General features: G+C 52.1%; 38 protein-coding genes and 2 pseudogenes (2 of these 40 cut by a window edge). 25 read left to right on the top strand and 15 right to left on the bottom strand.

What is annotated here, in order from left to right:
* The 9 genes from C2M29_RS05090 to C2M29_RS05050 all read left to right on the top strand — a co-directional run.
* Positions 1-180: the end of an ABC transporter permease gene (locus tag C2M29_RS05090; RefSeq protein WP_105188722.1), read on the top strand. The gene continues 2,217 nt to the left of window position 1, outside the view; the window shows 180 of its 2,397 coding nt (coding positions 2,218-2,397); its start codon lies off the left edge, out of view; the stop codon is at positions 178-180.
* A gap of 93 nt (positions 181-273) precedes the next feature.
* Positions 274-576 carry a DUF6482 family protein gene (locus C2M29_RS05085; protein WP_105188721.1) on the top strand — a complete coding sequence of 101 codons (303 nt, stop codon included), beginning with the start codon at positions 274-276 and terminating at the stop codon, positions 574-576.
* A 174-nt stretch (positions 577-750) separates the two neighbouring features.
* Positions 751-1,521, top strand: a complete 771-nt coding sequence (locus C2M29_RS05080; protein ID WP_105188720.1) for a DeoR/GlpR family DNA-binding transcription regulator — start codon at positions 751-753, stop codon at positions 1,519-1,521.
* A gap of 55 nt (positions 1,522-1,576) precedes the next feature.
* The gene (gene glmS / locus C2M29_RS05075; protein ID WP_105188719.1) at positions 1,577-3,397 is read left to right on the top strand and encodes a glutamine--fructose-6-phosphate transaminase (isomerizing); all 1,821 of its coding nucleotides are present in this window, start codon (positions 1,577-1,579) and stop codon (positions 3,395-3,397) included.
* Positions 3,398-3,540: 143 nt separating this feature from the next.
* Positions 3,541-4,371 carry a TnsA endonuclease C-terminal domain-containing protein gene (locus C2M29_RS05070; protein WP_105188718.1) on the top strand — a complete coding sequence of 277 codons (831 nt, stop codon included), beginning with the start codon at positions 3,541-3,543 and terminating at the stop codon, positions 4,369-4,371.
* Entirely contained in the window at positions 4,355-6,433 is a 2,079-nt protein-coding gene (locus C2M29_RS05065; protein WP_105188717.1) for a DDE-type integrase/transposase/recombinase, read from the top strand. The genes C2M29_RS05070 and C2M29_RS05065 overlap by 17 nt, the downstream gene beginning before the upstream one ends.
* Complete coding sequence (locus C2M29_RS05060) at positions 6,433-8,088, top strand: AAA family ATPase (protein WP_105188716.1); 1,656 nt, start codon at positions 6,433-6,435, stop codon at positions 8,086-8,088. The genes C2M29_RS05065 and C2M29_RS05060 overlap by 1 nt, the downstream gene beginning before the upstream one ends.
* Position 8,089: 1 nt before the next feature.
* Positions 8,090-9,598: a TnsD family Tn7-like transposition protein gene (locus C2M29_RS05055; RefSeq protein ID WP_105188715.1), complete on the top strand. Its 1,509-nt coding sequence runs from the start codon at positions 8,090-8,092 to the stop codon at positions 9,596-9,598.
* Positions 9,595-11,208: a Tn7-like element transposition protein TnsE gene (locus tag C2M29_RS05050; RefSeq protein ID WP_105188714.1), complete on the top strand. Its 1,614-nt coding sequence runs from the start codon at positions 9,595-9,597 to the stop codon at positions 11,206-11,208. Before C2M29_RS05055 ends, C2M29_RS05050 begins: the two co-directional genes overlap by 4 nt.
* A gap of 280 nt (positions 11,209-11,488) precedes the next feature.
* Here C2M29_RS05050 and C2M29_RS05045 read toward each other — a convergent pair whose 3' ends face one another.
* On the bottom strand, positions 11,489-12,145 hold the full coding sequence (locus C2M29_RS05045) for a TetR/AcrR family transcriptional regulator (RefSeq protein ID WP_105188713.1): 657 nt from the start codon (positions 12,143-12,145) through the stop codon (positions 11,489-11,491).
* 181 nt (positions 12,146-12,326) lie between these two features.
* Between C2M29_RS05045 and C2M29_RS05040 the strand changes: the two genes are divergently transcribed.
* From C2M29_RS05040 to C2M29_RS05030, 3 genes are read left to right on the top strand one after another with little or no spacing between them, the layout of a single operon-like run.
* Positions 12,327-13,811, top strand: coding sequence for an efflux transporter outer membrane subunit (locus C2M29_RS05040; RefSeq protein WP_105188712.1), 1,485 nt, complete (start codon positions 12,327-12,329; stop codon positions 13,809-13,811).
* The gene (locus C2M29_RS05035) at positions 13,808-15,364 is read left to right on the top strand and encodes an MFS transporter (protein WP_105188711.1); all 1,557 of its coding nucleotides are present in this window, start codon (positions 13,808-13,810) and stop codon (positions 15,362-15,364) included. Before C2M29_RS05040 ends, C2M29_RS05035 begins: the two co-directional genes overlap by 4 nt.
* A gap of 13 nt (positions 15,365-15,377) precedes the next feature.
* Positions 15,378-16,229, top strand: coding sequence for an HlyD family secretion protein (locus tag C2M29_RS05030; RefSeq protein ID WP_233998358.1), 852 nt, complete (start codon positions 15,378-15,380; stop codon positions 16,227-16,229).
* Positions 16,230-16,466: 237 nt separating this feature from the next.
* Here C2M29_RS05030 and C2M29_RS05025 read toward each other — a convergent pair.
* A protein-coding gene (locus C2M29_RS05025) for an IS3 family transposase (protein WP_105188710.1) occupies positions 16,467-17,629 on the bottom strand; the annotation gives its coding sequence in 2 pieces (ribosomal slippage) (positions 16,467-17,374 and positions 17,374-17,629; 1,164 coding nt in all).
* A gap of 319 nt (positions 17,630-17,948) precedes the next feature.
* Positions 17,949-19,391: a serine hydrolase domain-containing protein gene (locus tag C2M29_RS05020; protein WP_105188709.1), complete on the bottom strand. Its 1,443-nt coding sequence runs from the start codon at positions 19,389-19,391 to the stop codon at positions 17,949-17,951.
* 413 nt (positions 19,392-19,804) lie between these two features.
* Between C2M29_RS05020 and C2M29_RS05015 the strand changes: the two genes are divergently transcribed.
* Positions 19,805-22,273: a cation-translocating P-type ATPase gene (locus tag C2M29_RS05015; RefSeq protein WP_105188708.1), complete on the top strand. Its 2,469-nt coding sequence runs from the start codon at positions 19,805-19,807 to the stop codon at positions 22,271-22,273.
* Positions 22,274-22,390: 117 nt separating this feature from the next.
* On the opposite strand, the gene C2M29_RS05010 is transcribed toward C2M29_RS05015, so the two are convergent.
* Positions 22,391-22,891 carry a hypothetical protein gene (locus C2M29_RS05010; RefSeq protein ID WP_105188707.1) on the bottom strand — a complete coding sequence of 167 codons (501 nt, stop codon included), beginning with the start codon at positions 22,889-22,891 and terminating at the stop codon, positions 22,391-22,393.
* Positions 22,892-23,652: 761 nt separating this feature from the next.
* Here C2M29_RS05010 and C2M29_RS05005 point away from each other — a divergent pair.
* Complete coding sequence (locus tag C2M29_RS05005) at positions 23,653-24,477, top strand: hypothetical protein (RefSeq protein ID WP_105188706.1); 825 nt, start codon at positions 23,653-23,655, stop codon at positions 24,475-24,477.
* Positions 24,478-24,618: 141 nt separating this feature from the next.
* Here C2M29_RS05005 and C2M29_RS05000 read toward each other — a convergent pair whose 3' ends face one another.
* Positions 24,619-26,061, bottom strand: a complete 1,443-nt coding sequence (locus C2M29_RS05000) for an amidohydrolase family protein (protein ID WP_105188705.1) — start codon at positions 26,059-26,061, stop codon at positions 24,619-24,621.
* Between the two features lie 223 nt (positions 26,062-26,284).
* Here C2M29_RS05000 and C2M29_RS04995 point away from each other — a divergent pair, with 223 nt between their 5' ends.
* Positions 26,285-26,518: a TIGR02647 family protein gene (locus tag C2M29_RS04995; RefSeq protein WP_105188704.1), complete on the top strand. Its 234-nt coding sequence runs from the start codon at positions 26,285-26,287 to the stop codon at positions 26,516-26,518.
* Positions 26,519-26,652: 134 nt separating this feature from the next.
* Complete coding sequence (locus C2M29_RS04990) at positions 26,653-27,051, top strand: DUF3703 domain-containing protein (RefSeq protein ID WP_325050580.1); 399 nt, start codon at positions 26,653-26,655, stop codon at positions 27,049-27,051.
* A gap of 78 nt (positions 27,052-27,129) precedes the next feature.
* On the opposite strand, the gene C2M29_RS04985 is transcribed toward C2M29_RS04990, so the two are convergent.
* From C2M29_RS04985 to C2M29_RS04955, 7 genes and pseudogenes are all read right to left on the bottom strand, one after another.
* Positions 27,130-27,762 (bottom strand): response regulator transcription factor, encoded by a 633-nt coding sequence (locus tag C2M29_RS04985; protein WP_158677979.1) that lies wholly within the window; start codon positions 27,760-27,762, stop codon positions 27,130-27,132.
* Positions 27,755-31,240 carry a hybrid sensor histidine kinase/response regulator gene (locus tag C2M29_RS04980; RefSeq protein WP_105188702.1) on the bottom strand — a complete coding sequence of 1,162 codons (3,486 nt, stop codon included), beginning with the start codon at positions 31,238-31,240 and terminating at the stop codon, positions 27,755-27,757. Before C2M29_RS04980 ends, C2M29_RS04985 begins: the two co-directional genes overlap by 8 nt.
* 38 nt (positions 31,241-31,278) lie before the next feature.
* On the bottom strand, positions 31,279-35,013 hold the full coding sequence (locus tag C2M29_RS16820) for a S8 family peptidase (RefSeq protein ID WP_105188701.1): 3,735 nt from the start codon (positions 35,011-35,013) through the stop codon (positions 31,279-31,281).
* Positions 35,014-35,031: 18 nt separating this feature from the next.
* Complete coding sequence (locus tag C2M29_RS04970) at positions 35,032-37,281, bottom strand: hypothetical protein (RefSeq protein WP_105188700.1); 2,250 nt, start codon at positions 37,279-37,281, stop codon at positions 35,032-35,034.
* 369 nt (positions 37,282-37,650) lie between these two features.
* Positions 37,651-38,031, bottom strand: a pseudogene (locus tag C2M29_RS04965) (YbaN family protein); the annotation flags it as partial.
* Between the two features lie 143 nt (positions 38,032-38,174).
* Complete coding sequence (locus C2M29_RS04960; RefSeq protein WP_105188699.1) at positions 38,175-39,494, bottom strand: porin; 1,320 nt, start codon at positions 39,492-39,494, stop codon at positions 38,175-38,177.
* Positions 39,495-39,709: 215 nt separating this feature from the next.
* Positions 39,710-40,204 carry a MarR family winged helix-turn-helix transcriptional regulator gene (locus C2M29_RS04955; protein ID WP_105188698.1) on the bottom strand — a complete coding sequence of 165 codons (495 nt, stop codon included), beginning with the start codon at positions 40,202-40,204 and terminating at the stop codon, positions 39,710-39,712.
* A gap of 207 nt (positions 40,205-40,411) precedes the next feature.
* Between C2M29_RS04955 and C2M29_RS04950 the strand changes: the two genes are divergently transcribed.
* Complete coding sequence (locus tag C2M29_RS04950) at positions 40,412-41,266, top strand: D-hexose-6-phosphate mutarotase (RefSeq protein WP_105188697.1); 855 nt, start codon at positions 40,412-40,414, stop codon at positions 41,264-41,266.
* Positions 41,267-41,523: 257 nt separating this feature from the next.
* Entirely contained in the window at positions 41,524-42,138 is a 615-nt protein-coding gene (locus C2M29_RS04945; protein WP_105188696.1) for a PQ-loop domain-containing transporter, read from the top strand.
* Between the two features lie 62 nt (positions 42,139-42,200).
* Here C2M29_RS04945 and C2M29_RS04940 read toward each other — a convergent pair whose 3' ends face one another.
* Entirely contained in the window at positions 42,201-44,729 is a 2,529-nt protein-coding gene (locus tag C2M29_RS04940) for a zinc-dependent metalloprotease (protein WP_105188695.1), read from the bottom strand.
* Positions 44,730-45,123: 394 nt separating this feature from the next.
* Here C2M29_RS04940 and C2M29_RS04935 point away from each other — a divergent pair, with 394 nt between their 5' ends.
* From C2M29_RS04935 to C2M29_RS04915, 5 genes and pseudogenes are all read left to right on the top strand, one after another.
* The gene (locus tag C2M29_RS04935; protein ID WP_105188694.1) at positions 45,124-46,281 is read left to right on the top strand and encodes an efflux RND transporter periplasmic adaptor subunit; all 1,158 of its coding nucleotides are present in this window, start codon (positions 45,124-45,126) and stop codon (positions 46,279-46,281) included.
* A gap of 9 nt (positions 46,282-46,290) precedes the next feature.
* A pseudogene (locus C2M29_RS04930) lies at positions 46,291-49,421 on the top strand (efflux RND transporter permease subunit).
* Positions 49,422-49,734: 313 nt separating this feature from the next.
* Positions 49,735-50,340 carry a chitin-binding protein gene (locus C2M29_RS04925; protein ID WP_233998357.1) on the top strand — a complete coding sequence of 202 codons (606 nt, stop codon included), beginning with the start codon at positions 49,735-49,737 and terminating at the stop codon, positions 50,338-50,340.
* Between the two features lie 58 nt (positions 50,341-50,398).
* Complete coding sequence (locus C2M29_RS04920; protein WP_233998356.1) at positions 50,399-52,465, top strand: S9 family peptidase; 2,067 nt, start codon at positions 50,399-50,401, stop codon at positions 52,463-52,465.
* Positions 52,455-53,048, top strand: a complete 594-nt coding sequence (locus C2M29_RS04915; protein ID WP_105188691.1) for a DUF938 domain-containing protein — start codon at positions 52,455-52,457, stop codon at positions 53,046-53,048. Before C2M29_RS04920 ends, C2M29_RS04915 begins: the two co-directional genes overlap by 11 nt.
* On the opposite strand, the gene C2M29_RS04910 is transcribed toward C2M29_RS04915, so the two are convergent.
* Positions 53,025-54,173 carry a GNAT family N-acetyltransferase gene (locus C2M29_RS04910; RefSeq protein ID WP_105188690.1) on the bottom strand — a complete coding sequence of 383 codons (1,149 nt, stop codon included), beginning with the start codon at positions 54,171-54,173 and terminating at the stop codon, positions 53,025-53,027. The genes C2M29_RS04915 and C2M29_RS04910 overlap by 24 nt on opposite strands.
* Positions 54,166-55,506, bottom strand: a complete 1,341-nt coding sequence (locus C2M29_RS04905; RefSeq protein WP_105188783.1) for an alpha/beta hydrolase — start codon at positions 55,504-55,506, stop codon at positions 54,166-54,168. The genes C2M29_RS04910 and C2M29_RS04905 overlap by 8 nt, the downstream gene beginning before the upstream one ends.
* Before the next feature lie 329 nt (positions 55,507-55,835).
* On the opposite strand from C2M29_RS04905, the gene C2M29_RS04900 reads away from it, so the two are divergent.
* Positions 55,836-57,008, top strand: a complete 1,173-nt coding sequence (locus tag C2M29_RS04900; protein WP_105188689.1) for a PrnB family protein — start codon at positions 55,836-55,838, stop codon at positions 57,006-57,008.
* A 3-nt stretch (positions 57,009-57,011) separates the two neighbouring features.
* Positions 57,012-57,671, top strand: the 5' portion of a protein-coding gene (locus tag C2M29_RS04895) for an aminotransferase class V-fold PLP-dependent enzyme (protein ID WP_105188688.1). Its footprint extends 450 nt past the window's final position; only the first 660 of its 1,110 coding nucleotides appear in the window; its start codon is at positions 57,012-57,014; its stop codon lies off the right edge, out of view.

The raw sequence follows: 57,671 nt of genomic DNA, 5'->3' as shown, positions 1-57,671 counted from the left end.
CCAGTGACTTACTTGCTAGTAGGTGATTGGCTAGCAAACTTTAATGACCGCATTGAACAAGCTGTGTGGGTGTATTTAGTAGCTGCCGCCGCTGTGGCAGCGATTACCTGGGTTACCGTTGCAAGTTTAGCCTTTAAAACGGCGAGCACGCGGCCATCACTTACCCTGAGGTATGAATAACAAATAATAAGGCGCACATTGGTTGCGCCTTTTTTAATCTTTTTATTCCTCTGCTACGTTTAAAGTAGGTGAGCACATATTAGGAGCAACACCATGCAAGCCAATCAACTGAAAGCGGCTCTCGCAGACAGCCACTATCGCGCCATTATTCTCAGTTATGCCGACGCCAATCATTATTTAGCCGGGGTGATAGATACTCTGGGTAATTACCATATGTTGGGCGACCGACATGACGTCACTAAACCCTTTAACTCTCTGCGTGAAGCCGAAAGAGCCCTGGCGGATCTAGGTGCCACCCAGGCGCTGTTAAAGATGCACTCGGCCTATGAAGAGCTTGGGCCAAATGACGGCTTGGAAGAGCATATTGCCGATCTGGAGCTGCGCAACCTCAGTTAGCAGTGGTGTGGTGCTAGTCGCTTACACCCTTGCACCCACCTGTCGTGGTTGCTAATCGCGGACGCCACCTTGTGGCGTCAATGTTTTCGCTTTGGTAACAATTTAGCAATTGAGCTTTGCTTAAAGTTTCGACTATAATGCGCATCTTTCGAATCGAAACTTATTTATTGCTTAATGACAAAACGTAACACTCAACAGCGCCGCCACACCATACTTAACCAGGTTAATGAACAGGGTGAAGTATCGGTTGAAGCCTTGGCGGAGCAGTTACACACCTCAGAAGTTACGATTCGAAAGGACTTGGCCTCATTAGAGCAAAGCGGCCTGTTATTACGCCGTTATGGCGGTGCCATTGCCCTACCTAAAGAAATTGTCGCTGGCAGCGAGTCACAAGACTCGGCCCGTAAGCGTGCCATCGCTAAGGCGGCGGCGCAGCTGATTAAAGATCACCACCGCATTATTATCGATAGCGGTCGCACCACGGCGGCGATGATCCCCGAGCTGGCGACCAAGCGTGGTTTAGTGGTGATGACCAACGCCATTAATGTGGCAAACCGGCTACTGGCGTTGGAAAACGAGCCAACCCTGCTGATGACGGGTGGCACCTGGGACCCGCATTCCGAGTCCTTTCAGGGCCAGGTCGCCGAGCAAGTACTGCGCTCTTACGATTTCGACACCCTGTTTATTGGCGCCGATGGTATCGATGTTTCCCGTGGAACCACCACCTTTAACGAGCTGATCGGCTTAAGCCAGGTGATGGCTGAAGCCGCACGCGACGTGGTGGTGCTGGTGGAGTCGGAAAAAATCGGTCGCCGTATCCCGAATTTAGAACTGCCTTGGCAACAGGTCAGCACGCTTATCACCGACAGCAACCTGGCGCCCGAGTTGCGCCGGGAAATAAGCGCCCATGGCGTGCAGGTGATCTGTGCCGAGGTAAACGAATAAGCCCGACCGACAACATCGGGCAAAAAGACAACACATACGTGCAAATGGAGAATTTATGTGTGGAATAGTTGGTGCCGTTGCAGAGCGCCCAGTAAACAAGATTTTAGTTGAAGGCCTAAAGCGCCTTGAATACCGTGGCTATGACTCGGCCGGAGTGGCCTTATTGCAGGGTAATACCCTAAACAGCGTTAAAGCCGTGGGCAAGGTTGCCATGCTTGAGAGCGCCTTAAACGATGCCGGTGTATCCGGCACTACCGGTATCGCTCATACCCGTTGGGCCACACACGGCGGTGTAACTGAAGCCAATGCGCACCCGCATTTATCCAACAATGAACTGGCCCTGGTACACAACGGCATCATTGAAAACCATAGCAGTCTGCGCGAAGCGTTGAAGGGCGATGGCTACACCTTCCTATCGGAAACCGATACCGAGGTGATGGTGCACCTGATCCACCAGCTACGTCAGCAACACGATACCCTGTTGAGCGCGGTGCAGGCGGCGGTTAAGCAGCTTGAAGGCGCCTACGGTACCGTGGTATTCGACAAGGCCAACGACAATGAAATCATCGTTGCCCGCTCAGGTAGCCCGCTGGTAATAGGTCTGGGTCTGGGCGAGAACTTTATCGCCTCCGATCAGCTGGCACTGTTGCCTGTAACTCGTAGCTTTATCTTCCTGGAAGAAGGTGATGTGGCACGTATTACCCGTGACAGCGTCGAGATTTTCGACCTGAACGGCGAGCCGGTGGAGCGTGAGGTGGTGGAATCAAACATCACTCAGGACGCCTCGGGCAAGGGCGAATATCGTCACTATATGCTCAAAGAAATTTACGAGCAGCCGATGGCGGTGCGCAACACCCTGGAAGGCCGTTTACAAGATGACCGCGTAGCCCTTGATGCCTTTGGCGACAGCGCCACACAGATCTTTAAAGACGTGCAGCACGTGCAGATCATTGCCTGTGGTACCTCTTACCACTCGGGCATGGTGGCCCGTTATTGGCTTGAGCAGTTTGCCGGCGTCAGCTGTAATGTCGAGATTGCTTCCGAGTTCCGTTATCGTGAGTCGTTTGTGCACCCGAACAGCCTGCTGGTAACCATTTCCCAATCCGGTGAAACCGCCGATACCCTGGCAGCCTTGCGCCTAGCCAAAGAGCAGGGCTACATGGGCTCTATGACTATCTGTAACGTACCTGGCTCGTCATTGGTGCGTGAATCTGACTTGGCCTTTATGACCAAAGCCGGCGCCGAGATCGGCGTGGCGTCAACCAAGGCCTTCACCACACAACTTGTTGGCTTATTGATGCTAACCGCGTCGATTGCTCAGGAAAAAGGCCTAAACCAGGCGGAAATTGTTAACGCCATTAAGACTCTGCCAAACAAGTTGGAAGAAGCACTCTTGCTTGCCGACGACATCGAAGCCCTGGCGGAAGAATTCGCCGACAAGCATCACTCGCTGTTCCTTGGTCGTGGCTCTCAGTACCCCATCGCCATGGAAGGGGCGCTGAAACTCAAAGAGATCTCTTACATTCACGCCGAAGCCTATGCGGCGGGTGAGTTGAAGCACGGTCCACTGGCGTTAATCGATGCGGATATGCCGATCATCGTTGTGGCGCCAAACAACGAGTTGTTGGAGAAGCTGAAATCGAACGTGGAAGAAGTGCGCGCTCGTGGCGGCATCATCTATGTGTTCGCGGATAAGGACTCACACTTTGAGTCGGACGACACCATGCGCGTGATCAACGTCAATCATGTTGAAAACGTGATTGCCCCTGTGGTCTACACCATCCCATTACAGCTACTGTCTTACTACGTAGCCGTCATTAAGGGCACGGACGTCGACCAGCCTCGTAACCTAGCCAAGTCGGTTACCGTGGAGTAATCACAGGTTGAGAGGAAATAAAAATGTGGGATAGTAATAAAGTATCATACTAAGTATTAAAGTATCATACTGAGAAATAAAGTTGCATACTGAAACCGCCGATTCTATGCTCGATTAATGAGCAAAGTCCGGCGGTTTTTTTCATGGCGTCACACAATAAGAGATCTACTGAAGCCTTGTTTGCAAGGTGGATAAAAGAAGGTCGAGGCAGCGGCCAGCATGCTGACTACAAACCCTGGCTGACGGTTAGGGATCTGCCTTCCCTGGGGCGGGTCCATCGCGTCTTCGGCCACAAATCCAGGCGTACTCACCACCTGTTATCCGATCTCGAACTTTCCGTCTTTCTGCTTCTGGAATGGCACAGCGAAATTACCCAGGTCCGCGAGCAGTTTCCCCTTGAAAGAGATGTTACCCGTCAGCTGGCCATTGAGGCCGGAATAAAGCACCCGTGTATAGCGGGAGTCGATCAGTATATGTCGTCGGACTTTCTGGTGGACTCGGCCGACGAAAAAGAGTCCAGGTTTGTGCTGCAGGCGAAATACCGAGAGGCGCTTAACGATGTTCGAACGGTGGAAAAGCTGGAACTGGAGCGCCGATATTGGAAGGGGAAGGCCTTGCCCTGGTATCTGGTCACGGAAGCAGATGTGCCAGCCGTGGTGACTCAAACCATCAAGTGGCTCTATCAGGCACAGCGGGAGGAAGAAGAGGATGAAGAGCTGACGTTGCAGCAGATCGAGTTCTACGCCCATCACTTCGAAAGGAACCCGAACAAGACAGTACTCGCTATCTGTAAGGAACTGGATGCAGCCTACAGCTTGCCACTTGGCGAATCGCTTTACGAGGTGAGGCGGTTGTTGGCCAAGCGCTATTTCACCTTCGATATCTTTATTCCTACCACCAAGCTTAAAGCGAAGGACTTGAAAGCCGGAGATCTGGGATTTATCCGGGAGGTGTATCTTGTTTCGAATCAATGAGGTGCTACAGATCGGTGAACGCCGTTACCGTGTGCTTCAACTGCTCGGCGAGCATCTGGTCTGGATTGACATAGACGATGATTCGGCCTTTCCCGAGATCACGTCGGTCGGTGAGCTGGTAGAAGCCATAGAGCTGGAGAATCTGCAGCGTACGGAAGACCCTTACAAGGAGCTTGCCTTTGAATCCCCGCAGGAGGGCAGTATTGCCAGAACCAAACGGGATAGTAACTATGCTCTGATCAAGCCTTTGCTTGAGCTGCCCGATTTTTTTGAGCCGAAAAGCCGGGGCAAAGTGATCAACAGCATTCTTGCCGAAAAAGGCTCTACCAAGCAAACGCTGTACCGGCTAGCCCGGCGATACTGGCAGCGGGGACAGATGCCGAATGCTCTGTTGCCTGACTACAAGCACTCGGGGGGCAAGGGTAAGCGACGGATTGCCAAAGACAAGAAACTGGGGCGTCCTCGCAGAGACATGCCGGGGGTCGGAGCCAAAGTTGATGAGTTTACTGAACGCTTGTTCCGTATGGCCATAGACAGATACCTGCTGAAGGATAAGGGACACTCTTTTCCCTATGCTTATCGCCGCTTTCAGACCTTGTATCGCAACTATTTTCCGGATGTTCCGGAAGAAGAGTTGCCCAGCAATTGGCAGATGATGCACTTCTACAAACGCGAATATTGCCAGACGGAAACGCTTAGCAAGCGCGTGTCGAACATTGAGTACAACAAGGACATCAGGCCTTTGCACGGTACGGCGAATACCCAGGTGCTTGGGCCTGGATCCCGCTACGAAATCGACGCCACCATTGCCGATATTTATGTGGTTTCTGATAGCGAACGGGGAAACATCGTTGGACGGCCCGTGGTCTATATGGTGATTGACGTATTCAGCCGTATGGTGGCCGGCTTCTACATCGGATTCGAGGCCCCTTCCTATGTAGCTGCCATGCAAGCCCTGTATATGGCAGTGACTGATAAAACGAGCCATTGCAGGAATCTGGAGTTCGATATTACTCTGGAGGACTGGCCGTGTGTGGGACTTCCGGATGCCATCCTAGCAGACAGAGGTGAACTGCTGGGGCATCAGATAGAAAGCCTGGAAAGCAATTTTACGGTCAGAATAGAAAATACGCCGCCTTACCGGGGCGACGCCAAAGGTATAGTGGAGCGAAATTTCAAGGCGATACAGGCGTCTTTCGGTCCTTTCGTTCCCGGTTTTGTATCCGGCACCAAGGTAAAAAAGCGAGGCGGAAAGGATTACCGGCTGGATGCCAAGCTGACAGTAAGGGAGTTCGCTCAGATTATCTTGTCGTCCGTGCTCTGCCACAACCAATACGCCGTCTTGGAGGAGTACGACCGGGACGCTGACATGCCTGCGGATTTGCCCTCCACCCCTATTCACCTGTGGAACTGGGGCTTGCAGCACAGAACCGGACGTTTGCATCAGGTTGATCCGGATGCCCTGCGTGTGGCCCTGTTACCGCGACAAAGGGCTACCATCTCGGATAAAGGGGCCTGTATGTTCGGTATCTATTACACCTCATCGGAGCTGTTGCAGCAGGGCTGGTTGCACCGGGGCAGGGGTGTTAAACGGCCTGCGAGTATTGAAGCTGCCTACGATCCTATGGTGGCCGATCAAATCTATCTTTTCCCGGAAAAGGGCAGCATCAAGTACTGGACTTGCAACCTGGCTGATATATCCCGGGAGTTTCGGGGCGCTTCGTTCTGGGATGTCTGGCAGATCAGAGACGAACAGAAGAAAACGATGGCCAAGGCCAAAGTGCTTTCGGGGTCTAAAAAGCGACAGCACGAGGAATTTGTCATCGACAAAATCGCTCATGCTGAAAAGGCGGCACCTGATACATCCGGCATCTCCAATGCTCAGCGGATCAGGGACATTAACGAAAATAAACGCAAGGAAAAGGAGAGGGAGCGGGCCGAGAAGGCGTATCGCTCAGATACGGATAAAAACCAGCCTTCAGGAAAGGTTATTCATATTTCCGAATCCGAACCGGATCTGGATTATCCGGATTACATCGACGAATTGTTTGAGGACGACTGATGCCTTTGCCAGAAAACTTTGTTGATGCCGTTTACATCGACCCGGGTCTCGATCGTTATCGTGGTAATCCGTTAATCGAGGCCCTTCCGCCCATCATGGATCTGCAGGCTCTTAAGGTTAAGCTGACCGGCAAGCTCACATTCAACCCACAGGATTGCTATGAAAAAGGGCATCTTCGTGCCCACCAGATCAGTGCACTGCTTGACGATTTCTTCCAGCCTTTGTCGATCCATAAGCAGCTGGAAGAGAAAATATCGGTGATGATCCGCGGCGGTTATGTGGGCCGCAACATAGCTGACGGCTCGTTGAATAAGAGGATGCAGGAAGGCTACCAGCGCATCATGTCCGGTGCTACAAACGACTTTCGCTTCGCTCAATCGAATTCTACCGCCAAAAGTCTGTCGTTGATCGGTTGTTCCGGCAGCGGTAAGAGCTCGACCATCAACCGGATCCTGGCAACCTACCCGCAGGCCATTTACCACCAAGAATACAATTTTGTTCAACTGACCTATCTGAGAATCGAGTGTCCGTCTGACGGTTCGCTGAAGAGTCTGTGCCTGAACTTTTTCCGCGAGGTTGATCGTACACTCAGTACCGGCTACGAGGAGAAGTATGCTCGCAAACGCCACAGCACCGAAGTGCTCTTATCACTGATGGGGCAGGTGGCAACACAGCGGGCGCTGGGTGTTCTGGTCATCGACGAAATACAGCGACTGACGCTGAAGCGTTCGATCAGCAAGGAAGCCATGCTGGAGTTTTTTGTTGCTCTGGTAAATGTGATCGGTGTTCCCGTGATCATGGTCGGCACGCCCAAGGCCAGATCCATATTTGAAATGGAACTGCAGGCCGGCAGGCGCAGCGCCGGATTCGGCTCGTTGTTCTGGGAGCCGGTGCAGCGAGAACCAGGCAGGGTCGATCCCAGGACCGGCAAGCCAAGAAAAACCGAATGGCAGGCTTTTACCGACAAGCTCTGGCAATACCAGTGGCTGACTCATCGTGACGAGGTACTGAGCGAAGAAATTCGTGATTGCTGGTTCGATCTGTCACAGGGCGTGCTCGATATCGTGGTTAAGCTGTTTGTACTGGCACAGATGCGGGCCATATCGACCGGGTTGGAACGAATAACCGTTAAACTGCTGCGTACTGTGTATGAGCAGGAACTGAAGCCGGTGCACCCCATGCTGGATGCCCTGCGCAGGGGAGATCCTGAGCTTATCGTCAAATATTCTGACCTGCAGTTGCCGGCGATGGACAAACGCCTTCTTGAGCTGAGGAAGCGGATTGACGAACGGCAGGCCGAAAAGGAAATCGAGCCGGCCTTCAGCGGCAACGATAAGGCACTACGGTTGTATACCATGCTGCAGGCGATGGGCTGTGAATCGGTGCTGCTGCAACCCCTGATCGAAAATGCCTTCAAACAGCATCCAAATCTTTCCTTGCCGGAATTGAGCAAGATCATACTGGAGTGGTACTCCGAACCCCCCAAGCCCAAGAAGACCCAAATCGAGAAGATGAAACCTGCCAACTGGCACACGCTGCCTTCCGAAGATTTAAGGTTCAAATTCTCCCAGGCTGAAAAGGGGCGACTCTACGACGACTTGATGTACGGCAAAGAGCTGTTTGATGTGCCGAGTTGGTTGAAGAAAGTAGGGTGACATGCTGGGTTTCCCTCTGCCTTATTGCGACGAGCTTTTGTACAGCACCATCGCGAGGTACGGGATACACAGCGGCATAGTGTCGCCAAAAGAATTGCTGCAGGAAGTGTTTGGCGATACCAAGATTATTGCGACTCCTGATTTACCCGGTCATCTGACACGCATAGCAGACCTCTATCCTGAAGTGGTTGGAATCACGCCGGGCGACCTGCTTTATGAACATACCCTCTTTCCCCTTTACGCCCCATTTATCGGTGAAGAACGGCGCAGGTGCCTGACCCGTGAGCTCATGGCAAACAGAAAAAGTACGGTCCATCTCACGGCTGGAGTTGCGGCTTCTCGGATCAAACAACCTGCATTTCTCAGATACTGCTCAGGTTGCATAAAAGAACAGATCAACCTGTATGGGGAATGCTACTGGCGGAGAGACTGGCAGGTAGCCGGGGCTGAGAGTTGTCCGGTTCACGGTTTATTGGTCGAATCTGATATTCGTCGTCACGATATGCACAGGCATCTTTTCCAGGCCGCCAGTGAGAGTGCTTGCCCAGCGGTCGTACAGCAGCCCGGAAGCTGGCAAAGTGACCTGATGCTCAACAGCATAAGAGAATTGCTGAATCTTGGGAGCGTAGCTGTACCTGAGCTCTGCCAGTGGACCCAGTGGTATCGAAACCTGGCGGCTGATAACCATCTAAACAGAGGCACCCAAGTCCACCACGATTTGGTTGCTAACAGGATCGTCGAGTTCTGGGGAGAAAAGTGGCTTGGCCAGTACAGACTGTTGCCGAAGAGCGGTGAACCCTGCTGGTTGCGCAATATGTTCCGAAAGCACCGTAAGGCGTGCAGCTATCTCGAGCATTTGGTTGTACTCCATGCCTTATTGGAGCCAGGCTGGAAGCTGGCTGATGTCCTTCGAGTCGTTGTTGGGTTTAATCCGGCTGCAAAGGCTGTTAACGGGGTGTTGAAGGGGACGGATAAGGCCCAACTGAACGAATACCGAAACAAATGGCTGGCTGCAGTCGCACAGCATGGCACCAAGCATGCCCGCAGTCATGGATACGGGAGTATCTATGCCTGGCTCTACCGACGTGACAGAGACTGGTTAATGAAGACCAACGAAGCTCACAGAAAGCCGGAATATGAGCATCTGCCCAAGGTCAGTTGGGCTCAGCGGGACAGGCGAGCGGTCAGGAGGCTGATAGATCTTCGAGAGCAGAGCGAGGTGCAACTGGAAGCTCCCAGGCGATCGATGAACTGGTATTTAAATCAATTAGAGCACAAGGCAAGCGTTGAGAAACACCTGGATTTGCTACCTTTGTGTAGTTTGTTTTTTGCTCGGTACTGTGAAAGTATATTCGAATATCAAATAAGAAGAATCACCTGCACCGTCATACACATAACACGGGACGACGAGCCACTGAAACGCTGGCAGGTGCTGAGGGGAGCTGGCTTGAGCGAGCAGCGACTGACCGACCTGGCCCGTAGATTTCTTGAGGAGGTACTCGAAATTTGAACAGCAGCACCTACCTGAAAGGGTTCAAGGACGATACCTGGCTCAACGGGATTGGCGATTTTTTCTGCAGGATGGACGGAGTTAGGTGGGGGATCAACTTAAGCATCTACCCTAGCAAGGAGCATGGAAAGGATGCGATTTCTCTTTCCAATGCACCAATTTTGATACGCAAAAAAATCATCAATCCAACCAAAGACTATTACCGCAAAAATTACGAGATAACTTTTTCAGTACCCTCGGATCATGAATGGCGAATTGACACACTTGAGAACTGCCCGGCCATTGAACGGCGGTTGCATAAGGAAGCCAGGCAATATTGTTTCGTGTTCCACCACCCGGACGGTACCAGGATCTATCTTCCCCAGTTCGAACTGGCGAGGGCGCTCTTTTTTCACAATGGCTATCTGGCCCGCTCTTCGGTAATTCACGATGTATTGAACAATGAGTTTGCAGTTGAGTACGACAACGTGTGGGAAAGGGCCATCATCAACGTACTGGATACCTGCAATTGTCCGGCAGAGCTGTTTAATGATTACGGTTATCGCCGGGTACTTGCTTGGTTGCTGATGGATGAAGATGCCAGGCGTTCATACGATAGTATTGGCAATTACCAGCTGCGTAATGGAGCTGATGACGGGCAATACAGAGTATGGACCTTTCAGTTCGAACCTCCAGTACTGGAAGGTGCCAGCCTGAAGTTGAAAGGTAATTTTGACCCAGAAAGCCAAACGTTCTTGGTTTACGAGGTTACCAGCATAAGAAATATTCCCGCCAACTTACCTGAGCATATCGAGTTTTACAGTCCCAAGTTTTTCACTCGGGTCGCTGGGAAAGGTGTAGTAGCCGGCTCTGCTCTTGAGCGGCCGCCTGGGTATAACGTGGATGACGCGGCGGAAGGAAGCCGGGAAAACAAGCCGGTCATGATTCGAGAAAACACGACTGAGCTTGCGTTCAATCGTGTGGTGGAGACGTCGAAGATCAGCAAAAAGAGAAAGTCCACGGTGAAAGGCCACGAGAACGATGGTGAGCAGGGTGAAGTTTCCAAAGATGTCAGTACCGAAGAGCAAGGACCATACGGAGGTCTGATAAGCGCCGAATGGAACAATCTTGATGACCAAACTGATGATGCTTACCTGTATCTGAACAAATTCGAGAGCTACTTAAAAATGCTCGGATTACTTAGGGATAAATATGGCTTTAAGGTCAACACCGATCCACTGAGAAAGTTGCCGAATATTGGTAAATGCAAAAAGCATATATTGGAAACTGATCAAAATCCGAGGTGTATGTCGGTCGCCCATGTTACAGCAGGCCTCACAGGGTACTATCTGCTGGAAGTCGATACTTCAGATGCAAGCAAGGCCTTATCGACAAAAGTGATCTTGGCCAAGGCTATCGGCGACATAGAGCCCCACTTGTTTGAGATGGAAAAGCAGTTGCTTAAGGCATCTCTATCCTGGCCGAAGCAGCATTTGGATAACTTGGTCGGTGCAGAGAATCACACTTGGATTCCACACCAAAAGTCTGACAAGCCCGGAGCAATTACCGCAGAGGACATTGATAAGTGGGCTGAAAGGGTGTTTGTGAGGCTGATTTCTACAGAACAATAATCACACAATGCATCTCAAGAGGCACATGCAAAGCCTGGCTTAGCGGCACAAATTGAAGGCTCTGAGTTTGCAAGTTGTGCGCTTGCAGCCGGACATCGTGATTAGGCTATACCGGGTTTATCACATGCTTGGTATTTACCCGCCGCCAGCAGGCTCCTGATATAAGGACCGGTGGCCCTACTCCCCGCATTTTCCCGTGAAGTTGCCAATTACCTTCTCGATCCTGTGGTGCTGTCAGAGCAATTAGTTTTTGCCATCAAGTGTTTATGTTGATTCTGGTTTATTTATCACCGCCTCCGTAGGCACGCATAAATAGGGTCACTACATTGGTTACCCAAGTCTCTATCTGCGCTGCCGAGGGTGGGCTGTCCGGGTAAGTCAGGTACTGTAACTGCAGCTCGCTGCGGACCAGGTTTACAAACATACAGGCGACGGCCTCCAGACTGGTGTCACCAAAATTTACTTCACCGGACTGGCTGGCACCGGCTAACAGATCGGCAACCAGCCTGGCACTAACCTGCGGCCCGGCACGGTAAAATGTATGTGCCAGAGCAGGAAAGCGGGCGCTTTCGGCAATGGCAACACGATATAGTGCCAGTCCGGACGGGGAGAGCACCACATCCAGATAGGTCCGAGCCAGTATGCCCAGGGTTTCTTTCAGTCGCCCCGGCTGAAAGCGGATATTATGCAGGGCTCTGGTAAAAGCAGCGCACTCGGATTTGATCACGGCGGTAAAGAGCGCTTCCTTGTTGGTGAAGTGCGCATATACCGTTGATTTTGAAACCCCGGCTTCGCGCTGGATCATGTCGGTGGTGGCAGCACTGAAGCCATGGGCCAGAAATACCTTTCGAGCAGCCTGCAAAACCTTGAGTGCTTTACCACTAAGCTCGGTTTCACCCGAAAGGGAAACATGTTCGGTTAGGTTGCGTTGTTGCATCTGAATCGGCCTCTTGGCAATGATGTATATTCTTGACACTGTATCGAACTGTACGGTACAGTGCAAATTGTATCGCTATCCTGGTGCATCCCATCGTTCTTGGTGGGCAATGTTACCCGGATTATTTTTTTGCCACCAGTTCGAACCGATCGGTTCGAACTGAAGTGTTCGGTGAGCTTATATGACTCCACAATCGTTGTTACCTTCGCTGCGTAAATCCACGGTAGCGCTCAGTATACTGCTGCTTGCCGGCTGTGCGGTCGGCCCCCATTTTGTTCAGCCCGGCAACAGTCTGCCGGGAACGCCGTTATCGCCTCGGGATGATTACCGTCATATGCAGGAAACATCCGTAGTCAATGTGCCTGTGCAGTGGTGGGTACTGTTCAATGATCCGATATTAACCGAACTGCAGCAACGAGCCCAGGCCGGTAACCTGGGCCTGCAAATGGCGGCGGAACGCATAGAGCAAAGCCGCGCACAGCTGGGTATCACGTCGGCCCAGCTGTTGCCCGGTGCGGCGGGCAATGCGAGCTATTCCCGTGGCGGGCTCAGCCAGCACGGCCGGCTGGCCGCGCTGGGAGCACCGACCAGCGCCACCGGTTTCTGGCAACTCGGATTTGACGCCAGCTGGGAGCTTGATCTGTGGGGGCGAGCTCATCGAGCGCGCGAAGGGGCCACTGCCGCCCTTGAGGCGAGGGTATACGACCATGAGGCGACCCGGGTGGCATTGTCCGCTGAGGTGGCCCGTGTTTACCTGCAATTACGGGGCACCCAGGCCCAGCTGAACATTACGCAGAAAAATCAGGCGATTGCCGAGCGAGCCCTAGAACTGATCGAAAGCCGTGAACGCAATGGGGTAGCCACCGGCTTTGAGGTCGCGTCCGCTCGTGCGCAAGTGGCTACAGTCAAGGGCATGGTGCCTGCGCTCATTCAGCACAGAAACGCTTTGATGAATGCGTTGGCCTTACTGCTGGGAGAGCAACCGCGGGCATTCGACACCGAGTTGAAAAACGCCATGCCCCTGCCTTCATTGCCGAGCAAGGTGCCGATGGGGGTTCCATCCGAGCTGGCGCAGCGACGACCCGATATTCAGCGTGCCGAAGCCGAACTGCATGCGGCCACCGCCGCCATCGGCGTTGCCAGGGCTGATTTCTATCCCCGCATTGGCCTGGGAGCTCGAATTGGGGTAGAAGCCTTTGAATCCGACGACCTAGATAGTTGGGATTCCCGCTTTTTTTCCGTCGGCCCTACCGTTTATCTGCCCATCTTTGAAGGGGGGCGGCTGAAACAGCGACTAGCACTGAATGAGGCGAAACAAAAGCGCGTCGCGCTGGCCTACCGGCAAACGGTACTGCAGGCCTGGCACGAAGTGGATAACGCCTTGGATGCCTGGGCAGCACAACGCAGCCAGCACGCCAACCTGCAGGTGTCCTACGAGCAGAACATACAGGCGCTGAATGCCGCCGAGCGAGGCTACCAGCAGGGTGCGGTGGACTATTTGCGAGTACTGTCCGCACAGCGCAACGTGCTGGAGAGCGAATCCCGGCTCAATGACAATGCCACCGACGCCACCCTAGCGCTGGTGAACCTCTACAAATCACTAGGGGGCGGATGGGATCCGGACGCCCTGTCGATTGCGCCGTCATCCCTGGAGGCGGACCAATGAGCACGGTCGTAGTACAGCCGCCCGCAAGCTCGCCTGCTGTGGCGGCAAAGCCATCCGGGCGCGCGCTTGGTGGCCTGGTCGGCATTCTTGTCGCCGCCATGATGGCGGGGCTGAACAACCGCGTTGGTGCGCTGGCGCTGGCGGACGTGCGAGGGGCGTTGGGTTTTAGCCTGGACGGCGCCTCCTGGCTTACCACTGTGTATACCGCCGGTGAGCTCATCGCCATGCCCTTCGCCGCCTGGTTTGCCATTACGCTGTCCATACGGCGCTTTGAGCTGTGGATGATTGGCACCTGCGCATTATTGGCCTTGGTGATGCCCTTTATCCAGCGTCTCGATCTGTTGCTCGCCCTACGCTTCGTGCAAGGTGTCGCTAGCGGAACTATGATTCCCTTGCTGATGATGGCGGCATTGAAATTCCTTCCTGTCCATATACGGCTGCATGGTCTGGCGTTGTATGCACTGACGGCTACTTTCGCACCCAATGTGTCGATCTGGTTGGCTGGGCATTGGACTGACGGACTGCTCGACTGGCGCTGGGTGTATTGGCAGATCATACCCTTGGCCCTTATCGCAGGTGGGCTGATTGCCTGGGGGCTGCCGAAGGATGCCATTCAGACCGGGCGTTTCCGGCAAGCCAATTGGGTTGGCCTGGCACTGGGTGCGCCTGCGCTGGGCCTTATTGCGGTTGCTCTGGATCAGGGAGTGCGGCTGGATTGGCTTAACTCCCCCCTGATTGTCGTGTCATTGGTGGCTGGCTTCACTTTGCTGGGCGTCTATCTACTTACTGAATGGTACCACCCTTCTCCGTTCATCAAGTTGCAATTGCTGGAGCGGCGCAACCTGGGGCTGAACTGTACACTGTTTGTCTTTCTACTGGTAGTCATGAGCTCCGGGGTGATGTTGCCAATGCACTACCTCGGGCCATTACAGGATTACCGCCCCCAGCAGATAGCTCCCATTGGTTTGATTATCGCCTTGCCACAACTGATCTTTGGCTCAGTAGTAGCGGTCTTGCTGTACCAGAAATGGGTCGATGCTCGCTTCGTCTTCAGCCTTGGCCTGCTTTTGATTGCGCTGGCGTGTTTCTCGGGCAGTTGGCTTACTCCAGATTGGAATCGGGATCAGTTCGTGATGGTACAGATGCTGCAGGCACTCGGCCAGCCCATGGCGGTGGTATCAATGCTGTTTCTCGCCACCAGCGTGGTGCGGCCTGGCGAAGGTCCTTATGTGTCGGGAACCATTAATACGCTGCGTGCTCTCGGCTCATTGATAGGCGGTGCCGTGGTCGGGCAGTTCCTGACGGTTCGCGGACGCTTTCATGGGGAAATGTTGCTGGATCATGCCGCGCTAGCTGAGTCCTCTCTCTCATCGGTGCCTGAGCCGTCCCAGTTGATGGGCATTGTCGGCCAACAAGCATTGGTGCTGTCGGTGGCGGATGCCTATCGCGCCTTGGGGGTTCTGGCACTGCTCTTGATTCCTTTCGTGCTGCGGCTGACCTACATTCCTGCGCCTGACCTGAAGGCCAGTACTTCTTTATCATCATCTTCATAAGGAGCATTTCATCATGGCATTGCCAAAGAAAGCCAAAATCACCAGTGCAGTACTGCTATTGGCAGTCGCGATAGGCTGTGTGCTTTATCTCAATCGGCCAGAATCAAGCGCATCAAGTCAGTCCACAAAAGATGCTTATGTACAGGCAGACTTCACTTTTGTTGCCCCACAGATTGCTGGGAAGGTCGATCAGATATTCGTGGAGGAGAACCAGCAGGTGAAGGCAGGGGACTTGCTCGCGACCATTGACGATCGGGATTTCGTCGTCGCCGTGGATGCCGCTAAAGCACAAGTTTCCGGTGCTAACGCCAGTGTCGCCAGTCTGGAAGCTCGTCTGGCACAGCAGCAAAACGTGATACACCAAGCGCAGGCAGCCGTTGCCATGGATAAGGCCGAGCTAGTATTGGCGAGAGCTAACCACGAACGCTATCGCAACCTGGCCGCCGATGGTTCAGGTACTGTCCAAGCCATGCAACAGGCCCAATCACAGTTGAATATCCGTCTGGCGAGCCAAGAGAAGAACCAGGCGGGACTAAAAGCGGCCCAGCAGCAGGTGGCCATTCTGCAAGCTGAACTGGAAAAGGCCAAAGCAGCGCTAGCCCAAGCCCAGGCCGCTCAAGCCGCAGCGGAATTAAAATTGTCCTATACGCGTATCACGGCCCCAGTTGACGGTACCGTGGGACAGAAATCGGTTCGTGTCGGAGCCTTCGTCAATACCGGTACTCCACTGCTAGCAATCGTTCCACTTGATGCCGTCTATATCCAGGCGAACTATCGCGAAACGCAATTGGCTCATATCCAAATAGGACAAACGGTGGACATCAAAGTAGATGCCTTGCCCGGCGCCACCCTGAAAGGGACGTAGAAAGTTTAGGCCCTGCTAGTGGGGTCAGCTACTCCGCCATTGCGCCACACAATGCAACCGGTAATTTTACTAAAATTGTGCAACGCCTTCCCTTACGCATTCGCGTGGATTCTGGTCAGCCTGAGGCGAATAAACTACGCGTGGGTATGTCTGTGGTGCCAACCATCCAAACCCGGAACTAATGAGACGTAAGAGTTGAGTTTGAACTTGCTGCTGCTCAGTGGCGATTTGTAGTGGTCAACTAATCCCGGACAGTAAATTAGACCGATTCTCGGCCTGAACCGGTGGCAAGCCGTCATTGTGTTGATGAGGGCGCTGCCGGTTGTCGTAGTTCATCAGGTAATCACCGATGTCTCTTTTGGCTTCCGTCATGGACGGATAACCGGTCGCTGGCACCCATTCCGTTTTCAGGCTGCGGAACAGTCTTTCCATCGGGGCATTGTCCCAGCAGTTACCCCGACGGCTCATGCTCTGTGTTATGCGGTAACGCCACATCCGTTGCCTGAACAAGCGGCTGGTATATTGGCTGCCCTGGTCTGAGTGGAACAGCAGTCCTGATGGTTGTCCCCGCAGCTCGTAAGCCATGTCCAGCGCCCTGGCTGCCAGCTCGGCATCCGGGCGATGAGAGAGTGCCCAGCCGACCACTCGACGACGGTACAGGTCCATAACGGTAGCCAGATAACACCAGCGGCTGCCGGCCCAGATATAGGTGATATCCCCGCACCAGGATTGATTCGATGCGGCGGGCGTAAACTCGCGATTCAGCCTGTTTGGGATATCTGGCCGTTCAACCGTGGACGTTTTATAGGCGTGAGAGCCGGGTTGCTTGCATATCAGCCCCAGCTCCTTCATCAGACTTCTCACCCGGTAACGGCCCACCTGATGGCCTTGCTCTCGCATCATCAACATCAAGGTGCGACTGCCCGCAGACGACCGGCTGGCCGTAAACAAACGGTTCACTTCACACCGCTCCCTGAGGTGTTGCACATTCACGATACGTTTGCGTTTCAGGTAGTCATAAAAGCTGGATGGAGCGACACCAAACACGCAGCAGACCAGTTCAACCGATTCCTGCCCTCTCAACTGGTCTATCAGCGCGTACGTTCGAGTTCGTCCTGCATCAAGAGAGCGGTGGCCTTTTTTAATATGGCTTTCTCTCGCTCCAGCCGGTTGATACGTGCTTCCAGCTCCTGTATCCGCTGTTGCTCCGGTGTCAGGGCCTTGCTGGCTGGTGTGGTGCCTTTGCGCTCTTGCTTAAGCTGCTGGACCCAGCGTCTGAGGATGGTCTCACCGACATCCAGCGAGCGGCCGGCCTCGGCGATGGAGTAACCTTGGTCAAGCACCAGACTGGCAGCTTCAAGTTTGAATTCGGATGAGAAAGAACGTCGTTTTCTGGTCATGGAACACCTCTTGTTACGGTGGTGACTGTACCACCTTAAATGGTGTCCGGGAGCATTAGACCACTACACCTCGATAACACGGCCGATCCCCATAGATTTAGTATGAGACTTTATTACTTATAATTAAGGCTTTAACAACTAAATTTGTCTGATGAGTATGATACTTTTTTCAAAAATGACTTGAATCCCAAGCCACAGAGTCCGCTGTACATGGATTTTAAGTATGAAACTTTATTACTCTCCCACAAAAAAAGGCGCTTTCGCGCCTTTTTTGTCGGTGTAAATGGGTCCTCACATTTCCCCCTTCACCACGCAAGTATTATTTTAATTGGCTGTATTTCAACGAGCCATTAGTCAGTGAATACGCCTGAGCTCCAGCTGGTGAAAAGGATATAGGGCGCTCTAATACGCCGAAGTTGGCGTAGTATTGCTCCTCATTTTTCAGCAAGGTGCCCGTCAATTCGCCCCATTTCACTTTTACCTGCCCTTTATCTACATAGAAGTGCATATTTGGCCAGGCCTCATTGTTGTTATAAGTGCCCAATAAATCTGGGTTTAAGGCTTCTCCCCGTACTATGTGTGAAAGATCGGGGGCGCTTGCGCGTTCTTTTTCTATAGACTTGGTTAAACGCTCCTTTTCTGCAGTAAGGTTTTGTTGGGCGTTGTCTTTTTTTAGCAGGGTGTTATACGCAAAGTTAGCCATTACGTGAGGTAAGACATATGCGGTGTCCAGATTGGTCATGGCAATGATCCCCAGCTTCTGCTCGGGCATAAACGACACGTGGACGCTATATCCGCCATAATTGCCAAACCGGGTTAATAGTCGCTCTCCATTGTAGCTGGCACTATCCCAGCCCAAGGTATAGCCGTCGCGGCTATAAGTGAAATACTCTTTACTCTGTTTAACCTGCGTATTGTGTAACGCTGTAAAAATATCGTGGTCGGCCAGGGGCGAGTAATACCGGTTAATATTTGCTTTTAGCCAGATTGCCATATCTCCCATGGTGGAAACGACGCCGCCGGCAGGGTGCATGGTTTTATCAACCTTGTGGTGCCCATATGCAAAAACGTCCCCATTGCGAGCGCTGGTAATTCCCGGCAGGATATTCTTCACCTCACTGATGCGAGTTGTGGTGTTGTGCATGCCAAGTGCAGAGAAAAGGTGCTCATCCATCAGTTCACTCCAGCTTTTTTCGAGTTTTTCTTCGGCTATCATGCTGGCAACGATAGGTCCTGTATTGGAATACCTGAAGGAGTAGTCAGGGGCAACCAGAACCTTGTTATTGAGAGAAGCAACAAGGTCTACCTGGTCTTCGAATCCTAAAAATGCGGTTTTAAACGAATGTTGAACACTGGTAAAACCGGCGGTGTGGGTCAGCAGCTGCTTAATTGTTATTGCTGAGGTGTCGATTTTCGGTGTGGCTATCGGGTTTGCATCATAAGTGCCGAGAGGAGCGTTTAGATCTAGCTGGCCTTGGTCTGCTAAAATTGCAAATAGCGTACTGGTCATTGCCTTTGTATGTGAGGCAAGCAGAAAGGGGGTATCCACAGTGAAGGCTTTATTTTCTCTAGCATAACCGGTGAACAGTACAAGTCCATTCTGATCTACGACAGCCAGCATATGGGTCCCTACTAATTTGTTTTCGGTCGCAAGTTGCTTAATCGTATTACTGATTGTTGTTTTATCCTCTTCGCTCATTCCTATGCTGGAGAAGCTTGTTATCGAAAGTAAAAGTGCCCCGATAAAGACGTTGCCCTTCATAAAAGAGTTCCTTTTTATAAGTTTTTAGAGGCTTAACTAAGCAAACCTTGTTCCAATGTTAATGCTTTGATTTGTATGGATAAAATTAATGTAAAAAATGACCGAGTGCAGAAAAGTATAATATTCGGTCATTTTTGTTAACTTTTGGCTTTTTTGAAAGAAGCAGGCGTTAAGACTCTTATTCTTGAGAGGGCGAGTGAATTTTTAACGAAGACACTTCCCTTAAAGTAGGAATAACCAAGCCAGCCACTTTATATTCGGTACCGTTTGATTTTCATCGAGTTGTTCAAACCATGCTTCTACGCAATCCCTTCGCATTAGCGCAGTATCCACCCGGGCTTATGTTTCCCTGTCGCCCTCTTATAAAGCGGCCTATATTTAGTGGGTTATGAACCAGAGCCAAGAGTGCCGCTATGCAACGCACAATTCCTCCCGAGAGACTGGATGACTTGAAAAAAGCCGGCGCTGGGCTCGATGATGCGGAAATAACGCAACGCCGCATACGCTATGGCGATAACCATATTGCCGAGCAGACCAGCGGCGGCCTCAGGGCTTTGATTGTCGACACCATCAAAGATCCTATGCTGTGGTTTTTACTGATCACCAGCGGACTGTTTGCTGTCACCGGCGAATTGACCGAAGCCGGCATTTTGTTGCTGGCCCTGATACCCTTTCTTGGCATGGATGCTTACCTTCATCGGCGCACTCAAGCTTCTACCCAAAGCCTGGGGCGTCGTCTGGCTTCCCAGGCGCGGGTTGTGCGCCAGGCGGGAGAGCGAATAATTCCCTCCGTGGAACTGGTGCCCGGTGACCTGGTGCTTTTAGACCCCGGTGACTCGCTGCCGGCGGACGGAGTATTCGTTGGCGTGCAGCAGCTTCAGGTGGATGAGTCAACCTTGACCGGGGAAGCCTTCCCGGTACACAAGCTGGCACTGCAAGAGCCGGATAAGCTAAAGGCGACCGAGCGGGTTGCGGCGACGCATTGGGGATATGCCGGTACCCGTGTACTGACCGGCTCGGGCCGCATGCTGGTAACCCATACCGGGAAAGGCACCTTGTATGGTGAAATTATTCAGTCGGTGCTCCACGGCGGTCATCAGCGCACACCCTTGCAGCTGGCCGTGGCTGAGCTGGTTAAGGTGCTGCTTATTATTGCCAGTGTTATTTGTGTGCTCTTGGCTGGAACCCGCCTTTACCAGGGGCATGGCCTTATCGATGCGCTGCTGAGCGGGCTGACCCTGGCCGTAGCGGCGTTGCCGGAAGAGTTTCCCGTGGTGCTCACCTTCTTTCTCGGGGTGGGAGTCTATCGGCTGGCGCGTCGTCAGGCCTTGGTGAGGCGTGCCGTTGTGGTAGAGAACATAGGCCGGGTTTCTTGTATCTGTACGGATAAAACGGGCACCTTAACCGAGGGGCGCCTGCAACTCGCGCATCACTACGCGGTCGGCGACATCGACGATACACGGCTGCTGCAGATTGCTGCCTATGCATCCCGAGCGGACAGCGGCGACCCTATGGATCAGGCTATCCTCGCATCAATTGCTCCACTGGAGCATACAGTATTACGTACTTTTCCCTTTACCGAAGCTCGCAAGCGCGAGACGGCGGTGATTAGGGAAGAAACAACGAAGCTCATCGCGGTCAAAGGCGCACCGGAAACCATAATGGCCCTGTGCGATCTTGGTGAGACTGATATAGAGCGGTGGCAACATCAGGTCGAAAAGCTGGCGGGAACAGGGCACAAGGTGATCGCCTGCGCCTGGCAAGAGTTGGATGACCAGGCCCAGTGCGATCAGGAGCCCGAACAGGGTTTTACGTTGGCCGGGTTGCTGGCGTTTGAAGACCCACTGCGCGACGGTGTAAAAGAAGCCGTGGAGATCTGTCAGCAAGCGGGAATTCGGGTCATTATGGTGACGGGGGATCATCCTGCTACGGCGACCGCCATTGCCAGCGAAATAGGCCTGCATCAGGGGAAGCCCAGGGTGATAGAGGGAGAAGCCTTGGCAAGCAGTCTAACCAACCAGGATAGCCGAGTGTTGGATGGGGTTGATGTTATCGCACGCGCCGTGCCCGCGCAAAAACTGGCGTTGGTGCGCGCCCTTAAGCAAGGTGGCGATATAGTCGCGGTTACGGGAGACGGGGTAAATGACGTGCCGGCCATTCAGTCGGCGGATATCGGCATTGCCATGGGCGAGCGCGGTACCCGCAGTGCCCATGAGGCCGCGGCGATTATTTTACTCGACGATAACTTTCGCAGCATAGTGCAGGCGATCGCCGAGGGGCGTCAGCTTTTTAACAATCTACGCCTGAGTTTTGAATACCTGCTGCTGGTCCACATTCCCTTGGTTTTAACCGCGGCGGTCATCCCTTTTCTGGGATATCCCGTTCTTTATTTGCCGATACATATCGTTTGGCTGGAGATGATCATTCATCCCACGGCCTTGCTGGTGTTTCAAAACAGTGCCGACACCTCGCACCTTGCCCCCGCTCAAGCCAGTGGCCCGGCCCGGTTTTTCTCACGGCGACACTGGGGCGTCATTGTTTTCAGTGGGATTGTTTTTACCTTGTTGATCACCTTTGCCTATATCCGCAGCCTGGGGGCGATACAAGATGTGGAGCATGCCAGAGCCATGGCTCTGGTTGCGCTGACCAGCGTCAGTGCCGGTATTACTATTGCACTGAGCAGGCTGCGCACCCTGGCGTCCCGGGTCTTGGTGGTCTTAACCATGCTTGTCAGTGTTTTGCTGATTCAGGTCCCGGCTTTGGCCGACTTGCTACACCTGTCATCCCTGCATTTAGACGACTGGCTGGTAGCCATGGGCAGCGGATTTATCGCCGCAGCGATCCCTTTTATGCTGACAAGTCGGTCGAGAACAGGAGCCTGATGATTAAACAAGAATAATCAGGCAGCTTCCCTTGGCCCGGAGGCCTAGTAATGACTGCGGCACTGGCTATCGGCCTGACCTGCGGCAAGAGGCAACAGAAAGTTCGCATACGCACAGTTAAGCATTATCCTTATCCTGGCGCTGTTTAAAGTGCTCGATCACCGCTTTGACGCGCGCTTCAATGCTCTGTTCATCTTCCGGCATGGTGATATCACCATTGGGCAGAGTAATGATGCGTTCCCGGACCGTCACGGGCGTAAGCTGGTTATTTGCTTTGGTTGGTTGCCAAGATTGATAGGCATAGTCCATGTCTAGTAAGTCTTGCTGGGTTATCAAGTTCGCGGGAAGGGTTTCGACTAAGCGCAGGTTGCGGGCGTAACCATTGGAATCTATCTCATAATCGAATATCAGCACGCTTAAGCCATCGGTTACTAACTTATTTCTGGCCTTTTTTGCTGTGTTGGTGAGTCTAAATGTGTTGTCTGCGGGCTGCCAATAGTCAAACTTTCCAAAATATCCCACATCGATTGGCTCCTGTGCATAGTAAGCGTCTTCAGGGATGGATTTACAGGAAATAAGCAAGGCGGTGGCAGCGAAGCAAGCGATAAGTCGGAGCATAGTTTATAAAACCTATTTATTTTTATTAGAAATCGTTGTTTTTAAGGCGTTATAACTGGCAGTGATTGGCCGAGAAAAAAGCGATTACTTTGGGTTGCTAGTCACTCAAACATAGGGAGAGTTGGTGGTTAACTCAAGACCCAAAATTGTACAAAAGTGTCGCAAAGCGGTGCTTAATGCGGCTTTGCTAATGGGAATGAGTCGAAGGCGTTAAAAAAACGCTTGCAGCTTTTGAGAAGAAAACCGGTCACGGTTGTCTGGTGTCAAGGGCAAGTGTGGGCAGAGGTTTCGCTATATAATGAAATAGCAGTAAATTTATAAGGCAAGCTAATAAAATAGGTGGTGTTTAAAAAATTAAATTACGCAGAGCGATAAATTTATTTTTCCTTTTCTGTTGCCTGAACAAACTGAATCAGTGACCTTGAAGGGGATAAAATAAAACAGATAAATAACAATGCGTTAATTTTTTAGGTGGAGGGCGCTTGAAAGCTCATTTGGCGCTTCGAAATTCAAAAAGATCTGAAAAGATAGTAAGTAACTTCCGATAAATCAAAAAAATTTTTTATATTCCTTGTTTTTCTCACCCTTAAGAATGAATTTTTACTTGCAATCCCTTTAAATTGACTAAAATGTTTAGACCACATTTTTAACCAGAACGGTTATGTGGAGTACCGCAGTAGCAAGGTATTGAAGATCCCATAGTAGTTTTATGGCTCACAGTTATTAATCAAAAACTATGGTTTACAAACCAGGGAGTTCACATGAAATTAAACACTCTTCTACTCGCCGTATCCATCGCAAGTTCTGCTTTTTCCGCTCATGCCGCCGGTGCTGCATCGGCAAAATTTGCGGCTGCTTGGAATGACGACCCAGTCAACTTTGTGTCTGTCGCCGTAATCTCGGATGCGATAGCTGATGCTCAAGTAATGGCAACGAATGATGGCTATTTGGTCACTACCATTAAGGTTCCGCAAGATAAAGAACTCTTGGTGGGTGTGTCTGCGGAAATTGGCCTGACCACGGATACTTCTTTAAAAGGTAAAGATGGCGGCGCGGCAAAAGCCATTGCCGATGGCAGCGCTTGGGTACTGCTCACCGCGACGCCTGTGGGCGGTGGTGAATCGGTTAATGCTGCGCCCGGTGCCGTGATGTTATCTAAGCGTATTCAAGAGCTCAATGCCACCCTTGGCGGTGTGCTTGATACTTGCACCGACTATACCGGTGGCATGGATGAAAACGGCCTTATGCCTGGCGATGAAGGTTACGTCGATACCCCGGATGGCACTATCGATGCGGCCCTTGAGTGTACGACTACTGATGAACAAATCGGCTTAATGCAAGATACTCTGGCCGCTCATCACTTTAACTTTATTCTGCCGAATATGGATGCAGGAAATTATGAAATTAGAGCGCACTTTATGACGCGCGCCAGTGCGGAAGTGGATATTGATGAAGTATCGGTAGCAGAAGGCGGTACTATTTCCGGAAGCTCTTACGCAAAAGCCTTTGTTGGCAAGCACATGGTGACAGTGCAACAAGTGCGTGCGGTTAAAGGTAGCCTGGTTGATGTGGATATCGTGGACTAAGGTGAACAAATGCCAAGGATAGTGAATGCCTGAACAGCAGGCATTCATTGGGCTCAAAGCAATGTTTTGGGCATTGGTAAAGCCATCAGCTTATTGAGTTGATGGCTTTTTTTATTGCTTGTTGTTTAAACGCCGCAGCCCTTATTGAGCTTGTGCTTTAGCAACCTTGGCCTTCGCCGCATCGAGCATGGCTTGTAGACTGGCGCTGTTGTAGACCTGGCCACGGCTGATCACGGTGCGGATATCACGGGTATGACTGATATCTTCAAGCGGGTTGCTGCCAAGCAGCAGCAAATCGGCTTTTTTTCCCGCTTCCACAGCACCATATTCCGCCTCTTTGCCCAGCCACTTTGGTCCCGCAAGAATCGCACTTTGCAAAGCGCGCAGCGGGCTTAGGCCACCGGCTACATATATCGCCAGTTCGTCATGTAATGCCTTACCCGGGTAAATATAAGAATTGAGGTAACCCGTGTCCGTGCCGGCCATGATGGTCACACCGGCCTGGTCGAGCAGCGGCAGCAGATCCCGGGTAGCACGATAGCGGGCTTTGCGCTCGCTGATCTCATTGGCATCGGCGGCGGCCTTTTGCGCGGCACGCTCCACTCGCCAACTGTAGGTGGCTTTAAGGCCTGGGCCAAGTAAATCGAGCTCCGGGTCATTCAGGTGATCGTCTTCGTCGATAAAGGCGATAATCTGGCTGCCTATCAGGGTAGGCACCACGGCGGTTTCGTTTTCGGCTAGGACGCGATATTTGCTTAGTGCTGTTTGCTCATCAAAATTGGCGCGAATGATGGGCAGGGCACTCCAATAGCCTAGCTCGCCACTGCGGACCTTAGCGGAGATCTCCGCTTCATTACGAGCACCGGCCTTAAGCAGGTATGGCATGTGTTCAATACCGTCAAGCCCGGCCTTAGACACATCGGTGACCGAGAGCGCAAAGGGAATATGACCACTGATCGGCAGGCCGCGTTTTTTCACTTCCTCTACCGCCTTCAGGTAGAGTTCGGGGGTCAGGGCACTGTCGGTGATCTTAATAAAGTCGACATTCATGGCCTCAAGTTGATCCAGGGCTGCATTCATTTCCGCCTCGGTTTCCACTTCAAGGTCGCCGGCCCAAATCGAGTCTTTGCCCTCTAACTTGGGTCCCGAGGTAAACAGGGTTGGCCCGAGCAGTTCATCGTTGTTTATTGCCGCACGCCAGGTTAACACCGAATCGCTCAGATCGGCGGCGGCATCGCGCACCGCGGTCACACCATGGGCGAGGTAAAGTGGTAACAAGTCCCGGTTTTCCTCAATCAGTTTGTCGCCGCCACCAAAGTGCACATGCATATCCCAAAGGCCCGGCATAATATATTGGTCCGTGCCATCGAGCTGGGTGGTGGCATTAATATGCTCGGAGTCTTCGCCTACCCAGATGATTTGATCGCCGCGGATTGCTACCTGCCGATCGGCATCAATGTTGCCGGTTCGCACATCGATAATATCCACTTGGGAAATAAGCACATCGGCCTGCAAGGGCTCGGGAGTGCTGTTGCAGGCACTCACTAGCAAGGTGGCGCACAGCGCCGGGAAAAGTTTTTTCATCGTTATCTCCTCATTTTTACTGAGACTAACAGCGGTGCCCAGTTGCCAACAGTCGGATGCGATAAAGCGGGGCTGGGTGCCGATGAATCAGCAAGCAGGATGCGGGCAATCAAGCCCATGGCTTATATTGAAATACGAAAATATGATTTGCCGCAGGGCAAAATTTGTTGCATCGTCTAGCATTAATACAAGCGTGATAATAAAAGCAACAAAGGAAAATAATATGCGTATAAATCAAGCCATGGTAGACGAGATGGAGTTGCTGGCTAAGTTTCCTCGCGCCAGCCATATGCAGGGCATTAAGGTGCATAGTGATGCCGATGAGGCTATGCGCGAAGCGGCACGACGCCTGTATGAAAAGGGGATTACCGATAGCCCGGATGGCGGCTACCTAACCGATCTGGGACTGGATTTGGTTAACCACCTCGACACCTTACACAGTGCATTAAATTGTTAATGCCCTAATCTCTGAATGACCGAGGCAGCAAGCCCTTGCTGCCTGCTTCCCTTGCTCAGGCTTCGTGTCTTCAGGCTGCTGCACATTGAGTCCACAAAACCCTTGCCTTGGAGTTAACACTAAGGTTTATGCTGGTGAAATTCTTACCACAGGAGCACAGCATGAACTTTACCCAAGCAATTCGTTTTTCCGTCCTGCGTGAGTTGGCACAGGCGCGCAGAGCCCGTCGGCTAGCCTTCAGTGCGCAAGAGTTTACGCATTTGGAGAATGCCCATGTGCTAGGGCAGGAGTCCACCTATTGGCATACCTACACCCATTGGCGGATGCTGGTGTGGGGTTGGCAACACAAAGTGTATCCCGAGGTGGCGGGGCAGGTTTTACGTATTGTTGGCGCCCTGAGCAAAACCGCCATCGGTTTATTGCCAACGGGCAACACAGGGGGCGCTAATGTAAGCCCATTTAAGCCCATGCCACTTTCATCCGAGTGTGCTCAGGCCATAGCGCAGGCCAAGTCGCGATGCGCTAAGGGCTAGGTTAAACTGCTGGTGTGGACGCGCCGTTAATAACCGTTAAGTAGGACGGTTGCGATCTTAAATGCAGATGTCCTAATGTTAGCGTCCTTCCTGCTCGATAAATATCTTACTGGCTTGCGTGCGATTACTGACCCCAAGTTTAGCGAAAATGGCAGAAATATGATTCTTGACCGTTTTCTCAGAGATGTTGAGGGTGGATGCAATTTGCTTATTGGCATCGCCATTGGCCATGAGGTGCAGGACCTTGAATTGCGAAGGGGTCAGGCTTGCCAGTAACTCATAATGCCGTTGCTGTGCGCTGGGTAAGGGAGTGACGCCGACAGCTGTCGGGAATTGATATTCACCGGCAAAGATGCGCGTAAGGCTGCTAACTAGCTCGTTAATATCCACCGATTTCGATAAAAACTCTGACGCGCCGGCTTGCAAGCATTCCTGGCGAGTATCCTGACTATCATGGGCACTGAGAACGACAATGGGCAGCTCTGGATAGGTTTGCCGCAGGAAATAGATGCCACTGGCACCGGTCGCTCCTGGCATGTTTAAGTCCATGATCAGCAAGTCCAGTTCGCCATCATCTTCTTGTAGCTTTGAAAACAGAGCCAGGTAGCTATCGGCGTGCTCGATATAGGTATTTTCCAATCGGTTTAAGAGCGCACCTTTTAGGCCGGCTAAAAAAAGCGGATGATCATCGGCGATGAGGATCTTATTCATTGTTCTGTGCATCTCCCAGCTGTTGGATAAGCCATGACAGGCGGCTGTATTTAATTGGTTTGTTTAAAAAGCGATAACCAAAGTTAAGTCTTATTTGCTCTCTTATGCGGATGTCTTCCGACATGATAATGATGCGGCTTTTATGCAGCGCAAAGCGCGCTGCTATCTGGCTTGCGACCTCTGTCCCCAAGGCCCCGTTATCAAGATGATAATCGCAAATAATCATTTCCGGCTTGGGCCCAGGGTAACACAGCGCTTGTCCAGCGCTTAAAAACACACTCGGTGCAAAGCCACGTTTTGTGACCATTGCGGCCACCTCATTGGCGTAGGTTGGCTCATCATCAATTATCAAAACGTTTCTGGTGACCGAGGGGGCTTGTTGTGTCGTTACTCGCTTAGTGCTTTTAGGCAGAGTGAGAGTGAAGGTACACCCCTGTGCGCTGGAGTCCAGCTCTATATCAAGCGCGAGTATCTGACAGATTTGCTGCACTATGGTCAGCCCCAGGCCGCTGCCCGCATAGCTTTCGGTGCCTCGGAAAAAACTGTTGAACACCTTGTCCTTAATCGCCTCGTTGATGCCTTTGCCCGAGTCTATGATAGCCAAGGTATAGGTCTGCTCCTGCGCCGCTAGTCGCAGCTCTATGTTGCCTTTTTCCGGGGTGTTTTTGATGGCGTTATCCACGAGATTATTTATCACCCGTGCCAATAAAAAGGGATCGGTTTGCACCCAGGCCTCGGAATGCGCCGTGGTGAAGGTCAGTTGTTGTGACTTTTTTTGGGCAAGATGGGAAAAGCGACTCACACTCTCTGCAACCAGGGCGCATAGGTTTACTTCGCTTATTGTTGGCTTGACCATCTTAGCGTCAAATTTAGAGATGCTGACGATAGAATCAACCAATTGATCTAATAGTGTAATCTCATTGATTATCGCATCGCTATTGGAGCTGTCCGCAGGCAAGGTATTGAGCAGTTTTAAGCGAATGGCGTTCAAGGGGGCACGCAAATCATGGCTGGCGGAGGCAATAAAACGGGTCTTATCCAGGTTGGCCTTCACCGCAAGTTGTTGTTGTTCTTTATAAAGCTCTGTTTTCGCTGCTACTTCTTGCGCCAGCCGTTTGGCATACGACTCTTGCTCCTGATGCTTATGGCGAGAAAGCGCCAGCTCGGCATTTTTTAAACGCAATTTAACCACAAAGCCCAGCGCAACCAGGGCGAAGGCGAGGCCGATATACAGGGCAATCATGGAGGGCAGCAGGTAAAACGGCGGTTTAACCTCAAAGCTTGATTGGATAAAGGCTTTTTCTACCGAGTCATAGCCGAGCACCTTGGCCTGGATGCGATACTTGCCGGGCTTGGGTTTGATCAAGGTGATATAGCGAGAGCGACTGGGCAGCCATTGCGATGCCTGCGAGTTTTGGCCAATTAATCGATAAAGTAATTGGCCGCTCTCATCATGGGGCAAGCTGGCACTCATGGAAAACTCGATTACACTCGGGTCGGTAATGCGGATCCCCTCGCTAAGCGGTGTCGATTGGCCGTCAATGGACAAATCGGTAAAGGTGATTGAGGTTGGCTTGCTGTGGCTACCTAAGCGCTCTGGGTCGACCAGCAGCAACTCTGAGTTATTGGCGAAATAGATAAACCGATCCAGGCGGCCACAAAAGTCGGTGATGGGAATAGCCCCTAATCCTTGCGCGCCAGTATAGCTGCGCAGCGTTTTATCTTGACTGTGATAGACGCTCACACCATGGCGAGAGCTTATCCATATCCGCTGCTGGCTGTCCTCAACCACGCAACTGGCAGAGGGAATGAACCCATCACTGGGAAGTGGCAAGCGCGTCAGACTGCTTGTCCCTGCCCTTGTATCCAGGGTAAAGACTCCTTCGTCTAAGGTGGTGATCCACAGCCGAGCTGAGGAGTCTAAAAACAGACTGGTCACGGCCTGAGCACCGTCGATGGTGTGCAACCGGACTGGCTGGTTTTGGGCCAGTTGCTCAAGCGCCAGTTCCATAACACCATGACGCTGACTGGAGATATAGAGCTTGCCATGGGCATAGGCCGTATCGATTACCGAGGCGAGCTCCAGGGGGAAGCTGCGCATTATTTGCAGCGCCGCATTATCAAATTGAGCCAGATGCAGGTATTTATCATCGACCACCACATAGATATCGGCGTCTTTAAGATAGGCTAGATAGGTGATGGGCGCTTGTGGATCCGGGCGCCCATGAATGGGGTGCGAGGTATAGTCTAAGCCATTAAACAGGGCAAGATCATGGAAGTTTTTCACCGCGGTGGTGTGATCACTGATAAAACGCAGGTTTGCGGTGTCGAGTCTATGGGGCAAGGTCTGCCAGCCCTGCGCTGGAGAAAATCTGTGTTGTTGGCTTTGGGTTAGGATGACTAATTCATCCTTATCGATAAATTGCGTGAGGATGGGCCCTTTAAAATCAGGTGCTTGCTCGCTCAGTGCATGAAATTCATAGGCCGTAGGAGAGACATGATAAAAGCCGCTGTTGGTGCCGATAAACAGCTCGTTGTTGTCGCCGATGTCGGCAGCCAGTGCCATTTCCGAGTTGCGGTAGCTGTTATTAAGGCTGGTGGGTAAGACCACCTGCTTGGGTATGGCCCGGTATCGGTCGATAATGACCACGCCACGTTTAGTGACCGCATACACTTGTTCCTCCCTAACCTGCAGATTCGAAATCATATTCGAGGGCAGGGTATTATTTTGTACGCGCAGATGCTTTTTAAGGCGGTTTTGCTGGTCGTAGACAAACAGGCCCTTGTTGAAAATACTGAGCCACACATGTTGATTGCTGAAGTCGACCCAAATGGCGCGAATATCTTCTTTGCCACGGGCCAGGTTCTCTAAATTGAACAGCCGGTGTTTGTCCGTTTGCCAGTTATAAAGCACCAGACCGCTCGATGTCATAAGCAAAATATGGGCTTGGTCATAGTGCGCAAATGAGTTTACCTGCGCGCCTTGGTAAAGCGCGCTGGAAATAATCGTCAGTTCATAAGTGCGTAGGTTTATTTCGAGCAGTTGCCGATTGGCCACGGCATAGGCCTTGGTCTCGCTAACAAAAATCATGTTAGTGACACGCTGCAGTAGTTTGTTGGGATCCGGAAAGGGGTGTGCCCGGAGGCTTTTGGGTTCAATTAACTCGATCCCCCCCAGGCCCAGCACCCAGATGAAGTCATCGCGGGCATGAATTTGGGTAATGGGATTAAAGCGAATGCCCTTGTCTTTTTGGGCGCTTTTTTTGAGTTGGATTACACCGAGCCCGTCGACTATGCTCACCCCGCCGGGGGTGGCCAGCCAAAGTCGGCCAAATGCATCTCTTTCGATGTCGTAAACACTGTTATGCGTCAGCCCCTTGGTGGTATCCCAGCGCGTGGCATATGGAGCCAGGTGTTCGATAGCCTGAACACTGCTTAGCCAAAACAGGCATTGTAGGATGAGTAAGCGAGACAGCATAAGCAAATGAGCTCCCCATTGGGGAGCTCCGAATGTGTTTATAGCAACTTTCGTCTAACTATGGCTGGCGCCAAGAGAATTAGCAACCAAAAGAGACTACCGGATGAGGAGTTGTTTTCGACCTCAACATTGACCCTGGCCGTCGTCGCGAATTCGCCATCGCTGACGGTGACTTCAAACACCAAAGTGGTATCTCGCTCTACGTCCGGTGTTTCAAGCGTAAGTTGGGCACCCGAAGTATTCGCTGCCATCGCTGCAGGTCCTTGTAATTGTTGCCAAACAATTTCAAGTTGGTCCCCATCTGGGTCGCTGCTGGCGGTCGCATCCAGGGTAAAGCTTTGTCCTTCTTTAACGCTTAGCGTCGAGTTAGATACGGTCGCTACCGGCGCATGGTTAGGGTTTTGCTGCACCAAGTTACCAGAGAGCTTGTCGCCTTTAGAGTTGCTCAAGGTAAACGTATGAACGAACTCTCCCTCAAGAGGCTGTGCCAGGACGGGGCTCAGGATCAGCGCCAGTGGCTCAGTTGTATTTGCCGGCTGTGTGGCGTTGACTAATAGGGTGTTACCCTCAACACGTACATGTTCGCTTTCTGAACTGGCAATAAAGCCTGGCGCCAGGGCGATATTGGCGGTGTAACTTACGTCTTCATCAAGGGGGTTAGGTGCGAGTGTGAGCGTCAGCTCTGTTGGCACACCCGTACTGATGTCTGTATTGGCCGCGGTTAAGGTCATGGCACTTGAAAGTTGGTTAACAATCACGCTGGTCGTGCCGTGAGATACCGACATGCCCGTGTATTGGTCTTGTTCGAACACTTCGATGCTGCCGTAATAATTGGTGTTAGCGTCGAGTTGTTTGTCCCACAAGATGGTGAAGGGCATCTTTTCAAAGGCACTGCTATTGGTTGCCGGTAAGACATTCATCGACACCCAGTTTTCCGGTGTGCTGCGCACTACGTCGATGGCGATAAGGTCTTCTTCGGCACCCGAGCCTTCATAGTTCCATGCCATTACCCAGTATTGGCCTGGGGCATCGCCGCTTAGGGTACACTGCTCACCCACATTGCGTGTGCTTGCGGCCACACAGACGCGTTCCACCGCTTGTGGTAGACCATCACCATTGGTGTCTAAGCCAACAAACAGGTCGGCATCCGTTGCTTGCGAGCGACCAATAATAATGTCCAGCGGCGCACCCTCAGCAACATCTAACATGAAAAACGCGGCGCCCTTGTCGAAGCTGTCGAACGGCGTGTTGTTATCATCCGCTGAAATTTTCAGCTCAGTCGTTTGCCCCTTGATAAGTGGGCTATGGGTGATAAAGATTTGCTCGGGGCGACGGAAAGCATAGTCTTTGATATCGAACCCGGCGTTTTGCCAGTAATATTCTTGCGACACCGTACTTGGCACATGTGCGACCAAGGGTTTAATGCGCAAAGGCAAGGTTAACGAGGGCTGTGTAACAACATCCGAGGTTATCTGCACATTGCCATCGATCCATTCGTCAGCGGCCCATTCACTGAATGTGGCGGCAATTGTCACCGTCACTTGCTCGCCGGCACTCAAGGTGACTTCGGCTGGGGTAAAGGTCATCTCGCTGATGTAGTAGTTGTAACCCTTTTGACTAAAGCGATAGGTGCCCGCTTGAGTCGCGGTGAAGGTTCGCTCCCAGGTACAGGTACCGGGACAGTTGCTGTCGATTAGATAAGGGACGTTAAGTGCCTTCACATCGCCTTGCAGAGCCGGATTGGCCGCCATGAACTCTTCGGTGCTGACCGCCATGATTAAGCCTGCGTTGGCTGCTTTATCGACGCGGATCATACCGGCACCGCGATCCCAGAGGTCTGCGGATTGACCATCCTCGGCGCGGGTCATTTGACTGTTTGCCGTCATCATCAAGGCAGACTGTATCTGCGCGGGTGTCCAACTCGGGTTGATTTGTCTGAGAAGGGCGGCAGCGCCAGCAACATGAGGCGAAGCCATCGACGTCCCTGACAAGAAGTTGTAGTCGCTGGGCGTCGGGTTTGCGTTGAACGGCTGTTCGTCGGCGTAGGCGCCGTAAATATCGGTTCCCGGAGCGGCCAGATGTGGCGAGAGCAACTCAGGAAGAAAGCTGGTAGGTCCGCGAGAAGAGCTGATATTGACGATGTTGCCCTGGTCGCTTTTTCTCGTAGCAGCACCGGCATTGATGCTGATCACGGGCGCTGACTCGGAGCGAGCCCAGGCCAGTAATTCTTCACCCTGAGACTGGGTAATTTGCATACCTGCGATAGGGTATGGAATTGAATATTGCTCTGTGTTGCTGCCGTCGACGTTACGGATCACCACGCCCACACCACCGAGTTGAGCAATACGATCAACTTTGTCATAAAGGCTGATGCCACCGCGATCGCAGAGCACAATTTTGCCTTCTAGTTCGGGGTAGTCGCGCCAGGTAAAGAAATTACACTCCTTGCGAAAGCTATCAACATCACCGGCATACACCAGCTCGGCACTCACGGCTTCGCTAAAGCCACCCAGGCCTTTGATATCGGTGAAAGACACGGTTACACCGGGACCCGCACTCAGGGTTTTTTCCACAACTCGGTCATGACTGGCATTGGCAACCTGCGTTGTCCATGGCGCCAGGTGACCGACTGTGTTGCTTCCCGGACCTGAGTTACCAGCGGATAAAGAAACAAAAACACCCGCCTCGGTGGCCGATAGAAACGCCAGGTCTAACGCCGAGTTCCAAGGTTGAGGACCTTCAACGCTGGGGCCAATAGACATGTTGATAACGTCGACGCCCGCATTAATGGCATCTTCCACCGCTTTCACCATGGCGCCCATGTCACACCCGGAAACCGGTAAACAGACTTGGAATGAGACAATATTGGCGTGTGGAGCGACCCCGGATATCTGTGCGAAGTTGGTGCCCGCAAGGGGAGTGCCATCACTTTCTGGCGTGTTGCCTGGTTTGTGAACCGGCACATTGGTAAGCACATTTCCCGCTGCGGTAGAGGCAACGTGGCTACCATGGCCATTGTAGTCTTCGCCCACATGAGGGCGAACGTCACCAAAGCTATCTGTGATGCTGGCGTAGCTGAACACCCCGATCAACTTGTCGTTACAAAGACTTTTATTTTCTACACAGTCACCAAGGTAGTTGCCGCTGCCCAGCGGGTTGGTGTGTGTATAACCGTCACCGCCGGTGGCCTGGAATGAAGGGTGGTCGGTGTTTACGCCCGAGTCGATAATACCGACAATCACGCCCTCGCCCTTGGCGCCGATGGCCTGCATCGTTTCACCATTCCAAATAGGCTTGGCACCAATAAATTCCGGGCCTACATCGGTTTGCATTTCATAGCTGATTTGGCGTTCTACCTTCAACACGTTCGGTAGGCTGAGCAGCTTTTCGGCCTGCTTCTCGGTCAGCTCCATAGACACGCCATTAAAGACGGTGTCGTAGCTGTAAAGGATCTCTTTCTTTTCACCCAACAGGCTTTGCGCCTCTTGATGAAAGGCCTGCTGCTGGCTTTTTACCTGCGCTTTAAATTGTTGAGCAAACTGAGTCTGAGTATCGAGCTTGCCTTTAAACGAAGGTTCACTCTGAGCCGCAAATGCCAGGGGCTGTCCACGTAAGTGCACAAAATAACGATTGGTTGCGCCCTCGTGGTCCTTGTTTAGGACCGTGTTGACCTTATCTTCAAAAGAAAAGGGTTTGCTGAATAGGGCCTGTGGGCCTGATGCACTGGCCATGCAGCTCATAGCCATGCTGATGGCGATTAATGACTTCTTCATAATAATTCTCTTCACTTGTTACTTGGCGTGGCGTGGACGACGGAATAAGCAGGCACCGAATAGAGCCAGCAGGCTCATGCCAAAGGAGCCACCCGATTTGTTGTTGGTTACATTGACGTCCACCTGGTGGGTCGCAGATTCACCATGGGCATCGGTGACGGTCACCGCCAAGGTGGCTACCTCGTCGCTATCAACAAAAGGAGCACTGCCCTGAGTGGTAAGCGACTGGTTGTTGCTGAGCGTGATGCTTGGGCCGCTAACTTGCTGCCATTCAATGTTAACTGGGCCTTTAGCGCCGCTGAGCGCCAGATCTATGTTGAAGTGGTTGCCTTCTTCCACATTCACGCTGCGGGTACCAGATAAGCTGGGCTGTTTATCGTTCTCGATAATCAGGGTGATGTTTTTGGTGGTGACCGTATCGCCGTCGTCGACGACCAAGGCGAAGGTCAGACTGGTTTCTTCTTTAACCACCGGGCTGGTGAATTTAAGCTCCATCGCCGCCGGATCAAAATCGACCTCGGGACCGCTGGTTTGCAACCATTCGATATCCAAAGACGCATTGTCGGGATCGGTTACTTCCGCAGACACCACTACCATTTCATCTTCGCCGGCCTGAACCTGCTCCGGGAGCGCGATAGTTGGCGCATCATTGATTGCGGCAATGTTGAGTGTGTAGGTCATGCTGGTTGAACGGCTGCTGTCGTTTTTATCGGCAAGCGTGACCACAAACGGCAGTTGCCCTGAAAATTCCGGGGCGGGGGTGATGCTCAGATTAAGCGTATTTGCGCTCACTTGTGCACTGAACTGGGTGTCGTCTTCTGTGTTTACGCTGGCAACCGTGACGCTATATTCGCTTTGAAGCTCGTCCACAAAGGGGATGCTAAACGCAAACGCTTCATCTTCATTGGTGTGCAGCGGGGTTTCGGGCCATGCCAAACGCAGACCTGATTCAGTGCCAACCTCGCCGTCCTGGCGAATACTTTGTACTTGCACCGGGGCGTCGCTCGCGAACGAAACACGCAGGCTGGCAATGGTTTCGCCAAAGGGAGAATGGGCAATACTGTGACCATTGATCACACCCTGGACATCGGCAATGACTTGATTATTGAACACCTGGCCATCTTGGCTAAAGTCAACGCGGTAGAGGTTTTCGGTTTGCGAGGTGTAGTCTTCCGATTTGGAGTAAACCCAGGAAAAAGTATCGTTATAGCGACTCAAATAACCTGCTGAATAATAACCAGAATCTTGCTCGTCGCCATACAGGATAGGCGCTAACGACACCGGCTCGGAACCAAGAGTAAGGGTACCATCATGACCCACATGTTGCATAAACAGACCATAGTTACCGAAGTTGGTGCGCGAAAGCTGTGCCGCCCAGGTCACCACATAGCCCTCATCGGTGGCAACAATGGATGGGTGCGCGACAGTATCGAATAAAAAGTCATCACCATGAGACAAACGCAAACCCGAGTTGGGGAACTGCAATTTGCCGTTGGCATCGATATGTTGATAGAGAATGTTACTGTTAAATTCCGTTGGGTGAGACCAGGCCAGGGTGACACCGCCCATGCCATCTGCGACTAATGAGGCTGCGCCAAAAGAGCGGGGGGGCAGTTTGATATCACCAAACATAATGGGCTGTGGCGACTCTCCCCACAGCGGCTTACCATCAAAATCATATTTTTGGATAAACAGAGAGTTGGCGCCATCGCTCTCGCGGACTCCGGTGAATAAAACAACAAGGCCATCTTTTACCGGCGTAAATGAGGAGAAGCGTGTTGAGCCCATTTGCTCCGCCGTGCTCCAAAGCTCGTTGCCTTGCTTGTCGAGCATGCCAACCGCCACTTTGGCTGAACGAGACATGGTGTCGTAATCAAGTGCATAGAAGAGCTTGTCACCAGCGCTTGTGAGGTGCACAGGTAAAGTGCGTCCTGCATCTTCGGGAGCGGGTATGAATGGTGTCTCCCAGCCCGGCGTGCCATCCGCATTGGTTTTAAAAATCATGGTGCCATAGGGGTACACCTTTAAATCTTCAATGCCAGTGTAGATAGCCCCTTCGTCATCTAACATCATTGACCAGGTCAGGATGAATGACTGTTGGCGCTCATAGAGGGTTTTTGCTCCCTGCTCCCAGGCGAAATCGCCGTTGCGGTCCAGCTTATTGATTAGAAAATCGTAGCCGGTTGTTGGATCGGAGTAACCAATAACGATATTACCCTGATGATCAACCAGTGTTTGGTGTGATGCGGCACCTTCAGTGGCTGTCACAAAAGAGGAAGTATCACTCCCCCATTTTGCTAACACTGGTGGTGTCATGCTCATGCTAACAGCGAGCGCTGTTGCCGATAGAAGAAACCTCATAGATACTCCTGTTAATGACTTGTTGTATTGAGAACTGAGTGATTATTCATCAGCACAGGAGCGGATGTAATCGATCAAAGGTCCCAAATCATCTGGGAAATAAGTCCTATAAGGCGTTAATGTGCTGTGACCAGGGAGTAGAATTAGAAAGGGGTAATGTTGTTTTTTCGTAACTTAATATCTTGTTAAGTAGAGCAAAAATAAGTGATGTGTGAGGAAGAAGATGGCCACAAAGGCAGTTAATTGCGGAGAGCTTGGGTAAAGGGACTCGGTGCGGCTTGGGCGGCGGATCAGGTAAGCCAGTACGCTGGCCTCGACGGCCGCCACCAGTACCACGGCATAGCTTGGGGCCGCTGAAAACATCATCATATACAGGCCGATGCTCATGCCTAGGGCCGCCAGCCATTTGGCCTTGGTTGGGACCACCCTATGCTGGCGCCAAGCCGATAGAATGGGTCCGAACCTGGGGTGCTCAAGCAACCAGGCTTCAAGGCGCGGGGAGGAGTGAGTAAAGCAGGCCAGGGCGGCGATAAAAAAGATGGTGGTCGGCATCACGGGCAGGGCAATGCCCACTATGCCCAGGCCGACAAAACCTAAGCCTAGCGCTTGCAAGGCAAGGTTCTTGTAGCGTTTTAGATGCCGACTAAGGGCAGTTATCAGGCTCACCACACAATTCCACAACCCCTGTTAGGGGCAGTGTACTAAAGCCTGGTTAAGGCCGCTATGGCTTTTTTCTAGCGATGATCAAGCCCAGCACTGGTTGACGGTTGATTTAGCAAAAAGGGCCTCGCGGCCCTTTTTTAGAAGTAATATCCGATGTTGATATTAAAGCGACGCTCGGTTTCGTCACTGTCGCCGGCGATGGAGCCACCAACAAACGGCTGGTTCTTCGCATGCACCAGATCGAAATAGGTGAACAAGCCGCCTGCGGCCACCGAGAAGCCGGTGACATTCATCCAGGTATCGGCACTGTTATCCGATTTGTCGTAGATGATGCCGTAGTCGTTGTAAAACTGCAGTCCGGTTACCGCGCCCCATTTTACTGGCAGGCTGTAGGCAATGTTGGCATTGGTCATGGTTGCCTCGGCAGCGATGCTGTCGTAGAAGGAGTATGCGCCTACCGCCATGCGATCGACATTATCGATATCATAGTTATATTCACCATGCTGCAACTGGAAATTCCAGCGGCCCAGGGTGCTATTTAGGTGAACCGCCCAGGCATAGTAATCGCCCACACGGTCGTTTCCATCGTGCAGGTCGCCGCGCAAGCCAGACACCCCTAGCTCGGTTTTGCCACCCTTGTGGTCAAGGTGGTAGCCATAGCGACCGGAGAAGGTATTGTACTCGCCAATGGGGTTGGTTGGTTCGGCATAGATGCCGTCATCGGCGCTTCGAAAACCAACGACATCGTAGGAGTAGCGATCGCTGCGGTTATCGACATAGCCGTCGACGCCGCCGAGTTCATCGTTTTTGAAAAAGCCGAGATCGAGCTGCCAATTGTCGGCAATTTTGCGCTTAAACAGCAGGCCAAGGTCGTGATCGTCCTCCAGGCCCACGTAATAGGTGGTGCCGAAGAAATAGTTGTGCGAGTTATAAGGCCAGTTACCGAAAGGTACCTTAGTGATACCCGCTTGCACCTGCCAGTCGTCGGCAAAATCATAACCCACATAGGCATATTTTACCGCGGTCATATAGTCGAAGAAGCGGATCTCGGCATTGAGCTCCACGTCACCAATGTCGCCGGCGAAGTTAATGCGGAATATATCGAAATCGAAGTCGCCGCCACGGTTTTTATTATCGTCGTCGTAGGAGGTGTGGCTATAGTTGGTGCGAACAGCTCCGCCTACGCGGATGCCATCTTTCTTCTCTTCGCCGTGTTGCGCTGCGCTCTGCTCAAGCTGCTGCTCCTGCTGGGCGATGCGCCGCGTGATTTGTTGTTGCTCTTGTTCTTGCTGCTTGGATTTGCGTTCTGCCGCTTCGAGCTTTTGCTGCAACTGTTGCATTTGCTGTTGCATTTGCTCAAGTTGCTTTTTCATGGCCTCCAATTCAGGGTTGGCCAGTGCCGAGCCGGATATCAGGGCTAAGCTTACCGCCAATGCTGTGCTGTTGAAATTAATCATAATAACCTTTTGTTGTGGCCCGTTCCCCTAGCCTAGACTAAGTTTCGAGTTTTTACGAAGGTAGGCCCGGATTCGAGGCCTCTAGCAGTTTAGCGACCGAGTTTTTCAACCGAGTTTTTCAACCGTGAAAAACGGGTGGCCGTGGCTATGCGTCTCATCGAGCCCAAAGATGATTAATTAGTGTAGCAAAAGCAGAAGCTTAGGTTAATGGGGGATTACTCGCCCTTGTTGCTCTCTGGGTGCTTGGTAATAGCGCCTACCTCAAGCAGAGGAGAAGCATCCAGGTTGTCGGCATCCATCATGGCGGCGATGCGTTGCATGGACGATAGCAGCAGGGTTTGTTCCCATTCGGCAAGGTTGCTGAATTTGTCTATAAAGTGCTCTTGCAGTGGCTGCGGCGCCTTGTTTAGCAGTGCCGTTCCCTGTTCGGTAAGATAGAGACTGACGCGGCGCTTGTCGAGCTGACTGCGTACCCGGTTAACCAGATCGCGGCTTTCCAGGCGGTCGAGAATGTTGGTAACCGTGGCCGGACTGAGATTCACGTTTTGCGCGATGCGGCTTGCGGTAATACCGTCGGTTTGAGCCACCTCATTCATGATCAGCAACTGGGGGCCGGTTAATCCCGAGGTTTTATTCAGCTGTTTGGAATGCAGATCGATAGCGCGAATAACCTTGCGTAGGGCAATTAACAACTCATCATACTTTTGCATTTCCAATCTCCAACATGTAACCCCGCCATTATACCCGTAAAAAGCGCCTCGAGCACCCTCTGCGCACAAACGGGTTCGACTAAGCGGAAGTCGTTGCAGAGTTGCTGTGGTGATGACAGGGTGATGAATTATTTTGCCCATATGTTTATTTAGTGCAGGACTTTGGGTAAGGTGAATCAGCTCCGCTTTATCGTTAAGGATTGAATAATGCAGCTTTCATCGAGTGTTTCTATTAACCATTGTGATTCCGGTCTTGAGTATTTGCAGGTGGACTCGCCTTTGTGCCAGGCGCGCATCTTTCTGCAAGGCGCACAGCTTACCCAGTACACTCCTGCATGCGGTAAAGCGCTCATTTGGGTATCCGCAGAAGAAGATTTTCAACCAGGCAAGAGCATGCGTGGCGGTATTCCCATTTGTTGGCCCTGGTTTGGGGTGCATCAACATCCGGACTGGCCGATACATGGCGTTGCCCGGGTGTTGCTGTGGCGAGCCGAAGAAGTGCAGGAAACCCAAGACGAGATACGCATCAGCCTGTCCTTGCCCATGACTCAGGTCGACAGCGAGTTCTGGCCCCATAAAACCAAGTTAAAGGTTGAATACGTGCTCACCGCCAAGCAGCTTGAGGTGCGTCTAACCAATACCAATCTAGATGATCATGTTATCCAGCTAACTCAGGCGCTACATACTTACTTTCCGACACCGGATATTACTCAAACCGAGGTCGATGGTTTGCAAGGAGCGCAATATATTGAGTTTGGCGAAGGGCCTTTTGAGCAACAAGAGGTGGTGCGTTTTGGTCGCGAAACCGACATGGTATACAGCGGTGCCGCTGCGCTGCAGCGTATTCGCACTCCCGATGGCACCATAGAGGTCGAGCGGAACAATTCACATTCTTGTGTGCTGTGGAATCCTTGGGTAGAAAAATCCAAACGTTTATCTAACTTCGCCGATGATGAATATCACCGCATGCTTTGCCTGGAAGCGGCCAATGTATTGGACGATAAGGTGGAGCTGGCGCCGGGTGAAAGCCACACCCTAAGCACCCTGATACGCTGGGGTTAAGCTCAGCGCTATTTAAAGCCTTGGCCCGGCTACCGCTATAGGTGGCCTGGCTATGCCTAAGGCTCGGTATTTCCTTTGTACGAAAATATTTACAGCGGCCCCTAGACCGTCTGCCCCTTCATGCTTGCCAACAATTCACGCAAATATACAATGCGCGCCTCCTTTAAAATCGTTAAAAATCATATATTTACAAGTTGAAACTTGGCATTAACCCTGATTTTTAATAGTTAACTTTTTAATTACTAAAAGAGGTTGCCTTGACTCAGTACTTAGCCCTGCTTGCGTCCTTGATTCTGGCTTTTAGCTTTTTGCCGATGCTAAATAAAATCCGTAGAAATCGGAGTGTGTCCGGGGTTTCTCTGCTGATGATGAGCTTTGGGGTGGCACAGAGCATTTATTTTATCGCTTTTAACCTCTTTTTTGAGCGCTATTACATGGTACTGCCATTTGTCGTAACAGGGCTGCTCAGTGCGCTTATCCTCTACTATTTTATCCGGTATAACGCCAGTGCCAGCCAGCGTCGACGCCTGTTAATTTTATTGACCGGTACCTTGTTACCCTTTGTCCTGCTGCTCAGCGCGCAGATTGATGCCGGTGAGTTGCTCAATGCCTTAACCTTTGTGGCGCTGCTGATGAGTTCTATTCGCGTTATGCCGCAAACCTACAAAACCATACGCAGTGGCGATGTGTCTAATCTCAGTGCCCGTTACTTTATTCTACAGTTTATTGCCGGCGCGTTTGGTCTGCTGGCGGAGCTGGCCATGACCACGCCGAGTGTGGCGCATGTGCTGAATTTTGTGATGATCCTCTTAACCAATGCGGCGCAGCTGGCGTGTATTCAATATTATCGCCAACGCCCGGCCATGGCCTAGGGGAAAATAGATCATAAAAAAGGCCACATGATGTGGCCTTTTTTGTTTCTGAGTTCGCAAGCTTAAACGGTTAATGCCTTGTCGATAAGCAGGTCGATATACTGCTTATTGGCCTTGGCCGCTGCGCTGGCACCCCAGGCAACATTTTGGTCGCGGATATGCTGCAGCTGCGATAATGCCGCCGCCTTGGCTAGGTTGTCATAGCCACTTGGCTTCTTCACGCCGGCGATGGTAATCAAGCGGTTGACGTATTCCACCTGCAGGTTATGGCTTAGGCTGCTGGCTTCCTTGGCGTCAACAAAAATAGCCGCGGTTAGATCCTGCATCATGGTGCTTAAATCGTACTCGTTACCGTATAGGCTGGAGTCCGAAATACGCTGCAACACATTCTTATGCAGTAGCTGATTAAGAACCCCTTGCTGCATGGTCAGTATCATCGCATGCGCTTTTGGATCTTCATTCTTACCATAGTGATTAAAGCCACGGCGCTGTTGCTGCAAGTAGTTGTACAGCGGCTGCATGTCTTTAAGCACATCTGGGGCAAAGACCTTATCGGCCAACACCTGCATGGCTTCCTTTTGACGTGCTAGCGGCACCGGTGTAAATGGTGCCTTGGCGTTATCGCTGCTAACCACGTTACGTTCGACGTAAATACCGCCGATTTGGCGAGAAATAATCTCGGCCTGCCTTCTATACTGACCGGCAAGGATATTCGCCGATACCACTAACTGCTGGTAGCTCTCCCCCTCGACCAGGGCTTTGGTTTTAAGCTCGGCCAGCAGGCTTTCCACCAGTGCCATACGGTCCGCGCCATAGGCGACAGGGTTAGACGAGAGGTCGCCAATCATAACGCGGGGATCGATATGGCGGCCCGGGGCACGCATATCGTCGGCGTCATTACCAAAGGCCAGTTGATGTTCTCCCGAGCGCGAAAGAATTTGCTCTAGCCGTGCCTGCTCGGCCTTGGCATCTTCCAGGGCCTGGCTATAGCCGAATTCAATGGCCCAATCATCATAAGGTCCAGGCTTGGTTTGGAAAAAGTCGCCTTGCTCCATACCCTTTGGCGCTATGTTGGCAGGAGCGTAGTCCATCACCGAGCCGGTGACTATGCCCTGAGTCAGGCTCTTATCATGCACCTGCTTTTCATCCCATAAGATGGATGATTTCATATTGTGGTTCAGGCCCAAGGTGTGGCCGACCTCATGTAACACCAACTGGGTGAGGCCCTGGCGCAGGATTTCTTTGTCGCTAATGTCGGCACCGCTTGCCAGGGTGCTGGCCAGGATCATGTTTTGCTGCAGCTCATGGCCAAGCGAACAGTTGAGCTCCTGACCGTTGGCTGGGTTATTGGCGAGATAGGTAGCTTCAAGGCTGGCGGCACCCTGCGAATACAGGGTGTCGTAAATCCAACGGTTTTTCATAAACACGTATTCAAGCATGATGTCTGAGCCGAGGATTTGACCTGTGAGTGGGCTGGCTAAGGCCGGGCCATAACCGCCGAATGGTGGGCGAGGTGAAGAGGTCCAGCGTAATACGTTGTAGTTGATATCACCGGCATCCCAATCGGCATCGTCTGGCTGTACCTTCACAACTAGGGCATTCTTAAAGCCGGCTTTTTCGAATGAACTGTTCCAGGCCAGTACGCCTTCTTTGATGGTTTCGCGCCACTCTACCGGAGTGGTATTTTCAATCCACCAGACGATGGGCTCAACCGGCTCGGATAGCTCGGCACTCGGATCTTTCTTTACTAGATTCCAACGCTTTATCACGTCTTTATAAGGCGCCCAATCCGCCGAGGTCATGTCATCGAACTGGTTACTGAAGTAGCCGATACGCGCATCGTCGTAACGCGGCTGATAATTGTTCTCTGGCAAGGCCACAAAGGAATGTTGCACCTTGATGGAAACCGAGCGCGGATCGCTAATGGCTTCTGAGCCACGCACGCTGGGGTTGGCGTTGTTAAATACGTAGTCGACGACGATATCGATATTATTGGGGTAAGGACGATGTTTAATAATGCGTGATTTTTTGTCGTCCAGCTTGCCCAGTTTAAAGCGCTTCTTGGCGTCTTTGTCATCCGGGTTGCTCCACGGCGATACCTTGTGCAGCGCTTCGCTTAGGAATAACTGGTCTACTTTAAAAGCGATTTGACCATTTTCTTCCACTTCAATCGGCAGACTGGCGAGCACGGCTTCGCTGATATTGGCTTCAGCAGCGCGAGCAATGGCGCTGTCGGCGTTAAACTGATAACGCGGGGTCTCGCTAACTATGTCGATGCGGTCAAAGTAGCGACGAAATTCAATCAGTTTGGTTTCACGGTAGGCACCACGGAAGTGTCCGGCATCGGTCACACCATCAACGGTATGTGCGAAGTAAACATAGGGTTTGTTAAGTTGCGCTTCGGTGATCACCATCAGGTTGTCGCCGCTTTTCGGGTCTTGATAAAAGTCGAATACGCCATCGTAAAGGATATGCTCGGCGGTGGTTTGCGCCAGTGTTTTAGTTTTTTCTTTTTCTTTTTTGTCTTTGGCCAAGGAGGCCTGGCTGCCTAGCGCGAGACTAAGGGCCAGCGTAAGAGTAGAAAGTTTCATTGGGTTCCCTGATGTTGCTTGTTGTTAGCAAATCAGTTTACTGAAACTGGCCGTTGAAAAAACCGCGAGCTGTTGAGAACCCGCCCGGACATCGTTATTTTATATTTAATGCATTGATAAATTTGAGTTTTTACTTTGTAACAAAGTATGGCAAAAGATGCTTTATCGCATTCCATGTGCTTGGTTCGGGGTTGAAAGTCTGGCCTTGATGCGTGTTGGGTGCTGATCCGGAAGGTAATGCACCGCGTATTCTCATAAAAAAACCGATTAATCAATTACAAAGCAACTGATGTTGGCTGTTGCTAAAATTAATACTTGCTTACAAATGAGACATTACTAAAAAGCAGCAGATTGTTAATATATGCTGAATATAAATTTATCAAGGTGATCGGCCATGCATCAGGCATTAAAAAAATCATTAGTCGCACTCGCAGTCGTTGTGGTCACGGTGGCCGCCGCGGGCGGTATCATGGCATCGGCAAAGAAGCCGGATGAAACCAAGCAGGTTGATACCCGACCCATAGTCGAGGTGAAAACCCTGGCCGCCAGCGATCACCAGGTGTTATTGACCAGCTATGGTGAAGTACGCCCGCTCGAACACACCCTGTTGGCCGCGCAGGTCAGCGGCGAAGTGGTGAGTTGGAACGAGGGCTTTGTTGCCGGTGGCATTGTCGCCCGCGGCGAGCTGTTGTTCACCATAGAAAAGGACAACTATGAAGCGGCGGTGTTGCAGGCCGAAGCCGAGGTTGCCCGAGCACAGGCCGCATTGATTGAAGAGCAGGCACAGCAACGGGTGGCTGAGGATGAAGCCGCTCGCACCCCAAGTGTTAAGCGTTCGGCCTTATTCCTGCGAGAGCCTCAGGTGCTGAGTGCTCAGGCAGCACTGAAGTCTGCACAAGCCGCATTAAAACGGGCGCAGCGAGATTTGGCTAACTGCGAAGTTCGCGCTCCCTATGATGCCCTGGTGATCTCCCGCGATGTTGGTCAGGGTCAGTATGTCAGTCCCGGCAGCAAGGTGGCGGAGCTTAATAATATTGAAACGGCGGAGATCATCCTCCCCATCGCCGGCTTTGACAGTGCCTTCTTACCGCCGCGCGTTGGCGGCATAACGGCGACCATTACTCAGGAGGGGCTCGGCGGTTACAGCCGCAGTGCCGTGATCGACCGTGATTTGGGGATAGTTGACAGTGCCACGCGCATGAGCAATCTGGTGGTGCGTATAGACGACCCCTATGCCATCCACACGCAGCAACCTAAGGTAAAATTCGGCAGCTATGTGCAGGTGCAATTTCCTGGGCAAACCCTGCGAGAAATTTTCCGCTTACCGCAGGAGTTAGTTAACAATAAAACCGTGTGGGTGGTGAATAACGAAAACTTGTTGCAGCCACGCCAGGTCACCGTAGTGCGTGAAGAAGATGAATTCTTCCTGATCAGTGAAGGCTTGGAAAACAGCGATCGCATTGTGCTGACCTTGCCGGAATATCCGCAGCAGGGCATGGAAGTACGTATCGCCGGGCAGGTGAGCACCAGCCCAAGCAACGATCAGCTGTAGGAGGTAGCCATGCAAACGCCAAAGCAAAACGGCATTATCGCCTACTTCGCCAATAATTCGGTGGCGGCCAACCTGATGATGGTGTTTATCATCATTATGGGCATCGTCAGTTATTTCACCATTCAGCGGCAGATGTTCCCGAATATCGAAATTAATTACATCAATGTGACCGCCAACTACCCAGGTGCTTCGCCGCAGGAAATAGAAGAAAGCATACTGATCAAAATCGAAGAGTCACTAAAAGATGTGACCGAGATAGAGAAGGGCGTTTATCGCGCGTTTCGTAACTCCGGGCGCGCCTCGTTGGAGATAGATCCGGATGCCGAGCTCAGCGACGTGCTGGATAAGGTGAAACTGCGGGTCGACGGTATCGCCACCTTCCCGGCGGGCATGGAGCCGGTCACCATTAGCCAGGTAGAGTTCCGTCAGGACGTTATCGGCATGTCTTTGGTGGCCGACCTGCCACTCACCGAGCTTAAGCCCATCGCCAATGAAATAGAGGATGAGCTGCTACAACTGGGCAATGTGTCCCTAGTACAAAACGATGTGCCGCTGGACGAAATTGCCATTGAAATCAAACCAGATACTCTGCGCCGTTATAACCTGACCTTGGGCGAGGTGGTCAATGCGGTGCGCCGTTACTCGGCCAACTTTTCCGCCGGCCAGTTGCGCACCGATGCGGGCATCATTTCCGTGCGGGTTGAGGCACAATCATACTCCGGCGAGGAGTTTCGCAATATCCCGGTGAAGATAGGTGCAAATGGTGCCAAGGTGCTGTTACAGGATGTGGCACACATCAAGGATGGTTTTGTCGAAGGCGAGCGCTACTTTAAGTTTAACGGTAAAAATGCCATCTACCTGAGCGTTAAGGCGACCAAAGAGCAGAACATGATCCCCGTAGCGGAGTCGGTTAAGGCCTATATCGACCAAAAGAATAAAACCTTGCCCGCCGGGGTCACCATCGAGCCGCTTATGGACATGACCTACTACCTGAATGCGCGCCTCGATATGATGCTAAAAAACCTGTTTCAGGGTGCCATCTTGGTAGCCTTGATGCTCACCTTGTTTTTGCGTTTTAAGCTGGCGCTGTGGGTGATGATTGGTCTACCTGTGTGTTTCTTAGGGGCACTGATGACCATGCCGATCTTTGGCATCAGCATTAATATTGTCTCCTTGTTCGCCTTTATTATGGTGCTGGGGATTGTTGTTGATGACGCCATTGTGATAGGTGAGAGCGCCTACTCAGAGATCGAGAAAAAAGGCGGCGGCGTCGAGAGTGTGGTGCGCGGCGCGCAGCGCGTGGCCACCCCGGCAACCTTTGGGGTATTAACCACCATGGCGGTGTTTGCGCCCTTTACCTTATCGAGTGGACCGGAGCGGGCATTTTTCTTCGGCATCGCCGTGGTGGTGATGGCGTGCCTGGCCTTTAGTTTGATCGAGTCAAAACTGATATTACCGGCGCATATCGCCCATACCCGTTTTGGCCCCATCAGTTCCAGCGGCTTTCGTGCCCGCTTTAATGATAAATTTTTCGGCTTTGTAAATGGCCCTTATCGCCGCTGTGTGGAGAAAAGCATAGAGTGGCGCTATGTGGTCTTGCTTGGATTTTTAGGCATGTTGATCCTGAGCTTTACGCTGATCGGTAGCAATCATATTCGCGTGATGCCGGCCCCTAAAGTGCCCCATGACTTCCCGCAAATCAGGGTAGAAATGAACGACAATGCGTCGGACATCCAGACCATCACCGCGATTCAGAAAATCGAGCGCATGGTGCTTGATGTGGATAAGCAAATAGAACAGGAATTTGGTCAAAAAATGGTGCGCAGCCTCTTGGTATTCAACCAGGGCCGTACCGAAGCACAAGTATTGGCGCCCTTGGTTGATGAGGATCTACGCCCATTCGATGCCTTTGAGTTGTCGCGACGCTGGCGCGAAGCCATGCCGGAAATTGCCGGGGTGAAGTCTTTAACCATTTATGATGACGTTAATGGTAACCCAGGTGGTGATGGCGAATTCGGTTATCTGCTATATGGCTCGGATATTGAGACCCTCAATGCCGCCGGTCGCCAGTTTATTAATATGCTGCAGCAGCAACAGGGGCTGTTCGATATCAGCTCCACCATAGACCCGGCCAGTAAAGAGGTGCAAATGAGTCTTAAGCCGGTGGCCTATGATCTTGGTTTGGACCTGCAAAATATTGCCAGCCAGGTCGGCGCCAGCTTCTACGGTGGTGAGGCGCAGCGAGTGATCCGCGACGGTGAAGAGGTGCGGGTGATGGTCCGTTATCCCAAGTTAACCCGTGAAGCCTTTGCCTCCCTTAAGCATGCAGTGGTGATGACTCCGGCGGGGCAGGAAGTACTGCTTGGTGATGTGGTTGAGCTGCAGGAGCGCCCGGGGATCAGTTACATTCGTCGCGAGGGGGGTTATCGCACCGTCTACATCTATGGCAGCATAGATGAAGAAAGGGTGGAGCCCACCGAGGTGGTTAAACGCATTAAAGAGGACCTGTTACCACAATTACAAGAGCAGTTCCCTTCGGTTAAAACCGAATTGGGTGGCTCCATTGAAGAGCAGCAGGCCCAGGCCAATGAACAAATTCTTTTCTTTATCGCCGGGATGATCATTGTTTATATCCTCTTGGCGGTGCCGCTTAAGAGCTATAGCCAGCCTCTGATCGTGATGTCGGTGATCCCTTTCAGCTTACCGGTGCTCTGTGGGGTCACTTCTGGTTTGGCCTGGACTTGAGTACCATGTCGTTTTTCGGCTTAATCGCCGCCGCCGGGGTGGTGATCAACGACTCCTTGGTAATGACCGATTATGTGAACCAGGCTCGCCGCGAAGGCTATACGGTAAGACAGGCCGTGGTCGAAGGCGGTTGTGCGCGTTTTCGCGCTATTACACTGACCTCGATTACCACTTTTGCCGGCGTGTTGCCGATCATGTTTGAGACCAGCTTGCAGGCCAAATTTGTGATCCCCATGGCGGTGGCCCTGGGCTTTGCGGTGATGTATGCCACCTTGCTCACACTTATTTTGGTGCCCTGCTTATATGTGATTCTCGGCGATATTCGTGCCGCGTTCCGCTGGGTTTGGCAGCGTATCATCGGCAGGGTGCCGCGTAGGCGTGAGGTTAAAGCGTAATAAATTGAGAAAGTTACCCGCTTTCAGTTAGCGTTAAGATTCGTACTTCTATGCTTTGATAGTCTTGGGTGTACTTTTATGCGGCTTACATGCTTTGCATCTTTGTTGGGCATAGGTCGTAACAAAAAAGTACACGCAAGTGACTTTGCTAGATATGAACTTTAAAGGTCAGCACCTTCTAGTTCGAAAGTATGGTATTGAGTGGCAGTTTACCCTAATTAGTTGCTATCTTTTTTAGGGTGTCACTACAATAGGCCCTACTTTGGTGCTCAATGAGGTGTGCTTTGGTCGCTGGCCATGCAAGGGGTAACAATTGCAATTAGCCGAACATACAGACATTTACTCGTACATGACCGGGTCTCTGCCCGAGGCCAGTTGGCTTAGTGTCGGTACCCTAAGCAGCCATACTCAGCTGTTTCGCGGGGATATTGTCGAAGTTGAGATCTATGATCAACAAGGCTTGGTTAAGGGACTGAGCTTTAAACTTCATATTCAGTCCGATCAGCAAGGTGAGCCGCAGAACTGGTCTCGCGAGGTTGCCAATTACATCAATACCCATATTCCCCTGATGCAAGCGGGAAAGCTCACCGAGCATGGGTTGATTGTCGCCTATCGTGGCAATGAAATTTTCGCTTGTTCAAGCAGTGGCATTTCTGAGGTGGTGATTAACTACAATTGTGTGGCGAAAAAGCAGCACCAGGGTCAGCATAATCACCAAGGTTACGATCATATCTTTCCCATCGACCATGAATTGTATTGCGCCGGTGATCGTGTCTTGCACCTGGGCACCGGCAAGGTGTACCGCTGTAAACCTTGGCCCTACACCGAACTGTGCCGCTTAGGCGGCAACAACCACGAACAGTATGAGCCCGGAGTCGGCCTTAATTGGCGCACCGCGTGGCAAGAAATAGAGTCGTAGTCGCGAAAAAGCGCAGGTGATACACTGACAGTCCTGTTTCAGTGTATCGAGGTTGTGCGTGCAAGCTCCCATCGCCAAAAAAATTCCCCATCTGCTTACTCAGCATGGTCAACAACGACAAGACGATTACTATTGGATGCGCGACGATCAGCGCAAAAACCCAGAAGTTATCGACCATTTACGTGCAGAAAACGCTTATTGTGATGCTCAGTTAGCACCGAGTGCGGCGCGTCAGCAGCAGATTTTCTCCGAGCTCAAGGCGCGCATTAAAAAAGATGACAACACGGTACCGGTGCGCGACGGTCATTATTGGTATCACAGTGAGGTCTCGGGGGATGACGAATACGCCAGGCACTATCGCGCCAGCAGCTTTAGTGGCGACAATAAAACCTTACTTCTTGATGTAAACGCCCAGGCTACAGGCCATGAGTTTTATGACTTAGCCGATATGACGGTGAGCCCAAACGAGCAACTGCTCGCCTACTGTGAAGACACCAGTGGCCGTCGTATTTACCAGGTGTGCATCAAAGATCTGCAAAGCGGTGAGCTGCTCGATGATGTGCTGAATGAATGTGAAGGGCAAGTGGTGTGGGCCAACGACAACCGCACCCTGTATTATGTGAAGAAAGACCCGCAAACCCTGCTCGGCTTTCAGGTGTTTCGTCATCGCCTAGGGAGCGCCCAAAGTGATGATGAGCTGGTGTATGAAGAGCAGGACCGCAGCTTTTACATGGGCCTGGGGAAAAGTCGTGATGAAAGCCTGATTTTTATCGATCTGGAAGCCACCGAAACCAGCCATACCTATGTACTTGATGCCGATGATCCTCAGGCTCAACCGCAGCCGCTTATGCCCCGTGAAATGGGCCACCTGTATGATGTCGATAAGCTCGGTGAGCATTTTTATATCATCTCTAACCGAGAAGCGAAAAACTTTCGCCTGATGCAGGCGGATGCCACCACCATAGCCGACCCCAGTGCCTGGCTAGAGCTCATTGCTCATCGTGACAATGTCTTACTGGAGGGGGTCGATCTGTTTAACGGCCACTGGCTGGTTACCGAGCGTGAGCTCGGGCAGATCCGTTTTGTGGTGTATCAACACCAGCAAGGCAAAATGCAGGGTGAAGGGCAAACCTTGGGCTTTAGCGACCCCTGTTATTACGCCGGCGTAGGGGTGAACCCCGAGCCGGATGTAACCAGTGTACGTATTTACTACAGCAGTCTTACCACTCCGGGAAGTTTGTACGAATTCGACCTCAACACCCTGGAGCGCAAGTTGTTGAAGCAGCAACAGGTGCTTGGTGAGTTTAACGCCGCCGACTACCAAAGTGAGCGGCTGATGATCACCGTTCGCGATGGAGTTCAGGTGCCCGTATCCTTGGTGTATCGTCGCGATACATTCAATAAAGACGGCACTAACCCCTTGTTGCAATATGGCTATGGTGCTTACGGTATCACCATAGACCCCAGCTTTTCGAGCAGCATTTTAAGCTTGCTGGATCGCGGCTTCGTGTATGCCATTGCCCACATCCGTGGCAGTGAAATGCTGGGCCGCGCCTGGTATGAAGCGGGCAAGCTGGCGCACAAGCAAAATACCTTTAACGACTTTATCGATGTAACCCAGGCGCTGGTAGAACAGGGTTATGGCGCAGCCGATAAGATCTTTGCCAGTGGCGGCAGCGCTGGCGGCTTGTTGATGGGTGCTGTGGTTAACCAGGCACCGCATTTGTATCGTGCCATTGGCTGCCATGTGCCGTTTTTGGATGTGCTGACCACCATGCTGGATGACAGCATCCCGCTTACCACCAACGAGTATGATGAATGGGGCAACCCCAATAACGAACAGGACTATCGCACCATAGCCGCCTATTCTCCCTATGACAATATTCGAGCCCAGGCCTATCCCCATATTTTGGTGACCACCGGCCTGCACGACTCGCAAGTACAATATTGGGAGCCAATGAAGTGGGTGGCCAAGCTGCGCGAATACAAAACCGATGACCATTTGCTGCTGTTTAAAACCGACCTTGAAAGCGGTCATGGCGGGGCTTCCGGACGCTTTAAAAGCTTGGCGGAAAAGGCGCTGGAATTTAATTTCTTCTTAACGACGTTAGACTATGAAAATTAGCGGTTTATCCCAGGCGTGTGAGAACAACAAGGGGCCGATACTCGCCGAGTTAACGCAGATTTTTGCCCAGACCCAAAGGGTATTGGAAATCGGCTCTGGGACCGGGCAACATGCGCTGCACTTCGCCGCGCATCTCCCCCACTTGCTTTGGCAAACAAGCGATTTGGCTTATAACCATGAGCTGATCAACCAGGTGATCGGCACCGCCGAGAGCGATAATATTCTGCCGCCGTTGGCCTTAGATCTTGGACAAAGCTGGCCGTTAGGGAAAGTTGACGGCATTTTCACCGCCAATACCCTGCATATTGTCAGCGAGGAGTTGGTACAGGCGTTTTTCCACGGTGTGCAGCGACACCTTAGTCAGGGCGGAGCCTTGTGCATCTATGGGCCCTTTAATTACAACGGCACTTATACCAGCGAGAGCAATGCTCGCTTCGATGCCAGCCTGCGTGAGCGCGACCCGCAAAGTGGTTTGCGTGAACAGCAATGGGTGGTGGCCTTGGCCGAGGCGGCTGGGCTGGACCTGTGTGCCGACATTGCCATGCCCGCCAATAATCGTCTATTGCACTTTATACGGAGATAACCCGGCACATTGCTGCAAATAAAGGTTATATTGCCGCGTTTCGCGGACGATAAAGTCATCAATGGCCGCGTCAAAGGGGCTGTTAATAAAGCGATGGCAGGAATGGGTCAGTAGGGGGGTAAAGCCCCGGGCTAATTTATGCTCCCCCTGAGCACCGCCATTAAAGTGGGCTAACCCTTGGTTGATACAATATTCAATGCCTTGATAATAACAGAGCTCGAAGTGCAGTCGATCATAGTGCTCAAGGCAGCCCCAATAGCGTCCGTACAGTGTGTCTTTGCCACGTAAAAACAGACTGGCGGCGACTATGTCATTGCCATCGTAGGCGCTGATCACTACCAGGTGCTTGCCCATACTCTGCCATAGCTGGTTAAAAAAGTCGGCGTTTAAATAGCCCAGATGACCGGAGCGCTTGAGGTAGGTGCGCTGATAAAACGCGCTCAATGCCCGCATATGTGCTGGCGTGATTTCATCACCACTGGCAACTTCTATTCTCAGGCCCGCCTCGGTGACCGAGGCTCGTTCTTTGACTATATTCTTGCGCTTACGTGCCTTCAATTGCCGGCAAAACTCATCAAAGTCACGGTAGCCTTGGTTGTGCCATTGAAATTGCACCGTGGTGCGTCGCGCCAGGCCCAGCTCTTGTAATTGTTCGGCCCAGGCCTGAGAGCAAAAGTTGATATGCCAGCCGGACCAGCCCAGTTGCTGTGCCTGTTCATTTAAGGCGGTGTGAATGGCTGCCAGCGCCTGCTGCTGATTGACCCTATCGCTGAGGACCAGACGGGCGCCGGTCACCGGGGTAAAGGGCACGGCACTGATCCACTTGGGGTAATACTGATAGCCATGGGCTTCATAGGCTTCGGCGATGGCCCAGTCGAATACATATTCGCCGTAGGAATGGCTTTTAACATAGCCTATGGCCAGACCAACCAGCTCCTGGCCGCAGTAGAGTGCCAAATGCCGGGGTTGCCAGCCGCTGCGGGCGCTGGCGCAGCCCGTTTGCTCCAGAGCATTAATAAACTCGTAGCTGGAAAAGGGATCTTCGGCGGCATCAAAAAAGCGCTGCCATGCGACCTTGCCCAGTGCGTCGGCGCTGGGGACAAAGCGTACGCTGAACTTATTCATGCACACGCTCGAGGAAGGTGCGCATATCCCGCTCCAGCTCGGCATAAAAAGGGTTGTAGGTTAGGCGCTTGAGTGGCCCTTTGGCCAGATTAGCGGCGCTTCGCTCGCCAATCAGCACCTGAGGTTGGGTTTTACATTGGCGGTAAGCCTTATCGTCCTCCAGGTAGGAACCACAGTTGCGATAGCGCCCCTGGGCACCGTAATAGGGGTGATTTGGCGCATTAATCACGCTGACATGCGACAAGTCGAGGATCTTATTACAGGGTGGTTGGTTGGCCTGGCAGGCGTAGCTGTGCAATGGGAAGTCTTTACCCAAATAATCCGTGGCCGTTTGTGGGTTACCGTAATACACCAACATATCCTTGTCGCTGTTTGGGCGCGCCTGGGGGTTATACCAGGCCTTGGCCAGGGCCAAGGTAGCTTGCGCATCTATGGTGGTGTCCACCTCGCTTTGGACGATAAAAAGCGGCAAATTGGGCAGGTTTGCCTTGGCTAGATGCTCGCTATCGATGCGGCGCATGGCCTCGTGGGCCAGGCTGGCGGCGGCAAAAGGGAAGGACTCGTACTTGGCAAAATCGATATCGGCGTCCTTATCTATCCAGTTTACAAAGGGGATGCGGTCTATCCATTTCGCCAGCCAGCCCTGCTTGTTATGAGGCTCGGTTGCCGGGGACCACAGCATCAACGCCCTAACCTGTCGCGGCACCGGTCGCTCAATCAGGTTAGCCAGGGCTAAAGCGGCGCCGGTGGAGTAGCCGCCGATAATGACCTGCTCAAAGTCTTTGCTGGTACGGGCAATGGCGTAGTTGGCCAGGGCTTGCCACTGTTTAAAGCTCACTTCCTGGAGATCACTGGCGGCACTGCCGTGGCCGGGGAGTAGTACGGTACGTACGGTAAAGCCCTGGCGATAGAAAAACGCCGCTAAAGAATGATAGCTAAAGGGTGAGTCGGTGAGGCCATGCAGCAAAAGCACGGCCTTATTGCCATTGGGGTGACGCAGTTCAAAGGGACTCAGCAGGTCGCTTACGGTTAAGTCAGCCTCCAGCGAGCCCTGCGCCTGCAGTAACTTCACGGTTTCCGTGTGCACCGGGCAAGGCAGGTTGGCTCTGGGATTGCGGGTGTCGATCCACTCCCGCGCCGAACTCAGGTAGGTGCTAAAGGGTGGCAGGGAGTCGAGCTCAAGGGTCTGGACCTTGGTCTTTTTGGCAAAGCGAAAGGTACCGTCTTTTTTAGCCGTCATAATGTAGTCGATATCATCGATATGGCTGAGACAGGTCTGTGCCCAGCTTAGCGTACTGGTTAGGCCGAGTAGGAAACATAAAAGCAAGCGCATCGCTTTGATCTCTTGATAATTTATAGCAAGCAGCATAACAAAGCGGCGATTTTACGCCTAGCCCTAATCGCTTGGCCTCAACCTGGGTCAAGGAAGCGACACGGTCCTCACAGCGCTGGACGGCACCGGCGGCATGTGGGGTTCGCTTGATAAGGCTGTACACAGAGCTCGCAAAGCCCAGTTTGGTCGCATTGAGGTGAGTATGATCCCACGGATATCTTCGGTCTGTTGCAGTTAAATATCATCGGAATGAATCATGAAAGTTCAGTAATTTCACTTTTAAAGCTATGCTAGTTTTAAGTCATGATTGACTAATTTAAGAGCGTATTATGGTTAGCCACTCAGCCGCGTTTGATCGCTGGATCCGCAACGATTTCGTTTCCTTGAATAACGAATTGGAGGATCTGTATTGGCAACAAGAAGACAGGGCCAATGTTGTTGGCGTTGGTGAGGAAATCAAAGAGGCCATGGTGGCGCAGGGTAATGCGTTGATTCAGCGCCTTGTTGATGAGGGCAATACCGGACAGGGTTTTGATAAGGCCTTTGACCTGCTGGGCAATGTAGGATTGTTTATGGCCGCCTGTCGTCGCCATGAAGTCACTGAGCCATCGCGGGAAACCCAATCACCGCTGACGGCGGCCTCGACCCTGGCCATGCATATCGGTGCCTCGATTGGCGTAACCCCGCGCTTTGCAACCGCCCATTTAACCACTCATAACAGCGCCGAAAACGGGGTGTATAAACGCTTCACCGACCTGGCCGACGAGAAACTTTTTGTTGATTACAATACCAAGGGGATCCTTGCCTATAAGCGTGCAGCCGATGCCCTGCTGCGTTTACAGCCTTTAGGAATTTCTCACCCCATCGCTGCCGATCTCTTAAAGGTGGCCGAGCAGGCTTTAAAGGATGTAATGACCAGTAACCGCTATCTTTTTCAGCATCTTGATACCGATCGTTTCTTCTATTGTGTGCGCCCGTATTATAAGCCGTATCGCGTGGGCAAAGAGGTGTACCGCGGCGCCAATGCTGGCGACTTTGCCGGGATAAATGTGATTGATATGCTGTTGGGTCTGTGTCAAGCCAACGAAGTTAGCTATTCGCAACTGCTGGTGGATAAATTCCTCTATATGATGCCTCAAGACCAGCAGATCTTGCGCCATTGTATGCGCTTACCATCCTTTATGGATGAGTTTTTGCAAGTGGGAGAGCAGTACCGGAAGGCCAGTTGGTTTCAGGAAAACCTCAAAGCTTTTTTAACCGTGTGCAAGCTGCATGGGCAAACCGCCATTCAACACCACAATCAACTAGTGGAGAAATACATTCGCGTGCCGAACGAGCAACTCGATGCCGAGCATCAGGAAAAGGTCACCGCCAGTGGTCCGCCCTTGCCCGAGTTATTGGCGCAGTTGGAAAAGCTCCGCGATCGCCGTGCGGCACGCCCTCGCGATGATATTTTTACCCGCTTCGATGATGTGCAGCGACTAACCAAGATGGTGGATTAAGCCTTGAAAACTCAGTTTCATTTGCCCGCAGGGCCCTATTTTTTAAGTCACTCGGTGGGTCGTCCGCTGCGCTCGACGCAACAACACTTTAATGAGCACTTCTTTGCTCCCTGGCAACAGGGACAAAGCGAACCCTGGCCACAATGGTTGGGTGCGGTGCAGGACTTTACCACCGCGCTGGCTCGCTTGTTTAACTCTGAGGCGAGGCTGTTTTGCCCGCAGGTGAACCTATCCAGCGCCTTGAGTAAGTTGGTGATGGCGCACCCAGGTTTGAGCAAAGCAAAGTGTAAGGTGTTGATGTCGGAGCAGGACTTTCCCAGCATGGGCTTTGCATTGCAAAAGTCTTTGTCTCCCGATAGTGAGATAGTGTTTATCCCCGCCGGCGAAGATGTCAGCGATATCCAGGTGTGGCAGAGCCATATGCAAGCGGATATGGACATGGTATTTATCAGTCAGGTGTATTCCAATTCCGGGCGCCAGGCGCCGGTGACCGACATAGTGGCTACCGCCAAGGAGCTGAGCATGCTGAGTCTGGTCGATGTGGCTCAGGGAGCCGGAGTGATCCCCCTGGACTTGGCTCTGGTGCAGCCGGACTTTCTGATCGGCTCAAGCGTAAAATGGCTCTGTGGTGGCCCGGGAGCCGCATACCTCTGGCTCAGCAAC

This window comes from Pseudoalteromonas sp. T1lg48, from assembly GCF_002964785.1.
Taxonomy (GTDB): Bacteria; Pseudomonadota; Gammaproteobacteria; order Enterobacterales; family Alteromonadaceae; genus Pseudoalteromonas.
The sequence above is the reverse complement of the archived record's forward strand: the minus strand, read 5'-3'. Positions and strand labels throughout refer to the sequence as shown.

Coding starts and splice junctions, on each gene's coding strand:
- C2M29_RS05085 (WP_105188721.1), top strand. CDS start 274: ATGCAAGCCAATCAACTGAAAGCGGCTCTCGCAGACAGCCACTATCGC.
- C2M29_RS05080 (WP_105188720.1), top strand. CDS start 751: ATGACAAAACGTAACACTCAACAGCGCCGCCACACCATACTTAACCAG.
- glmS (WP_105188719.1), top strand. CDS start 1,577: ATGTGTGGAATAGTTGGTGCCGTTGCAGAGCGCCCAGTAAACAAGATT.
- C2M29_RS05070 (WP_105188718.1), top strand. CDS start 3,541: ATGGCGTCACACAATAAGAGATCTACTGAAGCCTTGTTTGCAAGGTGG.
- C2M29_RS05060 (WP_105188716.1), top strand. CDS start 6,433: ATGCCTTTGCCAGAAAACTTTGTTGATGCCGTTTACATCGACCCGGGT.
- C2M29_RS05055 (WP_105188715.1), top strand. CDS start 8,090: ATGCTGGGTTTCCCTCTGCCTTATTGCGACGAGCTTTTGTACAGCACC.
- C2M29_RS05045 (WP_105188713.1), bottom strand. CDS start 12,145: ATGCAACAACGCAACCTAACCGAACATGTTTCCCTTTCGGGTGAAACC.
- C2M29_RS05040 (WP_105188712.1), top strand. CDS start 12,327: ATGACTCCACAATCGTTGTTACCTTCGCTGCGTAAATCCACGGTAGCG.
- C2M29_RS05035 (WP_105188711.1), top strand. CDS start 13,808: ATGAGCACGGTCGTAGTACAGCCGCCCGCAAGCTCGCCTGCTGTGGCG.
- C2M29_RS05030 (WP_233998358.1), top strand. CDS start 15,378: ATGGCATTGCCAAAGAAAGCCAAAATCACCAGTGCAGTACTGCTATTG.
- C2M29_RS05020 (WP_105188709.1), bottom strand. CDS start 19,391: ATGAAGGGCAACGTCTTTATCGGGGCACTTTTACTTTCGATAACAAGC.
- C2M29_RS05015 (WP_105188708.1), top strand. CDS start 19,805: ATGCAACGCACAATTCCTCCCGAGAGACTGGATGACTTGAAAAAAGCC.
- C2M29_RS05010 (WP_105188707.1), bottom strand. CDS start 22,891: ATGCTCCGACTTATCGCTTGCTTCGCTGCCACCGCCTTGCTTATTTCC.
- C2M29_RS05005 (WP_105188706.1), top strand. CDS start 23,653: ATGAAATTAAACACTCTTCTACTCGCCGTATCCATCGCAAGTTCTGCT.
- C2M29_RS05000 (WP_105188705.1), bottom strand. CDS start 26,061: ATGAAAAAACTTTTCCCGGCGCTGTGCGCCACCTTGCTAGTGAGTGCC.
- C2M29_RS04995 (WP_105188704.1), top strand. CDS start 26,285: ATGCGTATAAATCAAGCCATGGTAGACGAGATGGAGTTGCTGGCTAAG.
- C2M29_RS04985 (WP_158677979.1), bottom strand. CDS start 27,762: ATGAATAAGATCCTCATCGCCGATGATCATCCGCTTTTTTTAGCCGGC.
- C2M29_RS04980 (WP_105188702.1), bottom strand. CDS start 31,240: ATGCTGTCTCGCTTACTCATCCTACAATGCCTGTTTTGGCTAAGCAGT.
- C2M29_RS16820 (WP_105188701.1), bottom strand. CDS start 35,013: ATGAAGAAGTCATTAATCGCCATCAGCATGGCTATGAGCTGCATGGCC.
- C2M29_RS04960 (WP_105188699.1), bottom strand. CDS start 39,494: ATGATTAATTTCAACAGCACAGCATTGGCGGTAAGCTTAGCCCTGATA.
- C2M29_RS04955 (WP_105188698.1), bottom strand. CDS start 40,204: ATGCAAAAGTATGATGAGTTGTTAATTGCCCTACGCAAGGTTATTCGC.
- C2M29_RS04950 (WP_105188697.1), top strand. CDS start 40,412: ATGCAGCTTTCATCGAGTGTTTCTATTAACCATTGTGATTCCGGTCTT.
- C2M29_RS04940 (WP_105188695.1), bottom strand. CDS start 44,729: ATGAAACTTTCTACTCTTACGCTGGCCCTTAGTCTCGCGCTAGGCAGC.
- C2M29_RS04935 (WP_105188694.1), top strand. CDS start 45,124: ATGCATCAGGCATTAAAAAAATCATTAGTCGCACTCGCAGTCGTTGTG.
- C2M29_RS04915 (WP_105188691.1), top strand. CDS start 52,455: ATGAAAATTAGCGGTTTATCCCAGGCGTGTGAGAACAACAAGGGGCCG.
- C2M29_RS04910 (WP_105188690.1), bottom strand. CDS start 54,173: ATGAATAAGTTCAGCGTACGCTTTGTCCCCAGCGCCGACGCACTGGGC.
- C2M29_RS04905 (WP_105188783.1), bottom strand. CDS start 55,506: ATGCGCTTGCTTTTATGTTTCCTACTCGGCCTAACCAGTACGCTAAGC.
- C2M29_RS04900 (WP_105188689.1), top strand. CDS start 55,836: ATGGTTAGCCACTCAGCCGCGTTTGATCGCTGGATCCGCAACGATTTC.